Origin of the sequence: Hahella chejuensis KCTC 2396, assembly GCF_000012985.1 — a bacterium.
In the GTDB taxonomy this organism is placed as follows: domain Bacteria; phylum Pseudomonadota; class Gammaproteobacteria; order Pseudomonadales; family Oleiphilaceae; genus Hahella; species Hahella chejuensis.
Map to the genome: position 1 here is coordinate 2,722,577 of NC_007645.1, position 57,671 is coordinate 2,780,247.

At 53.2% G+C, this 57,671-nt stretch carries 50 protein-coding genes (2 of these 50 running past the window's edge); 38 read left to right on the forward strand and 12 right to left on the reverse strand.

All coding sequences use genetic code 11. The annotated features are described in order from the left end of the window. Positions 1-410, forward strand: partial view of an ATP-dependent DNA helicase DinG gene (gene dinG, locus HCH_RS12010; protein WP_011396512.1) — the 3' portion only. The gene continues 1,747 nt to the left of window position 1, outside the view; the window shows 410 of its 2,157 coding nt (coding positions 1,748-2,157); its start codon lies off the left edge, out of view; its stop codon occupies positions 408-410. Positions 411-710: 300 nt separating this feature from the next. On the opposite strand, the gene HCH_RS12015 is transcribed toward dinG, so the two are convergent. Both HCH_RS12015 and HCH_RS12020 read right to left on the reverse strand, forming a co-directional pair. Then, positions 711-3,461 carry a LuxR C-terminal-related transcriptional regulator gene (locus tag HCH_RS12015; protein ID WP_041598600.1) on the reverse strand — a complete coding sequence of 917 codons (2,751 nt, stop codon included), beginning with the start codon at positions 3,459-3,461 and terminating at the stop codon, positions 711-713. A gap of 104 nt (positions 3,462-3,565) precedes the next feature. Then, positions 3,566-4,336 carry a sulfite exporter TauE/SafE family protein gene (locus tag HCH_RS12020; RefSeq protein WP_011396514.1) on the reverse strand — a complete coding sequence of 257 codons (771 nt, stop codon included), beginning with the start codon at positions 4,334-4,336 and terminating at the stop codon, positions 3,566-3,568. 142 nt (positions 4,337-4,478) lie between these two features. On the opposite strand from HCH_RS12020, the gene cysB reads away from it, so the two are divergent. After that, the gene (cysB, locus tag HCH_RS12025) at positions 4,479-5,453 is read left to right on the forward strand and encodes an HTH-type transcriptional regulator CysB (protein ID WP_011396515.1); all 975 of its coding nucleotides are present in this window, start codon (positions 4,479-4,481) and stop codon (positions 5,451-5,453) included. Between the two features lie 27 nt (positions 5,454-5,480). On the opposite strand, the gene HCH_RS12030 is transcribed toward cysB, so the two are convergent. Further along, positions 5,481-6,206, reverse strand: coding sequence for a phosphoadenylyl-sulfate reductase (locus tag HCH_RS12030; RefSeq protein WP_011396516.1), 726 nt, complete (start codon positions 6,204-6,206; stop codon positions 5,481-5,483). A 1,124-nt stretch (positions 6,207-7,330) separates the two neighbouring features. On the opposite strand from HCH_RS12030, the gene thrH reads away from it, so the two are divergent. Further along, complete coding sequence (gene thrH / locus HCH_RS12035; RefSeq protein WP_011396519.1) at positions 7,331-7,945, forward strand: bifunctional phosphoserine phosphatase/homoserine phosphotransferase ThrH; 615 nt, start codon at positions 7,331-7,333, stop codon at positions 7,943-7,945. On the opposite strand, the gene pabB is transcribed toward thrH, so the two are convergent. Beyond that, positions 7,942-9,273, reverse strand: a complete 1,332-nt coding sequence (gene pabB, locus HCH_RS12040) for an aminodeoxychorismate synthase component I (protein WP_041599483.1) — start codon at positions 9,271-9,273, stop codon at positions 7,942-7,944. The genes thrH and pabB overlap by 4 nt on opposite strands. A gap of 747 nt (positions 9,274-10,020) precedes the next feature. Here pabB and HCH_RS12045 point away from each other — a divergent pair. Both HCH_RS12045 and HCH_RS12050 read left to right on the forward strand, forming a co-directional pair. Then, entirely contained in the window at positions 10,021-10,575 is a 555-nt protein-coding gene (locus HCH_RS12045; protein ID WP_011396521.1) for a DUF6160 family protein, read from the forward strand. A 243-nt stretch (positions 10,576-10,818) separates the two neighbouring features. Continuing rightward, on the forward strand, positions 10,819-11,382 hold the full coding sequence (locus HCH_RS12050; RefSeq protein WP_011396523.1) for a DUF6160 family protein: 564 nt from the start codon (positions 10,819-10,821) through the stop codon (positions 11,380-11,382). Between the two features lie 155 nt (positions 11,383-11,537). On the opposite strand, the gene HCH_RS12055 is transcribed toward HCH_RS12050, so the two are convergent. Continuing rightward, entirely contained in the window at positions 11,538-12,158 is a 621-nt protein-coding gene (locus HCH_RS12055; RefSeq protein ID WP_011396524.1) for a hypothetical protein, read from the reverse strand. Between the two features lie 262 nt (positions 12,159-12,420). Between HCH_RS12055 and HCH_RS12060 the strand changes: the two genes are divergently transcribed. The 4 genes from HCH_RS12060 (at position 12,421) to HCH_RS12075 (ending at position 18,198) form a co-directional block, all read left to right on the forward strand. Then, a complete protein-coding gene (locus HCH_RS12060) occupies positions 12,421-13,413 on the forward strand; it encodes a DUF58 domain-containing protein (RefSeq protein WP_011396525.1) in 993 nt (330 codons plus the stop codon). Then, positions 13,406-15,415, forward strand: a complete 2,010-nt coding sequence (locus HCH_RS12065; protein ID WP_011396526.1) for a transglutaminase TgpA family protein — start codon at positions 13,406-13,408, stop codon at positions 15,413-15,415. The genes HCH_RS12060 and HCH_RS12065 overlap by 8 nt, the downstream gene beginning before the upstream one ends. Before the next feature lie 149 nt (positions 15,416-15,564). Then, on the forward strand, positions 15,565-16,572 hold the full coding sequence (gene holB / locus HCH_RS12070; protein ID WP_011396527.1) for a DNA polymerase III subunit delta': 1,008 nt from the start codon (positions 15,565-15,567) through the stop codon (positions 16,570-16,572). Positions 16,573-16,734: 162 nt separating this feature from the next. Further along, positions 16,735-18,198, forward strand: a complete 1,464-nt coding sequence (locus HCH_RS12075) for a tetratricopeptide repeat protein (RefSeq protein ID WP_011396528.1) — start codon at positions 16,735-16,737, stop codon at positions 18,196-18,198. A gap of 36 nt (positions 18,199-18,234) precedes the next feature. Here the strand turns inward: HCH_RS12075 and HCH_RS12080 are convergent, their stop codons facing one another. After that, on the reverse strand, positions 18,235-19,686 hold the full coding sequence (locus tag HCH_RS12080; RefSeq protein WP_011396529.1) for a rhomboid family intramembrane serine protease: 1,452 nt from the start codon (positions 19,684-19,686) through the stop codon (positions 18,235-18,237). 117 nt (positions 19,687-19,803) lie between these two features. Then, positions 19,804-20,430 carry a riboflavin synthase gene (locus HCH_RS12085; RefSeq protein WP_011396530.1) on the reverse strand — a complete coding sequence of 209 codons (627 nt, stop codon included), beginning with the start codon at positions 20,428-20,430 and terminating at the stop codon, positions 19,804-19,806. Positions 20,431-20,683: 253 nt separating this feature from the next. Between HCH_RS12085 and HCH_RS12090 the strand changes: the two genes are divergently transcribed. The 7 genes from HCH_RS12090 (at position 20,684) to HCH_RS12120 (ending at position 27,991) form a co-directional block, all read left to right on the forward strand. After that, positions 20,684-21,724 (forward strand): hypothetical protein, encoded by a 1,041-nt coding sequence (locus tag HCH_RS12090; RefSeq protein WP_011396531.1) that lies wholly within the window; start codon positions 20,684-20,686, stop codon positions 21,722-21,724. A gap of 460 nt (positions 21,725-22,184) precedes the next feature. Beyond that, on the forward strand, positions 22,185-23,396 hold the full coding sequence (locus HCH_RS12095) for an ammonium transporter (RefSeq protein ID WP_011396533.1): 1,212 nt from the start codon (positions 22,185-22,187) through the stop codon (positions 23,394-23,396). A gap of 238 nt (positions 23,397-23,634) precedes the next feature. Next, positions 23,635-24,306: a TetR/AcrR family transcriptional regulator gene (locus HCH_RS12100; protein WP_011396534.1), complete on the forward strand. Its 672-nt coding sequence runs from the start codon at positions 23,635-23,637 to the stop codon at positions 24,304-24,306. A gap of 74 nt (positions 24,307-24,380) precedes the next feature. Beyond that, positions 24,381-24,863: a L,D-transpeptidase gene (locus HCH_RS12105; RefSeq protein WP_011396535.1), complete on the forward strand. Its 483-nt coding sequence runs from the start codon at positions 24,381-24,383 to the stop codon at positions 24,861-24,863. Positions 24,864-24,907: 44 nt separating this feature from the next. Further along, entirely contained in the window at positions 24,908-25,948 is a 1,041-nt protein-coding gene (gene nagZ / locus HCH_RS12110; protein WP_011396536.1) for a beta-N-acetylhexosaminidase, read from the forward strand. A gap of 155 nt (positions 25,949-26,103) precedes the next feature. Next, entirely contained in the window at positions 26,104-27,225 is a 1,122-nt protein-coding gene (locus tag HCH_RS12115; protein WP_011396537.1) for a mechanosensitive ion channel family protein, read from the forward strand. Position 27,226: 1 nt separating this feature from the next. Further along, on the forward strand, positions 27,227-27,991 hold the full coding sequence (locus HCH_RS12120; protein ID WP_011396538.1) for an S-methyl-5'-thioinosine phosphorylase: 765 nt from the start codon (positions 27,227-27,229) through the stop codon (positions 27,989-27,991). Between the two features lie 67 nt (positions 27,992-28,058). Here HCH_RS12120 and HCH_RS12125 read toward each other — a convergent pair whose 3' ends face one another. Further along, complete coding sequence (locus tag HCH_RS12125) at positions 28,059-28,925, reverse strand: peptidoglycan binding protein CsiV (protein ID WP_011396539.1); 867 nt, start codon at positions 28,923-28,925, stop codon at positions 28,059-28,061. Between the two features lie 155 nt (positions 28,926-29,080). Continuing rightward, positions 29,081-32,530, reverse strand: coding sequence for a transcription-repair coupling factor (gene mfd, locus HCH_RS12130; protein WP_011396540.1), 3,450 nt, complete (start codon positions 32,528-32,530; stop codon positions 29,081-29,083). A 208-nt stretch (positions 32,531-32,738) separates the two neighbouring features. On the opposite strand from mfd, the gene HCH_RS12135 reads away from it, so the two are divergent. The 10 genes from HCH_RS12135 to sthA all read left to right on the forward strand — a co-directional run bounded on the left by HCH_RS12135 (position 32,739) and on the right by sthA (position 43,383). After that, on the forward strand, positions 32,739-34,211 hold the full coding sequence (locus HCH_RS12135; protein ID WP_011396541.1) for a glyceraldehyde-3-phosphate dehydrogenase: 1,473 nt from the start codon (positions 32,739-32,741) through the stop codon (positions 34,209-34,211). Between the two features lie 417 nt (positions 34,212-34,628). After that, positions 34,629-35,972, forward strand: coding sequence for a Na(+)-translocating NADH-quinone reductase subunit A (locus tag HCH_RS12140; protein WP_011396542.1), 1,344 nt, complete (start codon positions 34,629-34,631; stop codon positions 35,970-35,972). Between the two features lie 3 nt (positions 35,973-35,975). Further along, positions 35,976-37,175: an NADH:ubiquinone reductase (Na(+)-transporting) subunit B gene (locus tag HCH_RS12145; RefSeq protein ID WP_011396543.1), complete on the forward strand. Its 1,200-nt coding sequence runs from the start codon at positions 35,976-35,978 to the stop codon at positions 37,173-37,175. Next, positions 37,168-37,977 (forward strand): Na(+)-translocating NADH-quinone reductase subunit C, encoded by an 810-nt coding sequence (locus HCH_RS12150; protein WP_011396544.1) that lies wholly within the window; start codon positions 37,168-37,170, stop codon positions 37,975-37,977. The genes HCH_RS12145 and HCH_RS12150 overlap by 8 nt, the downstream gene beginning before the upstream one ends. Then, positions 37,970-38,635 carry an NADH:ubiquinone reductase (Na(+)-transporting) subunit D gene (locus tag HCH_RS12155; protein WP_011396545.1) on the forward strand — a complete coding sequence of 222 codons (666 nt, stop codon included), beginning with the start codon at positions 37,970-37,972 and terminating at the stop codon, positions 38,633-38,635. The genes HCH_RS12150 and HCH_RS12155 overlap by 8 nt, the downstream gene beginning before the upstream one ends. 2 nt (positions 38,636-38,637) lie before the next feature. Continuing rightward, entirely contained in the window at positions 38,638-39,249 is a 612-nt protein-coding gene (gene nqrE / locus HCH_RS12160; protein ID WP_011396546.1) for an NADH:ubiquinone reductase (Na(+)-transporting) subunit E, read from the forward strand. A gap of 30 nt (positions 39,250-39,279) precedes the next feature. Continuing rightward, entirely contained in the window at positions 39,280-40,506 is a 1,227-nt protein-coding gene (gene nqrF / locus HCH_RS12165) for an NADH:ubiquinone reductase (Na(+)-transporting) subunit F (RefSeq protein WP_011396547.1), read from the forward strand. A 121-nt stretch (positions 40,507-40,627) separates the two neighbouring features. Further along, positions 40,628-41,551 (forward strand): FAD:protein FMN transferase, encoded by a 924-nt coding sequence (locus tag HCH_RS12170; protein WP_011396548.1) that lies wholly within the window; start codon positions 40,628-40,630, stop codon positions 41,549-41,551. Between the two features lie 4 nt (positions 41,552-41,555). Next, the gene (gene nqrM, locus HCH_RS12175; RefSeq protein ID WP_011396549.1) at positions 41,556-41,798 is read left to right on the forward strand and encodes a (Na+)-NQR maturation NqrM; all 243 of its coding nucleotides are present in this window, start codon (positions 41,556-41,558) and stop codon (positions 41,796-41,798) included. 190 nt (positions 41,799-41,988) lie between these two features. Continuing rightward, complete coding sequence (gene sthA, locus HCH_RS12180; protein ID WP_011396551.1) at positions 41,989-43,383, forward strand: Si-specific NAD(P)(+) transhydrogenase; 1,395 nt, start codon at positions 41,989-41,991, stop codon at positions 43,381-43,383. Between the two features lie 55 nt (positions 43,384-43,438). Here sthA and HCH_RS12185 read toward each other — a convergent pair whose 3' ends face one another. From HCH_RS12185 to HCH_RS12195, 3 genes are all read right to left on the reverse strand, one after another. Continuing rightward, complete coding sequence (locus HCH_RS12185) at positions 43,439-44,185, reverse strand: glycerophosphodiester phosphodiesterase (protein ID WP_011396552.1); 747 nt, start codon at positions 44,183-44,185, stop codon at positions 43,439-43,441. 12 nt (positions 44,186-44,197) lie between these two features. Continuing rightward, on the reverse strand, positions 44,198-45,310 hold the full coding sequence (locus tag HCH_RS12190; RefSeq protein ID WP_011396553.1) for a 3-deoxy-7-phosphoheptulonate synthase: 1,113 nt from the start codon (positions 45,308-45,310) through the stop codon (positions 44,198-44,200). Positions 45,311-45,393: 83 nt separating this feature from the next. Then, positions 45,394-46,044, reverse strand: coding sequence for a DUF2062 domain-containing protein (locus HCH_RS12195; protein WP_238384993.1), 651 nt, complete (start codon positions 46,042-46,044; stop codon positions 45,394-45,396). A 429-nt stretch (positions 46,045-46,473) separates the two neighbouring features. On the opposite strand from HCH_RS12195, the gene HCH_RS12200 reads away from it, so the two are divergent. The 12 genes from HCH_RS12200 to prpC all read left to right on the forward strand — a co-directional run. Next, positions 46,474-48,372: a DNA internalization-related competence protein ComEC/Rec2 gene (locus HCH_RS12200; RefSeq protein ID WP_274377850.1), complete on the forward strand. Its 1,899-nt coding sequence runs from the start codon at positions 46,474-46,476 to the stop codon at positions 48,370-48,372. Positions 48,373-48,490: 118 nt separating this feature from the next. Beyond that, a complete protein-coding gene (locus HCH_RS12205; RefSeq protein ID WP_011396556.1) occupies positions 48,491-49,126 on the forward strand; it encodes a MotA/TolQ/ExbB proton channel family protein in 636 nt (211 codons plus the stop codon). After that, entirely contained in the window at positions 49,123-49,542 is a 420-nt protein-coding gene (locus HCH_RS12210) for an ExbD/TolR family protein (protein ID WP_011396557.1), read from the forward strand. The genes HCH_RS12205 and HCH_RS12210 overlap by 4 nt, the downstream gene beginning before the upstream one ends. 23 nt (positions 49,543-49,565) lie before the next feature. Further along, positions 49,566-51,323, forward strand: coding sequence for a lipid A export permease/ATP-binding protein MsbA (gene msbA, locus HCH_RS12215; protein WP_011396558.1), 1,758 nt, complete (start codon positions 49,566-49,568; stop codon positions 51,321-51,323). Further along, on the forward strand, positions 51,320-52,336 hold the full coding sequence (gene lpxK / locus HCH_RS12220) for a tetraacyldisaccharide 4'-kinase (RefSeq protein WP_011396559.1): 1,017 nt from the start codon (positions 51,320-51,322) through the stop codon (positions 52,334-52,336). Before msbA ends, lpxK begins: the two co-directional genes overlap by 4 nt. Then, entirely contained in the window at positions 52,329-52,511 is a 183-nt protein-coding gene (locus tag HCH_RS12225; RefSeq protein WP_011396560.1) for a Trm112 family protein, read from the forward strand. Before lpxK ends, HCH_RS12225 begins: the two co-directional genes overlap by 8 nt. A 1-nt stretch (position 52,512) precedes the next feature. After that, positions 52,513-53,280 (forward strand): 3-deoxy-manno-octulosonate cytidylyltransferase, encoded by a 768-nt coding sequence (gene kdsB, locus HCH_RS12230; protein ID WP_011396561.1) that lies wholly within the window; start codon positions 52,513-52,515, stop codon positions 53,278-53,280. Further along, positions 53,277-53,759, forward strand: coding sequence for a low molecular weight protein-tyrosine-phosphatase (locus tag HCH_RS12235; protein WP_085944399.1), 483 nt, complete (start codon positions 53,277-53,279; stop codon positions 53,757-53,759). Before kdsB ends, HCH_RS12235 begins: the two co-directional genes overlap by 4 nt. A 1-nt stretch (position 53,760) precedes the next feature. Beyond that, a complete protein-coding gene (gene murB / locus HCH_RS12240; protein ID WP_011396563.1) occupies positions 53,761-54,774 on the forward strand; it encodes a UDP-N-acetylmuramate dehydrogenase in 1,014 nt (337 codons plus the stop codon). Positions 54,775-55,124: 350 nt separating this feature from the next. Continuing rightward, complete coding sequence (locus HCH_RS12245) at positions 55,125-55,799, forward strand: GntR family transcriptional regulator (protein ID WP_011396564.1); 675 nt, start codon at positions 55,125-55,127, stop codon at positions 55,797-55,799. 48 nt (positions 55,800-55,847) lie between these two features. Then, positions 55,848-56,726, forward strand: coding sequence for a methylisocitrate lyase (gene prpB / locus HCH_RS12250; protein WP_011396565.1), 879 nt, complete (start codon positions 55,848-55,850; stop codon positions 56,724-56,726). A 78-nt stretch (positions 56,727-56,804) separates the two neighbouring features. Beyond that, on the forward strand, positions 56,805-57,671 hold the 5' portion of the coding sequence (prpC, locus tag HCH_RS12255; protein ID WP_011396566.1) for a bifunctional 2-methylcitrate synthase/citrate synthase. 261 nt of this gene lie beyond the right edge of the window; the window shows 867 of its 1,128 coding nt (coding positions 1-867); it begins with the start codon at positions 56,805-56,807; the stop codon falls past the right edge of the window.

The following is a 57,671-nucleotide window of genomic DNA, read 5'->3' on the forward strand; positions in this document are numbered from 1 at the left end:
GCCAGTTGATAGATACTCACCGCTCGCGGGTGGACGAAAACAAGGGCAGCGTACTGTTTGGTCTGGCCAGTTTCGCGGAGGGGCTTGATCTGCCCGGAGATTACCTCAAGCACGTCATTATTGCGAAGCTGCCTTTCGCCGTACCGGATGACCCGGTGGAAGCGACCTATGCGGAGTGGCTGAAATCCAAGGGCGGCAATCCTTTCAATCAGGTGGTGCTGCCTGACGCGATCACGCGTTTGCTGCAGGCATGTGGGCGCTTACTGCGCAGCGAAAGGGACAGCGGTAAGATTTCGATAATGGACCGTCGTCTGTGGACGCGCTCATACGGCCGCATCATCCTCAATGCATTGCCGCCTTACAAAGTGGTCTCGGCGGATATTCGTCAGCCAACCGCAAGCGAATCGTAAGTCGGTGTTGGTGCGCAGGTTCTTCACCAGGGTTAACGGTGTGTCGAGCTGCGGGCTGGAGAGTTGAAGTCGGCGTTTCAGAAAAAGGTGCGGCGATTTCGAGGCTTAATAACCATTCATCGCCGCTAGCGCAAAACAGGAGAAGAAACTTCCTGCGCTCTTAAGGAGACAAAAAAGCAGGGACAAGCCCTGCAAGAGAATTCGAAATGAAAGGCTTTGTCGAATTCGATCATGGGGCTAGCGTAAAAAATGAGGGGGCGTAGCCGCATCGTCCATAGGGCGTAAAAAGAGAGTAATGGATCACAACAGGCCTAAATGACGGGCCCGGGCTAACGCTTCCGTACGGCTCGCCGCGCCGATTTTTCCGTAGATATTGCGAATGTGCGCCTTTACGGTGGCGGGCGCCAGGAATAAGCGGTCCGCGATCTTCTTGTTGGGGAGCCCTTCGTAAATCAGCGTCAAGACCTCCATTTCCCGTTTACTTAATTCCTCCAGCAAGCCTCCTGGTTGGGACAGCGTCGCTTCTTCTTGCGCCGGCGCAGGTTTCTGCGGGAGGGGATTAATTTGCAGCTTTTCCAAGTAAGCCTGACTCGTCTCGGCGACATTCAGGTTGGCGTATAGTGGCTTCAGACAGGCCTCGTCCGCCAGGAACATAGCGACGAAATCGTTACTTTCACCCAGCGCCAAAGCTTCGCTTAGCAGTCTCCGCGCCGCTTCTGGCTGATTTTGTCCCGCCAGGGCGGCGGCGTGCAGAAGTTTCGCTTGCGCCTGATAGCGTGAAGAGTTGTGGCTCTCGGCGAGGGCTTGTATAAGCTCGGAGGTCTCTTGCAAATTGGGCCATTGCTGTTTATGGAGAAAGTATCGCGCTTGTGCTGACAGGTTTTCCATACCCTCGAAAGGAGAGGTCTCCGTGGTGATTTTACTCAGAATCTGAGCGTACACGGACTCTGCATGCAGCATGTCGCCTTTATCCAGCAGACAATGCAGCTTACCGGCCATTACCGGTGGGGCGAACGCAGCCAGCTCGCGCTGGTTATGCTCCAACTGCTCGCGAGCCTGCTCGTAGTGACGTAGCGCCTGTGAATAATCGCCGCAATGTCGATTGAATTCCGCCCAGGTGTAGTAAGTGATGAGTTTTTGTTGCGGCTCGGCGTTATCCACGAATGGCAACATGGGTTTGAGAAAGCGCTCGGCATGTTCCGGATTGTTCAAGGCGCAATGGATCAGCACCAGCGAGCTGTTGAGCCAACAAGAGACAATGTTGGGCTCGGGGCCGTCTTTATGGTAACTCTGCACCCAGAGCTCAGTTTGCCGGAATAAGTTGATCGCATGCAGAAAATCGCCTTTGATTTGCATGATCCACAGCAGCAGGCCCAGACTGGAAAGCACCGTGGAGAAGCGTTGCTCCAGTTTGCCCAGTGTCACAGCTTCCTTCAACGCCGCCATGGCGTCATCCAGTCGGCCCAGGCCGTAGTAGTCGTTGCCGAGGCCGAAGTAGGCCAGGGACTTGATCGGGGCGTTGATTTGCTGCAGATCCTGTAAGACGGACTGCGTCAGAGCGCTGGCGGTCTGGATGTCTTTACGACTTCGCGCGGCGTAGGCTTCCAGCAGGCGTAACTCATGGCGCACCGTATCATCCTGCTCGGGCAGTAAGGGGTGCTTCTTCGCCGCTTCCACCAAGTCGGGAATGGCGGCGAATTGATTGTCGTAAAGCAGGCACCATATTTTAAGCAGCTGTAAACGCAGTGACTGGTTCAGCAATTCTTGCGGAGCGTCATTAAGCCATTCAATGATGTAAAGATGATAGCCCTGGCGCACCAGTTGGTTTCCGATGTTTTCCAGAGTGGATTGCAGCAGGTCCCAGGCCTGAATGTGCATGATCAGTTGCACGGACTCCAGATAGAGCCGGCGCTCCAGGCTGGCTTGCACGACTTGGCGACAATGCTGCAGATGAACGTTCGGCTGGCGTTGCCTTAAATAGTGCAATGCGCCATCGCGGAAAAGCTCATGGAAGCGAAACCACTGGCCGGCGTCATCCAGAGGAATTAGAAACAGGTTGCGCGCCGCCAGTTCCTGCAATATCTGATGGCTGTCATGAGCGCCTCTGACCAGATCGCACAGCGCTACGTCAAAACGGGCGGCTCCGGCCATTTCCAGGATGAACTCACGCAGGTGGGTCGGCAAATCGTCCAGTACTTCCTGGGCGACATAATCGTCGATTTCTTTTTTTGCCTGGGCTAACGCCTGCTCAAACTTTTCGTTCGATAAGGCTCCGTCCGCCCGCTTCAAATCCGCTTGTGACAACAGTTGTAAAGCCGCCGCCCAACCGCCGGTAGAGCCAACGACGCGAGCGGCGGCCTCTGGACTGACCTTGACGTCCAATGCGAGGGCGAATAAGTCTGCGACCTCTCGCGAATCGAACACCAGGTCTGCGGAATAGAGCAGTCTGGCGTAGCGTTTCACTTTCCAGCGAGCGAGAGGAAATGACGGCTCGTTGCGGGACGTGACGATCAAGGTGAAGTTGGCGGGCGCGAAGTCCACCAGATAGGTCAGGCCGTCGAGGATATCCTTGTTGGCGATGTGATGCAGGTCGTCGAGAACCAGCACAAAGTGGCGATCCTGATGCAGGTGAAGTTGATTGATTAACGCGGTCACCAGTACTCTGGCGTTGGCGTGCGCAGTCTCCTGCAGCCGCGCGCGCAGCTCCGCGACATCTTCCAGTCCGTTACGACGCAATCCTTCTACGACATAGCCCCAGAACGTAGAGGCGGAATTGTCTGCGGGGTCAAGCGAGATCCAGCTGGTGAGCGCATGATGAGATTGCGTCCATTGCCGCGCCAGTGTGGATTTTCCAAAGCCGGCGGGCGCAACGAGACCAATAAAGCGGGCGCTGCCGGGCGCGCCGATGCGGCGAAGCAGGCGCTGGCGCGTTAGCAGGCTGTCGTCGAGGCGAAGCGGGAAAAGTTTGGTTTCGAGAACGATCATGCGCAGAGTGCAGTCAGTATGGCCAAAAGCGGGTTTCAGTCTTTCTGGAAACTGAAAACTTGTCAACTGAACTCAATTAAATCAAGGAAATATGCGCATCGGACCCCGTTAGATGCAATTCTTTAACGGGGTTGTGGATATACAGAAGCGTTAACCGCTTGCGTCAATCTTCAGAAGAACGCGTATTTGACGCCGATAATCAACAACATGCTCGCCAGAGCGGGGCGCAGCACCTCCGAAGGCATCCGTTTAGCCAGGGCGGTTCCGAAATGGATCGCAGGCAGAGAGCCAATCAACAGACTGCCGAGCAGGTAGTAGTCTATGTTCCCCAACTGCATGTGCCCAAGACCAGCAATGAAGGTCAGGGGAACGGCGTGAGCGAGATCCGTACCGACGACGCGGGACGAAGACAAAGCGGGATAAAGCAACATGAGCAGGGCTGTGCCGATAGCGCCTGCGCCGACGGAGGACAATGTCACAAACACGCCCAAGATGACGCCCATAAATACGGTGACCCCAGCGCGCCGCTCGTCGCTCATGACCGTCGCCCCGGAGCTGGTGCGCAGCAAACGGTCTTTAAATAGAAGCACGGCGGCGGTGACGATCAGCATCAGCCCCAGGCTGGTGGTCAACAGGTGTTTATACGCTTCCGGATGAGGGAAGTAGTGCGCGAGAATCTGGGTGGTGATAATCGAAGCGGGAATGCTGCCAGCGCCCAGGGTGGCGGCCAGCTTCCAGTTCACTGTGCCGCTGCGGGCGTGAGTGACGACGCCGCCGGACTTGGTGATAGCGGCGTAGAGCAGATCGGTGCCGATCGCTGTATGCGCGGGAAAGCCGAAAAGAATCAGCAACGGCGTCATCAACGAACCGCCGCCAACGCCTGTCAAACCGACCAAAAAACCAACGCCGGCCCCGGCGACAATATATAAAAGAATTTCCATAGAGATGGTCTAAACTAACAAATGCGTAATAAGCCAAGAATTATTTGGCCAATCTAGCTAGATTTATCTATTCTTAAAAAGAATATTTATTTATATTTTTATCTCCAATTATAATAACGCCGGGCTGCAAGGAGACCATTCAATGAAACTGCAACAGCTGAGATACATATGGGAAGTCGCCCATCATGATCTCAACGTGTCCGCCACTGCTCAGAGTCTTTACACCTCACAACCCGGCATCAGTAAACAAATCCGTCTGCTGGAGGATGAACTGGGCGTGGAGATTTTCTCTCGCAGCGGCAAGCACCTCACCAGGGTGACGCCGGCGGGAGAGACCATCATTAAAGTCGCCGGTGAGATTCTGCGTAAGGTCGATGGCATCAAGCAGATCGCGCAGGAATTCAGCAATCAGCGTAAAGGCGACCTTAGCATCGCCACGACTCACACGCAGGCGCGATATGCGCTGCCTTCCATCATTCGCAGTTTTATTCAGGAATATCCAGAAGTTTCGTTGCATATGCATCAGGGCACGCCAATGCAGATCGCGGAAATGGCGGCGGACGGCACCGTGGACTTTGCTATCGCCACGGAGGCGCTGGAGCACTTTTCGGATCTGATCATGATTCCCTGCTACCGCTGGAACCGCTGTGTGGTGGTGCCGAAAAACCATCCTCTGGCCGAGAAGAAGAAGCTAGAAATAGAAGATGTGGCGGCGTTCCCCATCGTCACGTACGTGTTCGGTTTTACTGGTCGCTCCAAGCTAGATGAAGCGTTTAGTGAAAAAGGGCTGACGCCGAAAGTGGTGTTCACCGCGGCGGATGCCGACGTTATCAAAACTTATGTGCGACTGGGGCTGGGCGTGGGCATTATCGCCCGCATGGCGTATGACCCGGTGGCGGACTCCGATTTGGTGGCCCTGGACGCCAGTAAGCTGTTTCGTCCCAGCACGACGAAAATCGGGTTTCGGCGTGGGACATTTATTCGCGGTTACATGTACGAATTTATCCAGCGTTTCGCACCCCATCTCACCAGAGAACTGGTGGACCAGGCGTCCCAAAAGGCCAGCAAGGCGGAAATCGAGGAGCTCTTCGAAAATATCAGCCTGCCCACATATTAGAGGCTGCAGCGGGCAGGCTGGTAGGGCTCAGCTTTTGAGATTGCCTGCATGAAGCCCGCATTCCTTGATGGTGGACTCCTCCCACCACCAGCGTCCTTCACGCTCATGCTGATTGGGCAGCACTGGCCGTGTGCAGGGCTCGCAGCCGATACTGATGAACCCTTTTGTATGCAGCTCATTGTATGGAACATCGAACATACGGATGTAGTTCCACACGTCTTGTGACGTCCAGTTCGCTAATGGATTGAATTTGATCAACGGGCGATCTGGCGCGCCAAACGCGGCGTCTTCTTCCACTAGCGCGACCTTATTGCGTGTGCTGGGGCTTTGATCTTTTCTTTGTCCGGTGATCCAGGCGTCGACGGTTGCAAGCTTACGCCGCAACGGCGCGACCTTGCGAATGCCGCAGCATTCGGAATGGCCGTTTTTATAGAAGCTGAAAAGCCCTTTTTCCCTCACCAGACGCTCCAGTTCCTCTGCGTTGGGCGATAGCGTTTCAATCTGTAGATTATAGTGATCGCGTACTTTTTCGATAAATCGATAAGTCTCTGGATGCAGGCGGCCTGTGTCCAATGTGAACACCTGGATATTCTTCTTTAGCTTGCTGGCGATTTCTATCAGGACCACATCTTCTGCGCCGCTGAACGAAATTGCGATATTGTCGTAAAGCTCCAACGCTTTGCGCATCACTTCCTTCGGGCTCCACTCTTCCATCTCCCTGGCGAGTTCCTTTACATCATATTCGGGTGTCATCAACTAGCGCCTTGTAGCAGAGAAATTAGACGCCTGTAGGCTAACAAATTGCTGATAGAGCTAAAAATAATAAAGACTTATATCTAAAGAACGAAAACAAAAAAAGGAGGCCAAGGGGCCTCCCAAGATTTGATTCTAAGCTGTTGACACAAAAGGTCTGTGTCACTACGAGAAGAAGTGTAGACCAAGAAAAAAATAATGCCTCTTGAAAACAGTCAACTTTACGGTTGGATGTGGCGAGATGTGACTGCGCGCCAATACTTCTGATAATTAAGGCTTGATGCTGTGGGATAAGACAACGAGGGGGCGAATAAACGCTAAAAAGAAAAAAGGAGGCATATAGAGCCTCCTAATTCGGTCGGTGGCTGCTTCTGCAAGGGTTTATCACCACCGTGATTTTAGTATAGTCCATTTGGATTAAGTGTGTCTGCATGTTTAACTGTAAAGACTTGTAACCGATCAAAACTCATAATCAGATTAGGGACTTTCTGCGGACGTAGAGAAATTATTAATATGGCAATGATATTGGCATGTTAATGATCAGGCGCATGGATGCGCCTGCGCGGCGGCAAGCCGCGGGAGACAGGGCCTGACATGCGCAGGCCCTGTCGTTGCAGACAAATAGAAGGAAGCTATTTGTCTGCCTGGTTAATATTAGACTGAATGTGATTTAGCGAGAGTGAGGAATTCTATAGATCCGGGGCGTCAAACAGCCGTCCCGGACAGAAAGCCGGGACGTGGCTAAATATTGAGTTAGAGGTGATTAAGAGACGGTGATTAAAGGATTTGATTCGCCAGAACTAACGTCAGAGTTAACCCTAACGCATTGAACGCAACCAGCCCAGCAAGCTTTTTTACGCTGATGTACATCGGACTCTCCTCTATAGTTTCATCTTGTTATTTTTTTCGTAAACTTATGTGAATTCTTGTTTACATCTTTAACCGATTTTAGCTTTATCTATCGAATATGCAACCCCCTGCTAAACCCTTATGATTAAGGCGTTTTTTAATGGAATGCAGGACTGCTCTGGGCTGTTGTCGGGCGCGGCTTCACGCCTGGGTCGAGCGGCGTCAATGCGAGTCTCTGCGGATATCGAATGAATTAAAGATGACAGGAGTGAGTCGTGGAACTTGCGTGTCTTGATTTGGAAGGGGTGTTGATACCCGAAATATGGATCGCCTTTGCGGAAAAAACAGGGATAGAAGCTTTACGCGCGACGACCCGGGATATTCCGGACTACGATGTGTTGATGAAGCAGCGGTTGGAAATCCTTGATGAGCATGGCTATGGATTGCCGGATATACAATCCGTTATTGCTATGCTGGACCCGCTTCCTGGAGCGCAGGAGTTTGTCGCCTGGCTGCGACGTCGATTTCAGGTGGTGATTTTGTCCGATACATTCTACGAATTCGCGATGCCATTAATGGAGAAGCTAGGCTGGCCGACATTGTTATGTCATCGTCTGGAAGTCGATGAGAACGGTAAAGTGACGAATTACTTGTTGCGCCAGAAGGACCCAAAGCGGATGGCGGTGCAGGCGTTTCACGGTCTGAATTACCATGTGATTGCGGCGGGAGACTCCTACAACGACACGACTATGCTGGCGGAAGCGGACGCTGGTATTTTGTTTAAGGCGCCCGACAACGTTATTGCTGAATTTCCGCAGTTTCCCGCGGTGCATAGCTACGACGAACTGCGCGCGGAATTTATTAAAGCCAGTCGCGTGGTAACGGATTAAACTTCGCGTTTGCCGGGCAAGTCTCCGCCGAGGGCTTCAACGATGTGCCTGATTTTTACAACGGACTCATTGTATTCCGCAAGGCATTTAGAGTCCGCAACGATGCCGCCTCCGCCCCATACATGCATGTCGCCCTGTCGACAGGTCATGGTGCGGATGGCGATATTGCTGTCCATGCGTCCGTCATTGGACAGGTAAAATACGCTGCCGCAATAAACGCTGCGCGCGTGACCTTCCAGTTCATCAATGATTTCCATCGCCCGCTTCTTGGGGGCGCCTGTAATCGATCCGCCTGGCGAACAGGAGATCAGGGCGGCGAAGGGGGAGACATCGTCGCGCAGGGTGGAAGTCACCGTACTGACCAGGTGATGAACATTGCTGTAGGTTTCCAGAGCGCAGAGCTTTTCGACTTTGACGCTACCGATATTGGAAATCTTACCCAGATCGTTGCGCAGAAGATCTACGATCATTACGTTTTCAGCTCGGTCCTTGGGACTGGAGGTAAGGTCCTCAATGTGGCGAAAATCGTCGTCGGCGCTGGCTCCGCGCGGGCGGGTGCCTTTGATGGGTTTGGTGACGACATCGCGGTCCTGCACCGTAAGAAACTTCTCCGGCGAGAAGCAAAGCAGATCGCCCTGACCACTGCGGAAAAAGGCGGAGTAGGGAGCTTTGGCCACCTGTCTGACTTTTATATAGGCTTCCAAAGGATCGCCTGTATAAGCGCCTGAAAAACGTTGTGTCAGGTTAATTTGATAGCAATCCCCAGCGAGAATGTATTTCTTGATTCTGGCGAATTCGTTTGCGTACTGTTCGTAGCTCCAGTCAGGCGAAATCGCTCGCGTTACGCTAAAGGTCTCTGTGGCGGGGCGCCCTTGCTGCAACAGGCTTTGGAATGCCGCATCCCCGAACCCGGTAATAATTTGTTTATCGTGTTCTACGACCAGGTAATGATCGTAAGCGCCAATGCAGGCGGAGGGAAAAATGGATTTTCGACGCCAGTTACGGTCGCCAAGCAGTTGATTGCGTCCAAATTCGTAGCTAATGAATCCGATCAGGCCCCCCTTGAAACAAGGGGTCGGTCGGACAGCGCGTGGGAGCTGGGCAAGCGCCAGCAGGTCGGTATAGGAGATGGACGTCTCCGTCTCATCGGGACGAGTAAGAAAGTGGTCGTTTTCCTGACTGCGAACTATCCATTCCGGATCGCAGGCGATAATTTCAAAGGCGCGTCCCTCCTGGGTTCGACTGTCCAGCCAACAAAAGCCCGGACGGGAAGATAGCGAGTGAATGACGGCGTTATAGTCTGCGTAGGGAATAGTGAAAACTGACATCAACAAATATTGGCCTGGTAAAAAAGCGCCTCTTCCGGCGCCCGATAAGCGCCAGTGGCTCATTAATCCGACATTCTAACCCTCCGGCTTCCATTTTTCAGGCGCTCGGACGGCGGCGTTTCGCGGCCGGACTTCTTATTGTCTTACGTCTATTGGCTTTAGCGGTCTCAAAAGACTGCGGAATTGTAGTGTTAGCGAGCGCATATTTGAAGTTGCTCACGTTTTTAAGTCGCTGGCGATGGCGTTTCGATCTGGAAATGGGCCGCAGTTCTTCGTTTGGTTGAGCCCAAGGGGAAGGGATTCACGAGAGGGAAATGTTCAAAAGGCGTTTTTGGGTAGGGCTTGTCGGAACGTATATAGGCCAGATGGCCAAATACTGTCTACCCGTTAACACTTCTTAACAAATGGCGTGTTTTCTGTAATTTCATTCACGGATTCGCCGGTAACACAACCCTACACTGGCCCCGTGATTGTGAAACACAAAACAAACAAAAACGAAACGTTTCACAATACTCAGGCGGTTGTAATTAGACGCTAATTGTTTGTTTTTAAATGGAATTCTAGACGCATATTAATAATATGGAAACTGTGAGAGTAATCACGGAAAACCAATGAAGCGTAAACTAAATTAACAATCGCTCAGAATTATTCGGTCGGTTGTCGAACAATTTGTTCGATTGTTGACCGGTAATCTGAAGCTCACGAGAGTTTCCTGAAATTAAAAAAATAAACATTAGGAGAATTTTAATGAAAGGCCTGAAAAAATTAGTTTTGGTATCTGCTATTGCTGCTGCTCCTCTGGCGGCTCAAGCTGAACTGAAAGCAGTTGACGACGCTGTACTGGCGGACGTTTCCGGTCAAAGCGGATTGGTCATCGAAGCCGGCTTCGGTTCTTTGACTTACTCAGACATCGCTGTAATCGCTGACAGCGACTGGGATACTGACGCAGGCATCCACATCGACGCGTTCAAATGGGAAGTTGACGTAGAAGCATGGGATTCCGCTTCTAACGCTACTCTGGGCGCTTCTACTGGCGCGCTGGGCGGCTTCATCGCAAAAGACATCTCCATCAACGGTAGCGTTGACGTCACTATCGATGCTCTGGCTGACGCAGCCACTCTGGGCACCACCAACCTGGGTGGTATCGGCATCACCTTCGCAAACTCCGACATCAACATGCGCGTAGGCGACATGGGTGTTTACCTGAACCAGACTGGTCTGGGTCAAGTTAACAGCATGGGTTCTGTTGAAATCATCGGTATGAACCTGGACGGTCTTGAACTGGTTGTTCACGGTAACTAATACCGGGCGGACCTGAGGGTCAGCCGATTGATGAGGAAAAGGCATCGTATCAGATGCCTTTTCTTGCAAATATCTCTTAAGCATCCATTTGTTCTGCAGTATTAAAAATATCCTTTCTAAGACAGACGGCTTACGCATGGTCCCGGCGGACATGGCGTCGCCCCTGATTCGCGCGGAGCGAGAAGCTCTGACGCGCCCGTAGTAACAAAAGGCTCTAGAGATGTAAGGAGTGTGGAGGGGAGTATGAAAAAGACTGTGTTTGTTTGCGCAGCAGTGTTCTCCACGGCAGTAATGGCCGAACTAAAACCAATCAACGATCAGCAACTGAGTGACGTGGTGGGGCAGGCGGCTCCTGTTATCGAAATCAACGGCCAAGTCACTTATGAGGCGGTCGCCTACACCAATCCCGATGGGGTGCGGGAGGTGATTTATCCTGGTCAGACATCAAGCGATGGCGCGGTACATGACGATCACGTCTCTCTGCAGGGGATGACCTTTGGAACTCCGCGGACAGGAACGATTGTCGATCTGTTTACGGCCGTCTTGCCTTTGCGTTATGGCGAGATTGACACCAACGGAGACGGCGTAGAAGACCGCGGCGCAGCGATATTCAGTTTCCAGCCTAATGTAGGGCTCGGCACAGGGTTTATGCCGCTGGATATCCAGCAGAGCGATACTTCTGTGAACATAGATGATCAGGTTTTTCTTACCAAGCAGGGGCTGGTGATTCTCAACGCCCCGATCAATACGGATATTATTAATGTCGGCGCAGATGCCTATAAACTGACGCCGATAAAGATGTTCTGAAAATATCTGATTGCGTCAGGCTGGTATGGAAGCCTGTGTCTGGCGCGCCTGCTTTGATAATCAGCCGAAGCGAATAGTATTTGTCATCCGGCTGGTGCTTCTTATATGGCTCCGCAAATAAAAAAGCTCACTGGGTCAGTGAGCTTTTTGCGCTTCTACTGCTGGGGCATCGTCAGCGTCAGATCAAAACCGCCACTGTCCCGGGGAACTAAATCAATCATGCCGCCCTGGATTCGTTCGGGGATGATGATATTGTCCACGCCAGGTAGGTTGTTTCCGATGGTGATGGTCAACTGCTGACCGTTGGATTGCAGGTTCAACTGGTCGCCGTAAGGCAGTTGCGCCATGTCCGGGTTTAAGGGAGACAGAATCTGTTGGAATGTGAAGGCGCCATCTGGAATCACCAGGTCCGGATGAGGCAGCGGGCGTTCGCTCAGCGCCGCCAGTTCCGGCTGCGTATAAGGAATAAAGGCCAGCTCCCGTATCACTTGGGCGGCCGCTTCAGAAGAGTCCTCAAACTGCTGCTGGTCCACCGTCAATGCAGTGTTAAGCTCCGACTGCTCTTCCGCCTCCGTCTTCACGGGCTCGCCAGGTCCGATAGTGTAGGTGACGACCCGCTTCTTCTCCGGTTTTTTGGGGGTTGGAGTAACGATGATTGTGGAATCTTTGATGTAGGTGTCGGTCAACTCGCCGCTCGTCATTGATTTGACTTCAGCGCGGGCGGTCAGAACGAGGCCGGTGGCGGCCAATCCGAGCAAAATCCTTGAGTAGTTCATAGCAGCGCCGTGTTTTACAGTTTCGTGTTAAACGTAAATCTTCCAACAACCGATTCCCTTGCGCCCGCCGAACAGCATGCGTGGATAAAAAATAATTGCGTTCGGCCACAAGCGTTTAGGTGGAATCCAGTTTTACTGCGTATACTTACATTTTCAACCGATTGATTCGCAAAAGCCACTGTATCGCGCGAATTTTGATTAATTTTTGTAAGCCTGTTACTTGGCCTGCAAAAGATAAGGACAGAAGTTAAGTAGTAGTTTTATGGCAACCGGCATCAAGCATAAATCAGGCGCGCGCATTGGCGGTCAACTTGGGCGTCGCATCGATAAGTGGGTGGAAAAGCGCCTGCCGCCGGTGGAGGAAGTCACTCTTTCGCATCGGGCGATCTTTGTATTGCCTACGCGGTGGGGCGTTGGCTTTGTGATGTTGGCGGGGCTGATTCTTCTAACCGGGATCAACTATCAAAACTCCATGATTCTGGCTGTGGGTTTCTTTCTTATTTCCATTTTCGTGGTCAACATTCTTATCGCCTACCGAAATATGTCGGGACTGGTCATCCGCTTTCATCGCGCGGCCTCCTGTTTCGCTGACGAACTGGCCGGGTTTGAATTTCTGGTGACGGCGTCGGAACATGGCTCCGCTGCAGTGCAACTTGGTTGGACGCCGGACAGTTATGTCACCTTGGATTTAGAACCGAATGCACAGCGGCGCGCGGTGATTGAATGCCGCTGTCGCAAACGAGGCTGGCTGACGCCAGGGCGCATGCTGATTACGTCTACTTATCCAATGGGACTGATTCGCGCCTGGTCCTGGCAGGACCTGAACGCCAAAGCGCTGGTTTATCCCAGGCCGGCGTCGCAACCGCAGTTCAAGTGGAGCGCTTCCCTGGCTGAAGGGGAAGGTAAGGGCGATTCACACATGGTGGGGCAGGAAGACTTCGCCGGGCTGCGCACTTATGTTCCCGGCGAGCCATTAACTAGAATTGCCTGGAAGAAGTATGCGCAGCAGGGGGAGTTGTACAGCAAGGAATTCAGTCAACCGGAATTGGACCCGGACTGGATTGACTTTGATGCTTACCAGGGGATGGAAACAGAGCTGTGTCTGTCAATGCTGTGCGCCCAGATCCTGGAGCTGGAGCAAAAAGGAACGCCTTATGGATTGCGCATGCCCGGCTGGGCGTGCGGGCCTGGCTCAGGACTTGAGCACCGCAATAAATGTCTGACCGCCCTGGCGAAGTATCCTGATCATGTTTAAGCGAAGTTTTGATGAATCACCCGCTCTGGATACGCGGGCGCTGGTGTGGATGGTGGTTTCACTGGCCGCCGCCGCAGGCGCGCATTGGAACCATGTGCCGGTGTGGCTGCTTGGATTCGCATGTGTCTCCGTGTTTTGGCGCACCAGGGTATATCAGGGAAAATGGCCTGCGCCCTCGACCTGGGTGAAAGGCGGGGTCATGGTGGTCACCTCCGTAGCTTATGTGTTCTCTACGCAGGCGCAGTTTACGGTGGAGACGGCGGTTGGCTTTTTCGTGCTGGCTTATGCGCTGAAATTGCTTGAGCTGAATCAGCGGCGCGACGCCTTCCTGTTCAGTTTCATGACCTTGTTTTTGCTCTGCCTCGGCTTCCTGTTCAGCCAGTCCCTGTTCGTCAGTCTGTATATTCTCATTGCAATGGGACTGAGCTTCGTCGCCTTGATGGCGGTGAACCAGTCGCTGAAGTCTCGCTCTATAGGCTCCACTTTCAAGGGTGTGTATGGCTCCATGGCTGTGGCGGCGCCTTTGTTGATCGTGATGTATCTGTTCTTTCCCCGCTTCGGACCCTTATGGGCGATGCCTCTGAAAAGCACCACCGCGTTTACCGGGCTTGATGAAACCATGTCGCCGGGAGACGTGGCGAATCTTGCGCAGTCAGGCGAGCGCGCTTTTCGAATCGTGTTTAACGGACAGCGACCGGCGTACCGGGATCTTTACTGGCGCGCTTTGATCTTGGACCGCTATGACGGAACGAGCTGGAAGCGCTCATTCAGTCAAACTAATCGCGACAGACAGGGTGCGGTTAGACCGGGCGCCAGAACCCAGACAGAACAATGGGACTATGAGGTGCTGCTGGAGCCCCATAATCGTGAATGGGGCTTTGCGCTGGACGACGCCAAGGTGGCGCGGGGCGCGCCTTTCTCGACGCCGGATCAGCTGGTGAGATTCATGAGAGACGTGAAGTCCCCTGAGTGGTACCGCGTCATCAATCAGGCGGAGGAATATAGGGAAAGCGATCAAAGCTTCGCCCGCTTCAGCGGCTTGCCGCAGGGCTCGAATCCGCGCGCAGCGGAATGGGCCAGACAGTTGCGTGAAACGTCGCCCGACGCCGCGACTTTTATAAAAACCGTATTGACGCATTTTAACGAGGAGCCGTACGCCTATACATTGTCGCCGCCATTACTGACTTCGCAGCATAGAATCGACGAGTTTTTCTTCGACACGCGTCGCGGCTTTTGCGAGCATTACGCCAGTACGATGGCGTTCATTCTGCGCGCGGCTAACATCCCATCGCGAGTGTTGGCCGGGTATCAAGGCGGAGAGTGGAACGAACAGGGTGGCTTTCTGGTGGTGCATCAGTATGATGCCCATGCCTGGGTGGAGGCATGGTTGCCAGAGCGCGGCTGGGTGCGTGTCGATCCGACGGCGGCGGTGGCGCCGCAAAGGGTGGAGTCGGGTATTAGAGACGCTGTCGCGGAAGAGGGCACGTTCCTGCAAAATACACCGCTGTCCCTGGCCAGATATAACCATATCGGCATTTTCGCCTGGGTGACCAATAATCTGGAATACATGAATTACATGTGGCAGAAATGGGTCGTCAACTACGATCAGGAGAAGCAGAGCAGTTTCTTCAAACGCTGGTTTGGCGATAGCGACATAAAGACGATGCTGATGATACTCGCAGGCGTCTCCGTGGCGGTCTTTCTGGCGCTGTCATTACTGACCCTCAAGGCGGAGTGGCGGCGCAATAAAGGCGATCCCATGGTGCGTTTGTATCGATCTCTTTTGAGTCGAATGCATAAGAAGGGGCTGGTTCTGGATGCTGGACTGACGCCGGGACAGGCATTGGCGCTGGCGACTAAAAAGTGGCCGCGGCAACGCAAAATGCTGCAGCAGATATTCAGCGAGTTTGAGCGAAACCTGTATGCGGACGACGCAGGCGGCGGCCCGGACAGAGTGCGTCGTCTGAAACGAGATATCAAGCAACTTGTGTTGACGCCTTGAGTCGCTGGAACGTCCTGATAAGGCCGGATTGCTGATAAACACATTTGGATATGCCTGCGTGGCGGCGAGTCGCGGGAAACAGAGCCTCACCTATACGGGTCCTGACGGCGCAGACAAATAGAAACTGAATTGAACAGAATAGAGTACTGATGTCCGATTTGACGGAAATATCCTTGGATCAACTTCCCTGGCTCAGCAAAACCTGGCGGGACTGGGTAGGACTGGCGCACAACGATAAAGTGCCTTCCGCTATTTTAGTGGCGGGGCAAAGCGGCGTTGGCAAGAATCGCCTGACTTCTGAATACGCCAAGTTTCTATTGTGTGAGCAGGCTAAGCGCCTTGAACGTCCCTGTGGCGATTGTCGCTCTTGTAAGTTGATAGAAGCGGGGACGCATCCCGATTTGCAATGGGTGGCCCCAGAGGACGGCGCCAAGGCCATAAAAATTGATCAGGTGCGCGGACTGGGAGATTTTATCTACGCCAAGCCGCAAATCTCCCGTCGCCGAATATGCGTGCTCACCCCGGCGGAAGCGATGAACGCCTATTCCGCCAACGCCATATTGAAAACACTGGAAGAGCCGCCCGCCAGCGTCGTCATTCTGCTGGTCTCACAGCAAATCAGCCTGCTGTTGCCGACGATTCGCAGCCGCTGTCAGATCTATACGCTGGCTGCGCCAGATAGAGAGTCCGTCGTGAATTGGCTGACCCAACTGGATGTGCCGAAAGAGCGCGCCTATAGTTTGACGGAAAGCGCCGGTGGTCGCCCTCTTACCGCTTTGGCATGGCACAGTCAGGACATACTGGAGTTACGGGCGGAAGTATTGGCGGACTGGCTCAACTATCTGGAGGGGCGCGTGGATGCGTTTACCCTGGCGGAAACCTGGAGCAAGCTTGATCTTGAACGGCTGGCGGATTGGCTGGCTATCTGGCTGAAGCAACTGCTGACCGCCACGCAGATAGGTGAAGGTGAGGGGAGCGAGACGGAAGCGACTTTAGCGGGCGTGGGCGCACGTCTGGATACTCAGCAGCTGGTTTCACTCTATGCTGAGCTAATCGAAATAAAGCGATCTTTGGTGGAGCAGCGCAACCTGAACCCGCAATTAATGTTGGAGAGCTGGTTGCTGGCGAATAAGCGTGTGCGCAAGCGCAGGAAATAATCGCCTCTACCGAGTGAGTCATGTTCGGTAGCTTCGCCTCTATAGTGGCTATACGCTCGCAAATAGTGGCGATACGCTCGCAAACCGGATCGTCATACGCTCCTTTAACAGGGGCCTGGAAAACGAGTTAAGTAGTAAGTTAGCAAAAGGAAAAATACGCGCGTGGATGTTTATTGCAGATACCATCCCACCCATGGCGCCAACTGGCAGTGCCTGGGGTGCCATGTTCAGCTTTGCGGTAGTTGCGTTCCGGTAAAGCCGGGCAAGGGCGCCGCTACCTGTCCCTTGTGTCAGCAGGTAATGCGGTATTCCGCGGAAGGCTCCGCGGCGGAGGTCACGCCATTCTGGCAGCGGCTGAACGACTTCTTCGCCTACCCCATGGCCAAAGACCCCATGATTTTGGTGGTCATCTGCACCCTGGTGCCGCTGGCGCTGGGTAAAGATCTGATATCTCTGATCATCGCCATCGCCCTGTTTTGCGCCCAGGTCAAATACATGTATAGCGTGATTGAGACCACCTCCAAAGGCGTGTTGAAGCCGCCTGAGCTGTTGTCCGCTTTCAGCGGCGGCGGCTTGTTGCTGGTTATCCAGCAGACTCTGATTTTCATTGCCTTCGGCGCGCTGATCGTTGTCTCCGGCATATGGGGCGGGTCTTTTCTGATGGTTCTGGCTATTGCATTTTCCGCCCTGGTGCTGCCCGCCAGCATTATGTTGCTGGCGATTGAAGGCAATGTGGTGGATGCCTTGCATCCGACGCGTCTGATCGGATTCATCTCCAGCATTGGCTGGCCGTATTTCGTTCTTTATGGCTATCTGCTTCTGCTGTTTCTGGGGCTGGGTGCGGCGCAGGACTTTGTGCTGAGCAACTTTTCCCAAACCCTGGGCTTTCCACTAGCGGGTTTTATTTCCAGTTACTTCATGCTGGTGATCTTCAATATGCTGGGGTACCTGTTGTTTCAGTATCAGCATCGCCTTGGCCTGGCGCCTGATGAAGCTCTTGATGCGCCGCCGCAGAACCCGGAAGCGCTGGCGCAGCGGAATGATAAGCTGGCGATGGCTGAAATCGACATCAATCTCAAAGAAGGGCGTTATGAGGCGGCGGCGGGGCTGCTGCGCAATCTGTACAAACGCAAACCACATGATCTGGTGGTGCTGGATCGTCTCTACAAACTGCTGTTGGAGACCAACGCCTGGCCTGAGCTTTTGAAAACGTCAAAGCCTGTCTTGCAGATGTTGGCGGACGCGGGGCGGATTCATGAGTTGAAGCTCATGTTGAGAGGGCTCTATGGCCATTTCCCCGACTACACGATCAGCGATGAGACGCTGTTGTATAACGTGGCGCAGAGCCTGTACCACTCCGGCGACTACAGGCTGACCTTGAAACTGTTGCAAGGGTTCAATTCCCGATTTCCAGAATCAGCTCACGCTGCTGACGCTATTATCGTCATGGCGCGAACGCTGGCTAACGGGCTGCACCGGGCGGATAAAGCCAAAGAATATTTGCTCTATGTGCAGAAGCACTACCCGGATCACTCTGCAACGCCGGAAATTCCTGCATGGATTGAAGCGATGGCGAAGAATGGCAGACTGCCTGAGCCAGTCGCCAAGTTTGGGCTTTCTCAATAAGGGCGCGTAATGACGCGCCCTCTCATGACGCTACTCTCAACCTTCCAGCTGTCTTAATTCGCGTTCATATTTCTGCGCCTTGACGTCCATTTGCCGCGCTTTGAGAGCTTGAATCAATGTGCGGTAGCACTCTCGCACCAACTCTGGATTGCCGATGCTTTTCACCACTACGCCGAATACCTGCTCAGCCTCTTTAATCAGGTTGTTGTTGAGGCAGGTGTTCAGGATGCGGAAGTGGTATTTGTCTTCCAGGCGGGAGTTCTCTTTGGCGTACTTTTGATACTCGCTCCAGATAAAGTAAGCGTGATTGAAGTCCTGCATCTTCAAGGCGTGTTCAAGCACTGTAATGGTGAACTGCAGGCTTTCCTGGGAATCCGGTTTCACTTTGTACAAATGGAAGAGCTGTTCCTGAATCCCTATGTGGTCCGGGTGTTTTTCCCGCAGCGCTTTGAAGCGGTCCCGCGCTCGTGGAAAGTCGACCCGTCCAACGGCGTCCATGGCGCGCGCCAGTTCTTCACGCATGGATTGGTCCTGCTCCTCCGGTGAGCGAGCCATTTCCTGTGCGGCTCGCGGCGCAAGTCGATCCAAGGGGAAGATAATGGCGGCGCCCGCCACCAGTCCTGCGGCGTGAGCGACGTAAGCGACATTAGAGTCGACATAAGTAAAGTATTCGTAAAGTTCTTTGCCCACCCATACCGGCAGCATGATTAACGCTGGTGCGCGGAAATAATTGAAGTACACGTAAAGAAAGGCGAAGAAACGGATTTGCTGCAGTCTGTAATGCGCCACATACATGCCCATCAAACCTGACACCGCCCCGGATGCGCCCACCAGCGGCGTCAGGCTGTCGCCTTCCACCATGCCGAACATAAAGCCTGATACCACGCCGCAGAACAGGTAAGCCATGATATAGAGCGCTGCGCCAAGAATGCGTTCAATGGCGAATCCAAGTAAAAACAACATGACCATGTTGCCGAAAACATGTCCGAAGCCGCCATGGAGGAATTGATAGGAGAACAGATCGGCCAGCTCCATTTCTCCAGGGATGAGTCCCATCTGCAAGTGACTGAGCTGGCTCAGGTAGTGTTCCTGGAGGTGGATGCGCTGAGACTTCCAGGTTTCAAAGGCTTCCGGCTCAATGAATTCCTGTCCGTTCTGCATCAGATAGTTAACAAACTTTCTATCGGTCAGCATGTAGGGGATCAGTTCATTCGCGCGACCCTCATTGACGGCTTTGCGCGCCTCCGCCGACAGTTCAAAACGATTATCCTGGCCCAGACCGATGTGGCGTTGCAGATAGTCGGCGAATTCCGGCGCCTCCAGTTTGACCATTTGATTCTGGTCGTAATAATGGGCTGCATCCTGCCAGATTCGATTATCTTTGCCGCCAAGGTAAAAGAATATGAAGAAATTGATGAAGATCAGCAGCAGTGTGGCGACGGGGGGCTTGCGCCAGTTGATGGTCTGTTCGGCGGGAATAATCAGCATCTTGGATCTCTAACTACCTACAGGAAAAGCACTGGGAATGGATTGAAAATTATTAGGAAATAATTATCGGAGATAAGTGGTAAACGCGCCACTGCGGCGCGCTTCCGGCGTTGGCGATCAGGCGCCTGCCGTCAACTTCTCCAAATAACGCGGCAGCAGTCGTTCTAAGCTGTCCACCAGAGTCTGCGTCTGCGGATCAACCTCAATGTTGACCTTGTCCCCCGGTTGTAGGGCGCTGAAAGTGGTGACGCGCAGCGTTTCCGGTATCAGGTTCACTCTGAATCCCTCTTTATTAACGGCCCCGATGGTCAGACTTGCGCCGTTGACGCCGATAAAGCCTTTATCGAAGACGTACTTACGCAGCCCGGGTGGCAGTTGAAAATCCAGCGCCACATTGTTCTCCGTGCGCTCGATGTGAGTCAGCACCGCGACATCATGAATATGCCCAGACATGAGATGGCCGCCAATTTCATCGCCAATCCGCGCGGCATGTTCGAAATTGACTTCATCTCCTTCACTGAGATCGCCAAGGTTGGTCAGGCGCAATGTCTCCGTCATAAGATCGAATTCAATATAGGTCCCGTCAATGCGCACCGCCGTCAAACAGGTTCCGTTGATGGCGACGCTGGCGCCTGTTTCTGTCGATGACTGGTCGGTGGGGAATTCAAACTCGTAGGTGTAAAGACCTTCGCGACGTACGGCTTTGTGTAGAGTGGCTTTGCCTTGAACGATTCCTGTAAACACGGTGGACTGATCCTTTCGCTGAGGTAAATGCTTTTTGTGCAGGTGGCCATAATAAGCGCCCATGGGCGTATTTTCTAACTTTTCAGGCTTATTACGCAGAGAATTCGAAATTGAAGAGGAGCTCAGCTGCTTGTTATGTCACGGGAAGAAGGCCCATTCGCCAAATATCCAGCTCGAATCTGAAAGCGGGATTCGGTTCTCATATCTGCAAAATGCGGGTTTTTCTAATGAATTCAGATAACTGGCGCGTCTATTGCTAACGTCTATTGCTAAATGGGTCGATATTGACGAGGTTTTGACGCTGTGCGCGCTGGTGACCCGTCCACGTTATTACTCTATAGTTTTCGATATGAAGATACATAACCCTAATGATTTTGAGTTAGATCCCAAGACGCTGCGGTCATTGGCCCGTGGCGATATGGACCCGGTGCGACGTGCGGTAGAGGAGCACAGGAGCAATACGCTACCCGCCGCCAAGGAGCCTCAGACCACTGCGAAGTCTCCTGCTAAAACGCCTGTGGCGCCGAAGTCGGACCCACGCGCCAACAAAGATCTGGCTAAGGCGAACCGTAACAGCCCTGCGGCGCCTGTTCAGACCGCTAAAAAAGCGGAACCGAAAAAGGCGGATGCGGCGGAGAGTGAAGAGGACCGCAAGCGCCAATATCGGGAGACCCTGGCGCAGCGCAACCAACTTGCTCAGATTCTCCGAGAGTGTGAGGCGCTTGAAGTCATGAATTATGAAGTTCTGGCGATCAAACACTATCCGCAGACGATTGATTTGATCAGCGCCCGGCGGCGCAGGGATCTCTGGCTCTTGTCGTGCCTGCTCAGTTTCGCTGTGTTTCTGATTGGCTGGCAGGGCGGACTTAACGCCTGGGTCGCCGGCATCGCTTTTGGTTTCTTCGTCGCCTTATCCGCACTGGCTATTCCACCGTTGCGGCGCATTTTCATTAAGAGCGCAGGATATAGCGAGCTGGTGCGGCAGAGAAAGGAGCTGGAATTTCGCGCGATCACTCATATCCGTATGCTGGAGGGCGGCAACGGGTTGGCGTATCAATGTCTGATGATGTCTCCCTACCGAAAAAGTCTGTTGGACCGACGCTATCGGCGCTTGGTCACTCTGAGCCAACAAGGACAATTGATTAAAGCCATGCGGACGGTCGCCGCAATTCGTCTCTATCTGCAGTACTTGCTGGAGGCGCAGCAAGCCTTTGAAGTAGCCAAAAATAAGTACATGGAAGCCAGCGCCAAAATAAAAACGGAATTCGCGGACTTGGTGTTGTCTGAGTCTTAATCGCGCCGCTCTTCTGCGCCGGCAGTGATGGGCGCCGCGCATGTCATTCTACCCCCCCTGTCTGTCCCAAGGCTCTCCTTTGCTCTCGACGCATATTTTGTCCTCTGGCGCCAGGAAGATCATTCCTCCGCGCGTTGTGAGAGAGTCTTGCGGACTTTCTTACGTTCTCATTCGTGCGCCTTTATGGGGCGTCTTTCCATTTGTGCCTGACTCTGTCCCATTAAAGGGCGCTAAACGGTTGTGCTGGCTTTAAATTGGTGCGTGATTGGTCTGAAATTTGCTGATTTAGTCGGCGAATTGTGCCCGGTAAAAGCTCATGACGGCCGCAATTTGGCGAAAAAACAAATTAAAACAATGATTTGCTTAACTTTAAGGCGGATCGGCAATAACAAAATCAATAGCACTATTTGTGTGCGCATTGCTGAATTGCGCACCATACGAGAGCGTAACAGGAGATGGAATGAACGATACTAACAATGCGGTGGAGACCTTGCTGCAAGGCGCCGACACCCTGTTTATCCTTTTGGGAGCCATCATGGTGCTGGCGATGCACGCCGGCTTTGCCTTTCTCGAAGTGGGAACCGTGCGCCATAAAAATCAGGTAAACGCCCTGGTGAAAATTATGACGGACTTCGGCGCTTCCACTTTGGCGTATTTCTTTGTCGGGTATCATATCGCCTATGGGGTCAACTTCTTCGCCAGCGCCACCGAATTAAGCGTCAACAACGGTTATGAGCTGGTGAAGTTCTTCTTTCTGCTTACTTTCGCGGCGGCGATTCCCGCCATTATTTCCGGCGGCGTTGCGGAGCGCGCCAAGTTTTATCCTATGCTGGTCGCTGCATCAATCTGTGTGGGTGTGGTGTATCCCTTATTCGAGGGGATGGCCTGGAACGGCGCCTTTGGTTTCCAGGACTTCTTGCAAGAGCGCTTTGGCGCTCCTTTTCATGACTTCGCGGGCTCCGTGGTGGTTCACGCTGTGGGGGGCTGGATCGCTTTCGCCGCAGTGTATTTGCTGGGGGTGAGAAATGGTCGCTATCGCAATGGCCAGCTGGTCGCTTTCGCCCCGTCCAACATTCCGTTTCTCGCGTTGGGCGCCTGGATACTGACGGTGGGATGGTTTGGTTTCAACGTGATGTCCGCGCAGACGCTTGGCGGCGTCAGTGGGCTTGTTGCGCTCAACAGTTTGATGGCGATGGTGGGCGGTATCGTCACGTCAATGCTGGTCGGGCGAAAGGACCCCGGATTCATTCACAATGGCCCTTTGGCTGGATTGGTGGCGGTGTGCGCAGGGTCCGATATTATGCATCCGGTTGGCGCGCTTATAACTGGCGCAGTGGCGGGAGCGTTATTTGTATTCCTGTTTGAGTACATGCAAAAACGCCTGCGCAAACTGGATGATGTACTGGGCGTTTGGCCTTTACACGGCGTCTGTGGTTTGTGGGGCGGCGTGGCGGCGGGCATGTTCGGCTTGCAGTCATTCGGCGGCCTTGGCGGCGTCACATTCCTGTCGCAACTGGTTGGCTCGATCACTGGCGCAGCATTAGCATTGATTGGTGGATTTGTGGTCTATGGCGTGGCGAAAAAGCTGTCTGGGCTACGCTTATCAGAAGAAGAGGAGTACCAGGGAGCGGACTTGGCGATTCACCGCATTGGCGCCAACAGTATGGACTGAGTTTTCCGATGCCGGTGGGTATGACGCTGCAAGTCACGCCCGTCGGCGCATAAGGGAACTTCCGACTTTTAATTTATCTACATTCAGCGCAAACTCGATCAGCCTTTCCACTGATCTGGTCCGTTAAAATGGCATGTGCAATAATTGCACACTATAAAACGTTATCAGACTTGACATTCCAGCCTATCAAACGTATGTTTCAAACACTTGTTTGGAGCGGTACGCCAGAAGAATAAACATGTCCCAGTCAGATACAGTTGATCGGATTTTAGATGCTGCAGAGCAGTTATTCGCGGAACGAGGATTCTCGGAAACATCACTGCGGCAGATAACCAGCAAAGCCAAAGTCAATCTGGCTGCGGTAAACTACCATTTCGGTTCCAAGAACGCGTTGATTCAAGCCGTGTTCGCCCGCTTCATTAATCCATTCACCCGCATATTGCGAGATAGACTTCAGGGCGTCGTTGCGGAAAGTCGCAAAGTCGAGCTTGAGGAACTGTTGCAGATCGTCACCTCTTCCGTTATCGATATTCCAGCCAGAAACAGCAAGAGCCTGTCAATTTTCATGCGCCTGCTGGGGTTGGCTTACACGCAGTCGCAAGGGCATTTGCGCAAGTATCTGGAGCAACAGTACTCCACAGAATTCCGTCTGTTCATGCGCCTGTTAAAAGACGCCACGCCGGAGCTTAATGCAGTGGAGCGTTTCTGGCGTATTCAGTTTATGCTGGGCGCCACGGCGTTCACCATGTCTTCCTCCGAAGCATTGGGCAGTATTCTTGAGAAAGAATTGGGCGTCAAAACGCCCGTGATCGGCATCGTCAACCAACTGGTGCCATTTCTGGCCGCAGGCATCAATGCGCCTTCGGATGAGTCGCGCCACACCTCTGCGGAAGCCGCCAGCGCAGGGTAGGTCGGGGGCGGCTGTAAACCCGGCGAGGATGTAATATCCTTGGGGGCTGTCGCCAACCAAACACCTGGAGCTTCATGTCGCTTTCTATTGTCATCTCTGTACCATCGCAAACGTTAACGCTGCTGGATGCGGGCGAAACGGTGGAAGCCTTTTCTGTTTCCACCGCCAAGGCGGGCGTTGGCGAACGCAATGGCAGCGGACAAACGCCCCGTGGCCAACACATCATTCGCGCTAAAATTGGCGCGCAGGCCCCATTAAATGCAGTGTTTCGCGGTCGTCGCTGGACCGGTGAAATTTACTCTCAGGCCCTGGCTGAAACCTATCCTGAGCGCGATTGGATTCTCACGCGCATTCTGTGGTTAAGCGGGACGCAAAAAGGCTTCAATCGCGGCGGCGACGTGGATACCATGCGTCGCTATATCTATCTGCATGGAACCCCAGACTCCGAGCCCATGGGCGAGCCGCAGTCTCATGGCTGTATTCGAATGCGAAATCAAGATATTATCCGGCTTTTTGACCGCGTCGCCCCGGGAACGTCCGTTCTCATCGAAGGCTAAACTGCGCGCGGCCTGAATCCAAACAGCCTGGTACGCGATTTCTTATGAGCAAGACAGCAAAACTGGGTCCTTTGATTATCGATCTTAAGGGGCTGGATGTTAGCGCGGAAGAAAAGGAACTACTGAGCCGGCCTATCGTGGGCGGCGTCATATTCTTCGCACGTAATTACACTGATCCGCAACAGCTGGACGCACTAGTCAGACAAATCCGCGCAATACGACCGGAACTGCTTCTTTGTGTGGATCAGGAAGGGGGACGGGTGCAGCGCTTCCGGGAAGGGCGGACTTTATTGCCGGCCCCAGGAAAACTGCGTGCAAGCTATCAAGAAAATCCAGCAGCGGCCAAAGCAATGGCCACAGAGTTGGGATGGCTCACCGCCGTAGAGCTCAGAGAGCTTGATTTGGATTTCAGCTTCGCGCCGGTGCTGGATGTGGATTACGGCAAAAACAAAGTGATCGCCGACCGCGCTTTCGGCGATACGCCGACGATGGCGGCGGCGTTGGCGCAAGCTTTCTGGCGCGGGATGGGGGAGGCCGGTTGCGCAGGCGTAGGCAAGCACTTCCCGGGACATGGTTTTGTAACGGAAGACACGCATATAGAGAGCGCCCGCGACCCACGTGCTTATGAAGAACTGTTGGGCGCGGATATGCGGCCTTTTATCGAAATGATTGAAGCTGGCATCGAGGCGATGATGCCCGCTCACGTTATTTACCCTGCTTGCGATCCGTCTCCCGCAAGCCAATCCAGTTTCTGGCTCACCCAGGTTTTGCGTGAGCGGCTGCAGTATCAAGGCGCCATTATCAGTGACGATATGGGCATGCAGGGGGCGGATCTGGAGGCTGAGGAAGATGAAAGCGCCAGCGTTGTCAGGGCGTTGCGGGCGGGCTGTGACTTGTTGATGGCGTGCAACAATCCTGAACGTTTACTCAGGGTCGCTGATCAATTGGAGTCCCTGCCTGGCGAGCTACTGTTTCCAGAGGATTCTCTGCGTCGTCGCCACAGTATGCGACGACGTCCTCAGGGGGCGGTGGACCCGGCGAGGCTGGCGCAGGCCCGTGAGCTGGCGCAAAGTCTGCGCCAATAAACACGATGAAATAGCATACTATTAATCAGGCAGACAAATAGCTTCCTTCTATTTGTCTGCAACGACGTGGCTAGCCGCCGCGCAGGCGCATCCATGCGCCTGACTATTAACATGCCAATATCATTGCCATATTAATAACGATAGAGGGGAAGGTTGTGTCCTGGAGTGAAGTGAGTTCTTGGTTGGGGTTTGCCGACGATTCCATGCATTGGATTGTACGGGTGTTTCTCATCGTTTTCGTAACCCTGCTCACCAACTATCTGTGCCATAAGGTGATAGGACGAATTGAGCGTCAGCTAGCGAAAACCCGGAACTTGTGGGATGACACGCTCCTGGACGCCGGCGCCAAGCCGTTTGGAGTATTTATCTGGCTGATCGGGCTTTCCTGGGCGGCGGAAGTGGCGCAGCGGGAAACCGGTGCGGTCGTATTTGAGGCGGTGGACTTTATCCGCGCTATCGGCGTCATCGTGCTGATCATCTGGTTCCTGATCCGCTTCGTCAAAGGCGCAGAAGAAATTCTGGTGTCGCCGGACAAGATGAAGCAACCCATGGACAAGACCACCATGTCGGCGATCAGTAAACTGCTGCGCGCATCCATCATTATTACCGGCGTGCTGGTGATTATGCAGACGCTTGGCTATAGCGTTTCCGGCGTGCTGGCTTTTGGCGGCATCGGCGGTATTGCGGTGGGCTTCGCCGCCAAGGATTTGCTGGCGAATTTTTTTGGCGGCCTGATGATTTATCTGGATCGTCCGTTTTCTGTGGGAGACTGGATTCGTTCGCCGGACAAGAACATCGAGGGAACCGTTGAGCAGATCGGCTGGCGTCTGACCTGTATCCGTACTTTCGACAAGCGTCCGTTGTATGTGCCGAATTCCACGTTCACCACTATCTCGGTGGAGAACCCGTCCCGTATGACCCATCGCCGCATCTATGAAACTATCGGCGTTCGCTATGACGATTTCAGCCAGGTGCCGGCGATCGTAGAGCAGGTGAAAACCATGCTGGCGGAACATGAAGAAATTGATGAAACCCAGACTATGATCGTTAACTTCAATGCGTTTGCGTCGTCGTCTCTGGACTTCTTTATTTATACCTTCACCAAAACCACCAACTGGATTAAATACCACGAGGTCAAGCAGGACGTGCTGATCAAAGTGATGGATATTATTCAGCGGAATGGCGCCGAGGTGGCGTTTCCCACGCAAACGGTACATTTGCCAGACCAACTGAAAGTATTGAAAGAAGCAGAAAGTTTACAAGATCGGAGAGAATGACATGTACGCCATTATTGGAGGCACCGGACTGACTGAGTTGGATGGTCTGGAAATCAAAGGGCAGGACAAAATCGATACGCCTTGGGGCGCGCCCTCTGCGGATATCGTGCGTGCGCAGTTGCAGGGGAGAGAGGTGCTGTTTCTGGCGCGCCATGGCAATCCGCATAGAATCCCTCCTCATGAAGTGAACTACCGCGCCAATATTTGGGCGCTGAGGGAGGCGGGCGCTAAAGGCATACTGGCGGTGAATGCGGTGGGCGGCATTCATCCTGATATGGGCGCCACTCATGTGTGTATTCCTGATCAGGTGATCGATTACACCTACGGACGCGAACACACTTATTTTCAGGGCGACATTGAGCATGTCACCCACATCGATTTCAGCTACCCCTACGATGAAGCGCTGCGCAAGCTGATCTGTGATAAAGCGGAGGCCTTGGGCGTCAAGCACAGTAACTTCGGCGTTTACGGCGCAACGCAAGGGCCCCGTCTGGAGACCGTGGCGGAAATCCGCCGCATGAAACGGGATGGCTGTGACATCGTTGGTATGACGGGAATGCCTGAAGCCGCGTTGGCGCGGGAGCTGGACGTTCCCTATGCCTGTATCTCCCTGGTCGTTAATCCGGCGGCGGGCGTCAGCGAAAATATTATCACCATGGAAGAAATCCATGAGGCGATTGATCAAGGTATGGGGTACGTGAAGCTGCTACTGGCCGGCGCTGGTGGCAGAGAGTTGATTCCAGACTTAATGCGCACCAAATCTTGAAATTAAAAAAAGCGGGGTATTTCCCCGCTTTTTTCGTCACGCCGGCGTTTGAGTCGTGCGCCCTGTATTAGCCTTCCGTTGCGCCGCCGGTTGCGCCTTTCTCGGCTTCATTGTCTTCTTCGCCCGCCAAATCACCCTCCGCTGAGTCTACTGAAGTTTGAATGCGGACATTACGGACCGGGATAATTTTCACCAGCACGCCTACAACGGGATGGTCCAGATAGTGAACCTCGCCGCTGCGCATACGACGTGATTGCCGGTTGCGGTAGCGCGCGACAGGCTCAAGGCCTCTGAAGGTTTCCTCCAGGAAAAGTTCGTCGCTGTCGGGCGCTGTTAGTTTTTCTTCTGGAGCGCTTTGCTGTAATGGCGAGAGCGCACTGGTTGCCCCCGCCTGCTCGGGAAACGGCGTAAACATCTCGTCCATGGCGCCGCCAGGTTGTTTCTGTCTCCATTCCACCAACGACAAATCAATGGTGGTGTGCAGATAGCGAGTGCGAGACAGGTTTACGACCCCTTCGATGCTATAACCTTCACCCAGTCGCTCCGTATCCAAAATACGCACAGGCGTATCGCGGTTATAGGCGAGATTTGAGACCCAGGATTTGTGCCAGACAACCTGATATCCCGAGCGGCGGTCAAGGTTATTGGCGATCCACTTTAACAATACCTGGTTATCGCCAAGCGCCTGTTTTTGCAGACTGCTCAGTGGCGTGAAATCTACAAGAAGCGGTGCTTCAGGATCATAAGCGACGGGATAATATTCGAAATTCTCTTCCCCTTCTGGAACAGGGGTTTTGAACATGATCAGGTCTATCTGGTAAAGCCCTGCATAGGCGCTCAGGCTGGAAGACATGAGTCCGAAAAACAGTGTGAGGTAGAGTGCAACGCTTCGTGCTGAAACAGAGCAACGTTGAGGTGTTCGGCAAAATAGCATTTATTTGGACAACTTCTTTTGTTTTGTGATTTGGAAGGCGTGCGCCAGGGAATAAAAGCCAGGGTGAGTCGATATCGCCGATGGGGCTGGCCATCTATCAACAAACCCTCACAAAGTATACTACATTTCCCCGGCGCCGGGGCCGCCCGGCGGGGTTAAGCGCGGGCGGGAGCGAAGGATTTCAGAAGTTTTTCCACGAATTGCATACGGTCCTCCTTGTCCTCCAATGAGCGAGTGACGCGTAGCTTGGAGCCGCCGTCCAGTTTGTAGTGCTTGGGCTCGCGCTGAATGAGGTTGACCAGCTTGATCGGCTCGATGGTGGTTTTAGCGTTGAATTCGATTACGCCGCCCTTGGCGCCAATATCAATTCTGGCCATGCCCAGCCTGTCGGCGGTCAGTTTCAAATGCGCCTGACGGAACAGGTTTTTGGTCGCGTCAGGCAAGAGACCAAAGCGGTCTATCATCTCAATTTGCATGGACTGTAACGCGTCTTCGTCCTTGGCGCTGGCGATGCGCTTATACAGAATCAGGCGGTTATGGACATCCGGCAGATAGTCGTCGGGGATCAAAGCGGGCAAGCGCAAATTGACCTCACAACCCTGGTCGATAGGCTGGGTGAGATCCAGCTCTTTGCCTTCGCGCATGGCTTTGACGGCGGCGTCCAATAATTGCAGGTAAAGAGTGAAACCTATGTTCTGGATATGCCCGCTTTGCTCCTCGCCGAGCAACTCCCCGGCGCCGCGAATTTCCAGATCGTGGGTGGCGAGGGTGAATCCAGCGCCCAGGTCCTGCGCGCTGCTGATGGCGTCCAATCGCTTTTTGGCGTCCTCAGTAAGGTTGCGTGGCGGCGGGGTCAGCAGGTAGGCGTAGGCCTGGTGATGAGAGCGCCCGACCCGGCCTCGCAACTGGTGCAACTGCGCCAGGCCGAATTTGTCCGCGCGCTCGATGATAATGGTGTTGGCGGAGGGGATGTCGATACCGGTTTCAATGATCGTGGTGCACATCAGCACATTGAAGCGTTTATGGTAAAAATCCGACATGACCCTTTCCAGTTCGCGTTCCCGCATCTGGCCATGGGCGACAGCCACGCGCGCATCCGGAACCATCTCCTGCAGCTCTGAGGCGGCTTTATTAATGGTATTAACTTCGTTATGCAGGAAGAACACCTGACCGCCCCGCAAAATTTCCCGCAGCACGGCTTCTTTGATAATGCTGTTGTTGTGCTCCTGCACGAAGGTTTTAACGGACAGGCGTTTCTCCGGCGGTGTAGCGATAATCGACAAATCGCGCACGCCCTGAAAGGAAAGATTCAGGGTTCGCGGAATCGGCGTCGCGGTCAGGGTGAGTATATCGATGTTGGCGCGCAGAGATTTAACCTTCTCCTTTTGTTGCACGCCAAAACGATGCTCCTCGTCGATGATTAATAAGCCGAGGTTCTTAAACTGGATGTCTTTCTGCAGCAGCTTATGGGTGCCGACGAGAATGTCGACTTTGCCGTCTGATAGCTTGTCTTTGACTTTCTCTATATCGCCGGCGCTGCGAAAGCGAGAGATCAGTTCGATATTGATCGCCGTGTCCGCGAAACGGTCCTGGAAGGACTGAAAGTGCTGCTGCGCGAGCAGAGTGGTGGGCGTCAGTATCGCCACCTGGCGCCCTGCGTGTGCGGCGAGAAATGCGGCGCGCATGGCGACTTCCGTTTTACCGAATCCTACATCGCCGCAGACCAGACGGTCCATGGGGCGAGGCTTCATCATATCCTGCAAAACCGCGTTGATGGCGGTGGCCTGATCTGGCGTTTCTTCAAACGGGAAGGCGGCGGAAAAGGCGCGATAATGCTCGTCCGGCGGCGGGCAGGCGTAACCTGTATGTAGCTCCCGTTTGGCGTAAATTTCCAGCAGTTCCGCTGCGCTGTCTTTGATTTTTTCCGCTGCCTGACGCTTGGCGGCGGACCAGCGATCCGTACCGAGTTTATTGATCGGCGCGAGCTTGTCGTCAAGTCCGGCGTAGCGGGAAATCAGGTGCAGAGAGGAAACCGGCACATAAAGTTTGGCTTCGTTGGCGTATTCCAGCACCAGAAACTCCTGCTTCTGGCCATCCACTTCGAGTGACTGCAAACCTTTGTAGCGGCCGATGCCGTGATCGATATGTACGACCGGCGCATTAAGCTTCAGCTCGGTCAGGTTCTGAATGATGTTTTCCGGGCTTTCCTGCGCCCGCTTGCGCCGTCTACGCTGCAGGACTCTGCCTTCATATAGATCGGCTTCCGCGACAACCAGAATCTGGTTCTCGTTGTCAGCGAAGCCCTTCGCCAGCTCCGCTACTGTAATATTCCATCGCTCGTTAGAATTCAGGCACGCTTCCCAGGACTCCAGCAACGTGAGCGGTCTGCCATGTTCTTTGAACGTGTCCATCAACGCTTGTTGGCGTCCAGCGGATTCAGCACACAGGATGATCTTGTAACCGGTGTCCTGTTGGGCGCAATCAATGGCCTGTAATGGATTCTCTTTCTTGGCGTCCAAGGCCAGATGGGGGAGGGGCGCGAACGGTTTGTCGGACTCCTCGGACTTGGCGCTGAACTGCGCGCGTGGAAACTGCTTCAACCCTTCGAACAGCTCTTCAACCCGCAGATAGATATCCGCCGGAGGTAAAATGGGGCGTTGAATATCGTGGCGCAGATCTTCGTAGCGCTGCTCCAGATCTTTCCAGAAGTGCAGTGCTTTCTCATGTAATCCGTCGTAAAGGGCGAAACAGGCGTCCCTGGCGACATAATCCAGCAGGCTGGCGGTTTCGGTGAAAAATAAAGTGAGGTAATACTCCAGTCCGGGCGTAGCAATACCACGACTGATGTCTTGCAACAACGGGATGTTGCGTGAAGCGCCGGGAAACTTCTCGTAGAAGTTGTCTTTGAACAACTGAATGGAGGCTTCATTAAGGGGAAACTCATGCGCGGGCAGCAGGCTGATTTCATCTACCTGACTGGCGGAACGTTGAGTCTCCGGGTCAAACTGGCGCAGAGTCTCGACTTCCTCATCAAATAAGTCGATACGGAAGGGCGCTTTGGAGCCCATGGGAAATATATCGAGAATCGATCCTCTGACCGCAAATTCGCCATGCTCATAGACGGTATCCACGCAGCGATACCCGGCTTGCTCCAGCTCAGATCTATAACTGTCTATCCTGAGCGGCTGACCTTTACGAAGGATCAGGGTGGAGCGTTGCACAAACTCTTTCGGCGCCAAACGCACCATGATGGTGCTGAGGGGAACGATAAGCAGGCCGCTGGCGCAAGTCGGTAGGTTATGCAGGGTCTGAATACGTTGGGAAATAATGTCCTGGTGAGGCGAAAAAGTATCGTAAGGGAGGGTTTCCCAGTCCGGCAAAGTCAAAATTGGGGGCGTGCTCTCATTTTTTTTCGCATCCCCTAAAAAAAATTTTACCGCCGATTCGAGCTGATCCGCCGAGGGCATATCTGGTGTTATTACCACCAACAGGCGTTTTTGCTCTTTGAGCGCCTGCGCCAGAATGTAAGCGTCTGACTGTCCGACGGCCTGAGGCCAGTACTTGATAGTCGTTGAATTTGAAGGAAGTTGGCGCCGTTCTGTCAACTTTATATCTCCACCTTAAAGTCAAGGGGCATTCTACAATTGTTTCGTAAAATCACAACCAAACCCCGAAAACGTGATAGCCAGTCCACTTGTGTAAGGGCCTCGCAAAGCCCTGGAAAGCGTTAAAAATCAAGGAGCCTAAATTGCTTCGGATGTTTTGAAAAGGGATAATGAGCGCCCGATTTGCGCAGACGAGAGGTGCATGAAAGTGAGTCAAGAAAAATTGGATGCTTGTTTTGGGGAATGGAAGGAACGCGAAACCGTCGCTGAAGCGATGATTCCCCTGATCGGAAGACTGTACAGAAAATATAACGTCATCACATCCATATATGGTCGCCCAATCATCAACCGTTCAGTGATCGGCCTGTTAAAAGCGCACCGCTTTGTGCGTCAGGTGGCTGAACATGAACTGTCCGTGCACAATACTTACCCTATATTAAAGCTGCTGGACGAACTGGAACTTGGGCACGCTCACGTAGATATCGGCAAGCTCGCCATTAAATACGAAAAAATAAAAGACACGGTTGCGCTGGAAGATTTCGTGCGCAGCGAGCTGGACGAAGTGGTTGGGAAATGCGCCGTCGAGGGAAGTATGGGGACTTCCGGGGAAAGCAAAGACGTCGTGTTGTTCGGTTTTGGACGTATCGGTCGGCTACTGGCGAGAATTCTTATCGAGAAAGCCGGCGGTGGAGCGAATCTGCGCCTGCGTGCGATTGTCGTGCGTAAAGGCAATGCGGAAAACGATCTGGAAAAACGCGCCAGTCTGCTGCGTCGCGATTCCGTACATGGTTCTTTCCAGGGTACGATCACCGTGGATGAGAAAGAGTCCGCTATTATCGCCAACGGCAATTACATTCAGGTTATCTATGCGAATAGCCCGGATGCAGTGGATTACACCCAGTACGGCATCGACAACGCCATCGTTATCGACAACACCGGCGTGTGGCGCGATGAAGCGGGCCTGTCCCGTCACTTGGAGTGCAAGGGCGTCAAAGGCGTGCTGTTGACCGCGCCCGGCAAAGGCTCGATCAAGAACATCGTATATGGCATCAACAACCATTTGATCACTGCGGAAGATCGCATTCTTTCGGCGGCGTCCTGTACGACCAACGCCATTACGCCGGTACTGAAAGCGCTGAATGACGAGTACGGCATCAAAGACGGCCACGTTGAAACCGTCCACTCCTACACTAATGACCAGAACCTGATCGATAACTACCACAAAGGCAGCCGCCGCGGACGCAGCGCGCCTCTGAACATGGTTATCACAGAAACAGGCGCCGCCAAGGCTGTCGCCAAAGCGCTGCCCGAGCTGGCTGGTAAGCTGACCGGCAACGCGATTCGCGTACCGACGCCGAACGTTTCTCTGGCTATTCTGAACCTGAATCTGGGGCGCGACACTTCCGTGGAAGAGCTTAACGGCTACCTGCGCGATGTGTCCCTGCACTCCGATTTGCAGAAACAGATTGATTTCGTTAACTCCCCTGAAGTGGTTTCCACTGACTTTGTCGGTTCGCGCCGCGCTGGCGTCGTCGACGCCCAAGCGACCATCGTCAACGGCAATCGCGCCGTGCTGTATGTTTGGTATGACAATGAAGCTGGATACAGTGCCCAGGTAGTGCGCGTAGTGAATCAAATGGCGGGCGTCGCCTATACTGTTTACCCAAAAACCATGGGTTAAAAAATAATCGTAACGTTGGCCGTGAAAGGTTGACCAACCGGTTAGAAAAAGCGGGCCATTGAGCCCGCTTTTTTATGGGCGCGAATGATTTTAAGCGCCAGAATTACTTCGCCTAATACTAAAGTCTAAGTTGGCTGGCCTGCCATATTATCTGGGAAATGCGCTCGAACATTTGTAATTCGATGGTAATAAACCTCAGCGGAGCCGCTTATAGACTGAATTCACTGAAAAAATAGGGGATTGGCCGGAGAAGCTCGCCCGGCGTAGTAGAAAATCCGGATTTGCGTCACTATAATTATGGCGTTTTTTGGTCGGCCATCCTGTGCATCCCTCCAACAAGGGCAATCCTAAATTCCAATCACAAGAGCGCATTCGTGGTGGCTGTAAATCAATTATTCTGATGATTAGGCGGGGCTGATGATCAAGATCAAGAAAGGCTTGGATCTTCCAATAGCCGGAGCGCCTGCACAAGTCATTGAAGACGGTAAACCTGTAACGCAGGTTGCTTTAATCGGATTTGACTACAACGGCATGAAACCTACCATGGAAGTAAAGGTAGGCGATCGTGTCAAGTGCGGCCAGCTTCTATTTACTGATAAAAAAACGGAAGGCGTCCGTTACACTTCGCCCGCGAGCGGAGTTGTTTCAGCGGTGAACCGTGGCGAGCGTAGGGTGTTTCAGTCGATCGTTATCGACATAGAGGGGGACGACAGCGAACAGTTCGCACAGTTCAGCCCCGAGGAACTGCCCAACCTGTCTCGCGAACAAGTTGTTGAAAACCTGGTCGGCTCTGGAGAATGGACCGCGCTGAGAACGCGTCCGTACAGCAAGGCTCCGGCCATTGACGCGGAGCCTCACTCCATCTTTGTGACGGCGATGGACTCCCATCCTCTGAGCGCCGATCCGGCGGTCATTATCAACGAAGCCAAAGCCGACTTTAAAAACGGCTTGGTTGTCTTGGGCAAACTGACCCGCGGCAAAGTCTTCGTATGCGCTCGCGCTGGCGTCAATTACGACCTGCCCAGCGGCTCCAACGCCGTGCAGGAGCAGTTTGACGGCCCTCATCCCGCCGGTCTGGCTGGCACCCATATCCATTACCTTGATCCTGTGAACGCGTCTAAATTTGTGTGGACGATAGGCTATCAGGATGTAATCGCTATTGGTCGCCTGTTCACATCCGGGCGTAAGTCCGTTGAGCGTGTGGTCGCGCTGGCGGGCCCAATGGTCAGTAAGCCTCGTCTGTTGCGCACCCGCACGGGCGCCTCTCTGGCCCAGTTGACGGAAGGCGAGCTGAAATCATCCGACGTGCGTTTGATTTCCGGTTCTGTACTTGGCGGCCGTAATGCAAAAGGCAACGTGTCTTTTCTTGGGCGCTTCGCCAATCAGATTTCCTGCCTTGAAGAGGGCTACAAGCGTGAGTTCATGGGCTGGCTGTCGCCAGGCTCCAATAAGTACTCTTTGCTGAACATTTACCTTTCCAAGCTTAATCCAGGCAAGTTGTTCAACTTCACCACCACTACTAACGGAAGCGAGCGGGCCATGGTTCCCGTTGGTTCGTATGAGAAGGTGATGCCGTTGGACATTCTTCCGACGCAACTACTGCGCTCTCTGGTCGTCGGCGACACAGAGATGGCGCAAAAGCTGGGTTGTCTGGAGCTGGATGAAGAAGACCTTTCCCTTTGCACCTTCGTGTGCCCGGGTAAATACGAATACGGTCCTATTCTTCGCGATAGCCTCACTCGCATTGAGAAAGAGGGTTGATGCATGGGAATGAGAGAATTTCTTGACAAGATTGAGCCGCAATTTGAGAAAGGCGGCAAATACGAAAAGTGGTACGCGCTGTTTGAAGCAGTCGACACCATTTTCTATACGCCTTCCAAGGTAACCTCCGCCAATACGCATGTGCGCGACGGCGTTGACTTGAAGCGTATCATGATCACCGTGTGGTTCTGCGTATTCCCCGCCATGTTTTTCGGCATGTACAACGTGGGGTACCAGTCCAATACCTATCTCGCCGCCAACGGTCTGACAATGGACATGGACTGGCATGGCGTCATTATCGCCATGCTGGCGGGCAATGACGCCGCGAGTATTTGGGATAACTTCATCTATGGCGCGGTTTACTTCCTGCCTATCTACGCTGTCACCTTCGTTGTAGGCGGCTTCTGGGAAGTCGTATTTGCGACCATCAGAAAGCATGAAGTCAATGAAGGCTTCTTTGTTACCTCTATTCTGTTCGCTTTGGTATGCCCGCCGACCATTCCCTTGTGGCAGGTGGCTCTGGGCATCAGCTTCGGCGTCGTGATTGGTAAAGAAGTTTTTGGCGGTACAGGTAAGAACTTCCTGAACCCTGCTTTGACGGGTCGTGCGTTTTTGTACTTCGCCTATCCGGCGCAGATCTCTGGCGACGCCGTCTGGACTGCGGTTGATGGCTTTAGTGGCGCTACGCCCTTGAGCGTCGCGGCTTCAGGCGGAATGGACGCGCTTAACACCAGCATCACTTGGATGGACGCCTTCCTGGGGTTCCAGCAGGGGAGCGTAGGTGAAACCTCCACTCTGGCGATTTTAATAGGCGGCGCTGTGCTATTGGTTATGGGGATTGCATCCTGGCGTATTGTCGCTGGTGTTTTCCTGGGAATGGCGGCGACGGCCACATTGTTGAACATGATTGGCTCTGACACCAACCCGATGTTCCAGGTGCCTGCGCACTGGCATTTTGTGTTGGGCGGCTTTGCGTTCGGCATGATGTTTATGGCGACTGACCCTGTTTCCGCTTCCATGACCAATACCGGTAAATGGGCGTTCGGTATATTAGTGGGTTTGATGACGGTGCTGATTCGCGTGATCAACCCGGCCTTCCCCGAAGGCATCATGTTGGCGATTTTGTTCGCGAACCTGTTTGCGCCGTTTATCGACCATCTGGTGGTTCAGGCCAATATCAAACGGAGGCTGGCGCGTGTCTAAGTCAAATGATTCCATTCAAAAGACGGTCATCGTCGCGCTGGCGCTGTGTATCGTCTGTTCGATTTTCGTATCCGCCTCAGTTGTTCTGCTGAAGCCGATACAGGTTCAAAATAAAACATTGAACCTGAAGGAAAATATTCTGCGCGCCGCAGGTATGTTGAGTGCGGCTCCCACCAAGAAAGAGGTTGAGGAGAAATTTGCGCAAATCACCCCCAAAATCGTCGATCTTGACACAGGTAAGTATGTAGAGCCTAAAGACATCGGTTTTGAGAGCGTAGATGCGTTTGATCAGAAAAAATCCTCCCAAAACCCTGCGCTTTCCAAAGTGTTGCCGTCAGGTGAAGACCTGGCCGGGATCAAGCGTCGTGAGCGCTACGCGAAAGTGTATCTGGTTAAGGAAGGCGATAAGCTGACCCGGGTGATTCTGCCCATAAAAGGTTATGGTCTGTGGTCCACCCTGTACGGCTTCCTTGCTCTGAAGGCGGACGGCGACAGCGTGGTCGGGCTTGGCTTCTATGAGCATGGCGAAACGCCTGGCCTGGGTGGAGAAGTGGATAATCCCAACTGGAAATCGCAGTGGCCTGGTAAAGAAGTCTATGACGACAACTTTGATGTAGCCGTGCGATTGGTGAAAGGGGGTGTGAATCCGTCGGCGTCCGACGCTAAGTACTCTGTGGACGCCTTGTCTGGCGCCAGTCTCACCAGCCGTGGCGTAGAAAATCTGCTCCACTATTGGTTGAGCGAGAGCGGGTTCAAAACGTATTTGGAAAGGGTAAGATCCGGGGAGGCAGGAAATGTCTGACGCAACGCCGAAGAAGGTTCTTCTAGAGCCAATTTTCTCCAACAACCCGATTGCTTTGCAGATCCTGGGCATCTGCTCTGCTTTGGCGGTAACGACCAGTTTGCAGTTGTCGCTGGTTATGGCTATCGCCGTATCGCTGGTAACCGCTTTTTCAAGCTTTTTTATCGCAATGATCCGTTCACATATTCCGAGCAACATCCGGATTATCGTGCAGATGACTATCATCGCTTCACTGGTAATTGTGGTGGATCAGGTGCTGAAAGCGTACGCGTACGAAATCAGTAAGCAGCTCTCGGTATTTGTTGGTTTGATTATCACCAACTGTATCGTAATGGGGCGTGCGGAAGCTTTCGCTATGCAGAATGGCCCAGTGTTGAGCTTTTTGGACGGGATTGGCAACGGCGCTGGATACGGCGCTATTTTGCTGATCGTCGCCACAGTTCGCGAACTGTTCGGCGCTGGTAAGCTGTTCGGTGCGGAAATCCTGCCGACTGTAGCTAATGGCGGGTGGTATCAGCCGAACGGTCTGCTGCTGTTGCCTCCAAGCGCATTCTTTATCATCGGTTTGATCATCTGGGGCTTGCGTTCCTGGAAGAAAGAGCAGGTGGAAGCGCCGGAGTACAAGCTTTCCGCGCACAAAGTTAAGGAGGCGTTTTAAGCATGTTTGAGCATTACCTGAGCCTCCTTATTAAGGCGGTATTCGTCGAAAACATGGCCTTGGCCTTCTTCCTGGGAATGTGTACGTTTCTGGCTCTGTCCAAAAAGATGGAGGCGGCTATTGGTCTCGGGATTGCGGTGGTGGTCGTTCTTTCCGTCACCGTTCCTGTTAACAACGCCATTTACAACGGCTTGCTGCGCGAAGGCGCGCTGAGCTGGGCGGGCTTGCCGAACGTGGATCTGAGTTTCCTTGGATTGCTGACCTATATCGGCGTTATCGCCGCTATCGTACAGATACTGGAGATGGTGCTGGATAAGTTCTTCCCTGCGCTTTATAACGCGCTGGGGGTATTTCTCCCGCTGATTACCGTTAACTGTGCGATCATGGGCGCTTCCTTGTTCATGGTTGAGCGTGATTACACATTCGGAGAGAGTCTGGTGTATGGCTTTGGCGCTGGATTGGGTTGGGCGCTGGCGATCATCGCTCTGGCCGGAATCAGAGAGAAGCTGAAATACAGTGACGTTCCAGAAGGCCTGCGTGGTCTGGGCATCACCTTCATCACCGTTGGTCTGATGTCGCTTGGCTTTATGTCTTTCTCAGGCATTTCTCTGTAATCGGTCCGAACAGGTGAAGGTTGATAACAAATGAACACTGAAATCATATTGGGCGTAGTCATGTTCACCGCCATAGTGCTATCACTAGTGGCGGTGATCCTGGCGGCGCGCGCAAGACTGGTCAGCTCGGGCGACGTCTCCATTGAGGTGAACGGCGATCCCAAACACACAATCAAAACGCCGGCTGGCGGCAAGCTGCTGCAGACTCTGGCTGGAGAGGGCGTGTTCTTATCGTCCGCCTGTGGTGGCGGCGGTAGCTGCGCGCAGTGTAAGTGTAAGGTTTTTGACGGCGGCGGCTCTATGTTGCCGACGGAGAGAGCGCACTTTACGCGTCGCGAAGAAAAAGAAGGCTGGCGCTTGTCCTGTCAGGTTGCTGTTAAGCAGGACATGAAAATCGAGGTGCCGGAAGAGGTCTTTGGCGTGAAGAAGTGGGAGTGCGAGGTGGTTTCCAATCACAACGTCGCCACTTTCATCAAAGAGCTGGTATTGAAACTGCCTGACGGCGAAGTCGTAGACTTCCGCGCTGGCGGTTACGTACAGCTGGAAACCCCGGCATACGACGTCACTTTCGATAAGTTTGAGATTGAAGAGCGCTTCCGCGAAGACTGGGACAAGCACAATCTGTGGCGCTTCCGTTCCGTCGTGAAAGAGCCGGTCATCCGTGCTTACTCTATGGCGAACTATCCAGAAGAGCGTGGCGTATTGAAGTTCAACATCCGTATTGCCACACCGCCTCCAGGCACTAACTTCCCGCCTGGCCAAATGTCTTCCTGGGTTTTCTCTTTGAAGCCTGGCGACAAGGTAACGGTATACGGACCCTTTGGTGAGTTCTTCGCCAAGGAAACTGATGCGGAAATGGTATTTGTTGGCGGCGGCGCCGGTATGGCTCCAATGCGCGCGCATATCTTCGATCAGTTGAAGCGCATCAAGACCAGTCGCAAGATGTCGTTCTGGTACGGCGCTCGCAGCCGTCGTGAAATGTTCTATGTAGACGACTTTGACGGCCTGGCGGCGGAAAACGACAACTTCCAGTGGCATGTGGCTCTGTCTGACCCGTTGCCCGACGATAACTGGACGGGTTACAAAGGCTTCATCCACAACGTACTGTATGAAAACTACCTCAAGGAGCATCCAGCGCCGGAAGACTGTGAGTTCTACATGTGCGGTCCGCCTATGATGAACGCTGCAGTTATCAAGATGCTGAAAGATCTAGGGGTTGAGGACGAGAATATTCTGTTAGACGATTTTGGTGGTTAACATTACTTTTTCGTTCCTTAAAATCAGAAAGCCCGCCAGTGCCTTACTGCTCTCAAGCAGTCTCGCATTGGCGGGCTGCTTTCATTCTGGCCCGGAGTTGCACTCTTCTGAGGGCAAGATCATGGGTACGACCTATCATGTTAAATGGGTGTCTGATTCGGGCGATTCGGAGCAGGAGCTGGCGGCAGGCGTTTTGGCGCAACTGCAACTCGTTGATCGCCTAATGTCGACTTATAAGCCCGAGTCGGAGTTAAGTCGCTTTAATCAGTCTGAGCCTGGAAACTGGTTTGACTTCTCGCCTCAAACGTTTGAAGTATTTCAAATTGCACAAGGCGTGAGCGATATCAGTGGCGGCGCTTTTGACATTACGGTGGGTAAGTTGGTGAATCTGTGGGGCTTCGGTCCTGATCTTCGTCCAATTAAGATTCCGGATGACGCCTTGCTATCCAGCGGGTTGTCCAAAGTCGGCTATCAACATCTCAAATATCAGGCGGAAGGCGACAAAGTCCTCAAAGAGACGGCGATGTACGTTGATCTCTCAGCCGTCGCCAAAGGCTATTCCGTTGACTTGGCGGCCAAGTACCTAGAGTCGCAGGGAGTTACTGATTATCTGGTCGAGGTCGGCGGAGAAGTCATGCTGAGTGGTCATAAACCAGACGGCCAGCCCTGGCGGATAGCCATAGAGTCGCCGATAGTGGGTGAAAGGCGGACTCAGAACGTGCTGGAAATGGATAGAGGCGCGGTTGCCACTTCCGGAGACTATCGTAATTACTTCGAAGAAGATGGCGTACGTTACTCCCACACTATTGACCCCCGTACCGGCAAACCGATTGGCCACAACCTGGCCTCCGTGACAGTCATCGACGATACAGTGGCGCGCGCGGACGCATTGGCGACTTCCTTTATGGTGATGGGACCGGAACAAGGCATGGACGTTGCTGTCAATAACGATATCGCTGTGTTGTTTATTGTTCGGCGGGACGGTAAGTTTGTAGAAGAAACGTCTCCCGCGTTTTTGAAACGTATCAAACGATTGGAGGAGTAGAGCAATGTATGTGTTCCTTGTTGTGTTCGGCGTCATGCTGCTCATCGTTTTGGCCATGTCCATTGGAGTCATCCTTGGCCGCAAGCCTATTTCAGGTTCGTGTGGCGGTATGAGCGCATTAGGTATGGAAGTCGCCTGCGATATTTGCGGCGGCGACAAAAACAAATGTGAAAAAGAGACGGAGGCCGCCAAGCAATCTCAGGCGCAGGCCGAAGATCTCGCATACGACGCCACCCGTAAGGGGTGATGCGCTTACCATATAGAAGCAAATCCGCCGAATGCCTCTTTGGCGTTCAGCGGGTTGCGATTAAGTTGTCGCACGCGACGATGCGCTTATCTGGCGTCGCGATTTAAGTCGTTAATTATAAAGATGTTCCGTCTGGCGGCCTGCGGCGGCTGCGATCCGGCGGAATAGGGTTTCAGGAGACCGATAGCGCATGGCTGAATATCGTTATGATGTGGTTGTAATTGGCGCCGGGCCGGCCGGGGAAGGCGCGGCGATGAATGCTGCGAAGCACGGCAAGCGCGTTGCAGTGATTGAGGATAAAAGTCAGGTTGGCGGTAACTGCACCCATATGGGCACGATTCCGTCGAAAGCGTTGCGTCACGCAGTCAAGCAAATCATCCAGTTCAATACCAATACCATGTTCCGGGATATCGGGGAGCCGCGTTGGTTTTCTTTTCCCAGAGTCCTGCAAAACGCGGAGCGGGTAATCGGCAAGCAGGTAAAAATCCGTACCCAGTTTTACGCCCGCAACAGAGTGGATCTGTATCGCGGTCGAGCCAGTTTTATTGATGAAAATCGCATTGAAGTACGGGGCGGCCTCAACGGCAAAGAAGTCTTATATGGCAAGCAGATTGTCATCGCGACAGGCTCCAGGCCCTATCTGCCTGAAGACGTAGATTTCACGCATCGTCGTATTTATAACAGCGATAGTATTCTCAAGCTGAGTCATACTCCCAGAACGCTGATTATTTACGGGGCCGGGGTAATCGGTTGTGAATACGCCTCCATTTTTGTCGGGTTGGGCGTCAAAGTGGACCTTATTAATCCTGGCGAGCGCTTGCTGTCTTTCCTTGATGGGGAAATTTCGGACGCATTGAGTTATCACCTGAGGGATAACGGGGTGTTGGTGCGTCATAATGAGCAATACGATAGTGTGGTCGGCGATGATCATGGCGTTGTATTGACGATGAAATCCGGCAAGCGTATTCGCGCTGACGCCTTCCTTTGGTGTAACGGTCGCACCGGCAATACCGATAATTTGGGGCTGGAGAATATCGGACTGGAGCCTAATGCTCGCGGACAATTGGCGGTGGATAACCATTACCGCACCAAGATCCCTCACGTATTTGCGGCGGGCGATGTGATCGGCTGGCCAAGCCTGGCCAGCGCCGCCTATGATCAGGGGCGTTCAGCGTCGTCGGAAATAGTGAAAGACGATTTTTTCCGCTTTATTACCGATGTGCCTACAGGGATTTACACGATTCCTGAAATTAGTTCGGTTGGTCGGACAGAAGCGGAACTGACGGAAGCCAAGGTGCCATACGAAGTGGGGCAGGCGTTTTTCAAGGATCTGGCGCGCGCGCAGATTACTGGCGACACGGTCGGTATGCTGAAGCTGCTATTCCATCGCGAAACCATGGAGTTGCTGGGGATTCACTGCTTCGGCGACCAGGCTTCTGAGATCGTGCATATCGGACAGGCGATCATGAATCAGCCTGGCGAACTGAATACCATCGAGTATTTTGTAAACACGACATTCAATTATCCCACTATGGCGGAAGCCTATCGGGTTGCGGCGTTAAACGGCCTTAATCGGATATTTTGATCGGGCTTAGGCGAGGGGGATTGTGCGTCCCGCTCGCCTTCTGTCGTAAAAGCGACTACTGCGCGTGGGTGAGATGCGGCTGCTGGGTTTTCAAGTATTTGAGAACATGGCAGGGGTAATCGGTGATCACGCTGTGTACGCCCAGTTCCTGCAGGCGTAACACGTCAGGAATCATATTCACCGTCCAGGTTGAGACTTCCAGTCCGGCTTTTCTGGCGTCAGCCATCAGCTCTTCATCGGCCAGCTTGTAATACAGCACCAGCATTCGACAGTTTAGCTTGAGTGCAGTTTGTACCGGTCCTGGAAAGCGTTTCTCCGCGACATATCCCGTGTCGATGGAGGCATTCAGTCGTTTGATCTGCTGCAGCACCCAAGAGTTGGATGACGTAACGACGACGCGCCCAAACAGCTTTTCATGTTGGATCAGCTCCACCAGTCTATTACAGAGTATGTTCAGTCTGGGTTTGGTGTCGGTCTTGATTTCCAGCTGTATCGACTGGAACTCGGGACAAACCGCCAGGATATCCTGTAGCGTCGGTACGGGAGCTGGCTCGTGCCAGGGTGGGATATGAAGTCCGGCGTCCAAATCGCCCAATTCCGCCGCCGTTAGCTCCGCCACTTTGGCTGAGTGGCCGGTGGTGCGATTAGTGGTTTTATCATGAATGACCATTAAGTGGCCGTCCTTGCTGAGCTGAAGATCCAGCTCAAAATTGCGGATGCCTTCCCGATAGGGATGAACAAAGCCGGCGACGGTATTTTCCGGCGCTTCGCCCTTGGCGCCCCGATGACCCACAATAATCATATTAAGTTTCCGTTAAATGATCTTTTTATAGATTGCTTGGCGTTTAAGATAGGTTTCCCTGCATAAGTTCGCATCCTCCAGAAAGGCTGGCAAATCCGGCAGGGTCAGAGCCTGGGGGCCATCCACCAGCGCTTTGGATGGGTGAGGGTGGAAGTCCACCAGAACCATATTGGCGCCCGCGATGATTCCCTGGGCAGTGGCGTGGGTGACTTCCAGTATTCCGTCAGGCGCGCGCTCATGATTGCCAACAGAATGCGACGGGTCCACGCAAACAGGCATGCGGGTCAGGCGTTTGATGACAGGGACATGAGCGAAATCCACCAGGTTGCGATGGGGCGCGCCGCCGTCCGTTTTCATTCCGCGCAGACAGAAGACGACATTGGCGTTGCCTTCGCTTGCGAGGTACTCCGCTGCGTTAAGGGATTCATTCAGAGAGATGCCGAATCCTCTTTTCAGAAGCGCTGGATATTCTTTTTGTCTGCCAATGGCTTTGAGAAGTTCAAAGTTTTGCGTATTGCGAGTTCCAATTTGCAGCATGACGCCTGTAGGACGACCGGTTTTCTCCAGGCATTCGTCAATTTCTTCGATGTGGCTTTCGTGGGTAATCTCCATAGCGATTACTTTAATGCCGTACTTGCCCGCCAGTTCGAATACATAAGGCAGACAGTCTTTGCCGTGGCCTTGAAACGTGTACGGATTGGTGCGCGGCTTATAAGCGCCCATACGGGTGCATTGCTGACCGTTCTCTTTAAGGGCGCGCATCATTTCCTCGACATGAGTCGGATTGTCCACCGCACAAAGACCCGCGAATACATGGAAGCTCTCTTGATCGAAAGTCAGTCCATTATAGTGAAATCCGGTGGTGCGCTTGCTGTCCGCGTGGCGGCCAAGAATGCGGTATTCTTCAGAAATACGTACGACTCTCTCAACGGCGGGTAGGGCTTCTAACTCTTCTGCGTTCAGCTTTTTGGTGTCGCCAAGAAGATAAATTTCCGTCAGCTTCTGCTGCCTGCCCTGAATTTCATGCACTTTGCTGGCGACGCCTGGCAACGCGTCAATAAAGTTCAGAGTTTCTCTATAAGCTTCCGAGGAGATGTCGGTATCAGGGTGAAGAATGATCAGCATTGCGGTTTCCTGAGGTATGGGTGGACTCTTGGGGTGGACGGGGTCCGGTGCTTATTGTTTCGCCGCTGAGGCGGCGATATTCCTTATTGGGCTTTGGTGTTTTGGCAGGCCATGCCAGATGCGCGACGCGCAGCGCGTTTTTCTTGTCGTTTGCGCCAGTCATGCCTGATTTTTCGGCGCCACAGGTACTCAACGACAACATATCCCAGCACGGAAAAGAATAGCCCGCATATGAATGAGCCGAAATAGAGCGGCAGCCCAATCTGATAGAGCTTCTCTCCCAGCCAGGCGAAACTGAGTTCAAATTCAAAGTGAACTTTAGGCATGCCTAAAATATGCGCGCCAACCAAATAATTGAAATAAAAAATAGGCGGCATGGTGACGGGGTTACTAATCCATACAAGTGCGACAGCCAGAGGTAGGTTGCAATTCACCCAGACAGCGATGAAGGCGGCCACCACCATCTGAAAAGGCATGGGAATAAAGCTGCAAAACACGCCGACCAGAACGGCCTTGGCGACGGCGTGGCGGTTGATATGCCAGAGATTGGGCTCGTGTAAGATATCGCCTAAAAAGTGCAGTGACTTGTTTTCTCTGAGCTTGTGTGGATTTGGCATCCACTTCTTGATGAAATCTTTAGGCATTTGCTGGTTACAACCGCGTGAAAGTCGTATAGAGTGCTGCTCCGAAAAAAGCCGCCATATATTAGAGTGTAATGTAAATTTAGGGAACAACCGATGCGCACATGGATGCTCGCGCTAACAGCCGGATGGCTAACAGTTTTTTTATTCGGCCATCACTGGCTTTCATTCATTTCCCGATATGTCTGGATATTCCCCTTTCTAAGCATTTTAGCCTTGCTGGGCATTATTGCGGGGAGTCTCAGCGGCCGAGGTCGCTATTATACCCCGGCATTGTTTCTGTTTGGGGTCATTTTCGCCGGATTTCGATTACAAAATATTGCGGAACCCCTGCCTCCGTCACTGCTTGGCGAATCGTTGCAACTGCATGGCAGGGTATGTGGTCCCGTGCGCGCCGGTAACGTGCAGTCCTTTTCCTTCTGTGTCGTTGAAGCTCGTGAGGGTGGCGTTTTGCTGCCTGAGTTAGCGGGCAGGGTGGTGCGTTTAACTTGCTATTATTGCGACATGGCGTTGCATGAATCCATGCGCTATTCCCTTCGGGCGAAGTTAAAAGACCTTCGGCCATTACAAAACTTTCATGAACCGTGGGCTTGGCAGAAACTATGGCGGTCTGGTCTGTACGCCAGAGGCTCCATTGTTCAGGGTTCCATTGAATCCTGGAGGATAAATCAGGCGGATGGGGTTATGGATAGTTTGACTAACCTCCGATCCCGTATACGAGACCAAGTCCGTTCGATAACGGAGTCGATGGCGCGTCAGCGAAGCTTCTTGGCGCTATTTCTGGGGGTTCGCTCCGAGCTGGATGAGTCGCAATGGGATGTGCTGAGGCGCTCGGGTTTAACGCATCTATTGGTGATATCAGGCCTTCATATCGGGCTGATAGCCATGTTGGTTATGTTCACCCTTCGCTGGATGTTTTGCTGGCTCCCGCGACAGTTCGCCGACTGGATTGCATGTGGCCTGACCATACTGACGATACTTTCCTATGTCGCTCTGATCGATTACGGCCTGCCTGCTTTGCGAGCCTCGTTGGCTGTGTCTTTCGCACTGCTTATGCTGCGATTGCGTCGCCGGATATTGCCATCGACCTTCTTTATCGCCGTTCTTTCCTGCAGTTTATTACTGGACCCTCTCGCGCCTTGGAGCGCAGGGTTTTGGCTGTCCTTTGTGGCGGTTGGGTTGCTATTTGCCGCGTTTAGTCATCGGCCGCTGCAGTCCTTTTCAAAATGGGGAGCGCTATGGCGGTCGCAAATGGTTTTGACCATTGGGCTTGCGGGGTTTCTTGCAATAAGTTTTCAGCAGATCCCGTCGTCGGCTCCATTGGCTAACCTCATTGCAACTCCGTTAATTACGCTAATTGTGGTTCCCTTGGGATTGCTGGCGCTTGTCGTGGGTCTGGTTTGGCCGTCGGGTGGGGAGGTGCTGCTGCGGATGACGGATGTCTGCCTGGATGGATTCTGGCGGGTGGCTGAGATGGCCTCGCTGGGTCCCATTTTGCAGGCTCCTTTGGAGGCGACGCTGGCGTCAGTCGGGTTCATCTTTGTCGGAATCTGTACGGCGGCGGCTATGCGGGCGCCGGGCGCCGTCTGGTTCGTCGGACTGCTCGCTCTGCTTGGAATGGGGATGCGCGAGCAAGATGAACCGGTTTGGTTCCGCTATACCTTGCTGGATGTGGGGCAGGGATTGGCGTCTGTTATAGAAAGCCGCGGTGAGACGGTTTTGTATGATGCTGGGCCAGGGTTCGTTGATGGATGGAGCGCCGGCGAGGCTGTGGTCGGGCCCTATTTGCGGTCTGTTGGCGTCGAAGGGCTGAAGTACGCTGTCATCAGTCATGGAGATAGCGATCACGCTGGCGGTTGGGATGCTGTGCGTTCAACTTTCGCCGTAGCGTCCGCGTTATCTGGCGAGCCGGAGAGAGTGGCGGGAACCAGTCTCTGTGTCGCAGGGGCCGATTATTGGGTCGGCGCGGCGAAAATGGAGGTCCTTTGGCCCCTGAAGGAAGTGAGTGGGAAAAGCAATAATCGCTCCTGCGTTATACGCTTGACGGTGGGAGAGTTGGGCATACTGATGACAGGAGACATTGAAGCGTCAGCGCAACGGGCGCTATTGACCGAAGCTAAAAGCAAACTGGCGTCTGACATAATGGTGTCGCCGCATCATGGTAGCGCCTCCAGCTTTTTGCCTGAGTTTGCGTCCGCTGTGTCGCCCCGGGTCGTTATCGCCTCTGCAGGTTATCTCAATCCCTTTGGGCATCCGCACAAGTTGGTGCGAGATTGGTTTGTACGCAGAGATGCGATTTTCTATAACACGGCTCAGGTCGGTGCTGTTCAGGTGTCGATCGAAGAAGCCGGAGGCGCAATTAAAATACAGTTTGGCGGACCTTTGGACGAGGTTTGGATGACGCTGGATAAGAATCGCTGATTCTGTGAACAGCCCCGTGCTTTTAAGGGGCTAAGATTACTTTCCTATAAGCTTTTGCTGTTACGGTTTGTTTATAGGCTGTGGTAAAGTATGGCAATTTTTTTGAGGAGACAGATGCGTGTACGAGTTGTTAAAGGCCGGCGGCTTGATAATGATCCCTATTTTGCTGTGTTCAGTGGTGGCTTTAGCGATCATTATTGAAAGATTCTGGACTCTGCGGCCGCAAAAAGTTGCGCCGCGCTCAATTGTTAACGATTTGATGGCGCGCCTTAAGAAAAAAGAGCTTAATGGCAAAACCCTGAAAGACCTTCAACAATCCACACCCTTAGGGCGCGTTCTCGCCGCTGGTCTGATCAACGCCAAGCATGGCCGTGAGATCATGAAAGAAAGTATTGAGGAGGAAGCCAGTCATGTTGTGCATGAACTGGAGCGTTTCCTGACGGCGTTGGGTTCGGTTGCGGCGATTACGCCGCTGTTGGGACTGTTGGGTACGGTCATCGGGATGATTGACGTGTTCGCCGAAATTCAAATCGCGGGAACGGGCAATACGCAGGCGTTGGCGGGCGGTATTTCCAAGGCGCTGATCACTACTGCAGTTGGTCTGACGATCGCGATCCCTGCGCTGGTATGCCACCGTTACTTCCAGCGTCGCGTTGATGAGCTGGTGGTTGAGATGGAGCAGCAGGCGCTAAAGCTGGTTGAAGTCGTACACGGCGATCGTGACGTCGACATGAGCGGAGTAAAAAGCAAGTGAAATTCCGGCGCCAATCCAGAGAAGAGTTGTCAGTAAACGTAACGCCTCTGATTGACGTTGTTTTTCTGCTGCTGATCTTCTTTATGGTCTCGACCACGTTCACCAAGGAAAGTCGTCTTGCGGTGGAGCTGCCGAAGGCTTCTGGCGAAGCGTCTGAAAACCTGGTGGATCAGATTGAGGTCGTGATCAACAAAGATGGTCAGTACACCGTTAATCAGCGAGTGCTGATCAATAGTCAGATCGCTACCTTGAAAAGGGCGGTGGAGCAGTTGTCTCAAGGCAAGAATGACCTTCCGTTCATCGTAACGGCGGACGCCAAGACCCCCCACGAGTATGTCGTTCGGGCAATGGACGTCGCCGGTCAGCTTGGATATCAGAAGTTGAGCATCACCACTCAACGCACCGAAGCCGAATAACGTTATCCTGACTAAGGGCTGACATGTCAAAAGTCGCAAAGCAGTATGCCGGCGCGCAAGTGTACGGCAGGCTGCTGTCTTATTTGAAGCCGTTATGGAAGGTCTTCGCTTTAGCGGTTCTGGGTAATGTGATTTATGCATTGGCCAGCGCCGCAATGGCGGACGCCACCAAATACATCGTCGCGGCGATCGAAACTCCAAGCCCGGAAGGGCGGTTGCTGGTTCCCATGCTGATCATTGGTATTTTCGCATTGCGCGGCTTGGGGTCATTCTGCGGTGGTTATTTCATGGCCCGAGTGGCCAGAGGTATTGTTCACAGGATGCGCCTGGAGCTATTTCGCCATCTGACTGTATTGCCGTGTCGCTTCTTCGACTCCAATTCAACCGGGCATTTGGTGTCCCGAATTACCTACAACGTGGATCAAGTGACAGGCGCCGCCACCAATGCGATTACTGTTGTCTTGCGTGAAGGGTTCACCGTCATCGGGTTGATGGGGTATATGATCTATGTAAGCTGGAAGCTGACGCTTTTATTTCTTGTCCTTGGCCCTATCATTGGCGTTCTCATCGGTTACGTCTCCAAGCGCTTTCGGCGCATTAGCCGCCGCATACAGAGCAGTATGGGGGATGTTACGCATGTGGCCTCAGAATCCATTGGCGGATATCGCGTCATGCGCACTTTTGGCGGTGAGGAATACGAGTTCAACCGTTTCATGAAAGCTAGTGAGTACAACATCACGCAGGCGTTGAAGATGTCGCTCACTCAGGCGCTATCGACGCCAATCATCCAGCTGGTTATCTCTGTATTTATTGCTCTGTTGGTCTGGTTGGCGCTCAGCCCCGAAGTCCGTGGGAATATGAGCACGGGTGAATTTTTGGCGTATATTACTGCGGCGACCACCTGCGCTAAGCCAATCAGGCAGCTTACTGAGGTGAACGCTGTCATACAGCGAGGGATTTCAGCCGCGCAGGATGTGTTCATGCAACTGGATGAGCCGGTAGAAAAGGATGAGGGCTCCTATGTGGCTGATAGGGTGCAGGGGCGACTGGAATTCAAAAGCCTGGGCTTTGCATACAGCGATGAAGGCAAACCTGCGCTGCAGGAGATTAACCTCGTCATCGAACCCGGCGAAACCGTGGCGCTGGTTGGAAGGTCCGGCAGTGGAAAATCGACTTTGGTCAACCTTCTGCCAAGATTTTATGATTATGAGCAGGGTGAAATCCTATTGGATGGGAAGCCGCTTAAGGACTTTGCTCTGACCTCTTTGAGGCGACAAATTTCCATCGTGACTCAGCAGGTCGTGCTGTTTAACGATACGGTTACCAATAATATCGCCTATGGCGCGTTGGCTGACGCTACGCCTGAACAGGTGCGGGAGGCTGCGAAATCTGCTGATGCGCTGGGCTTTATTGAGCAATTGGAGCAGGGGTTTGATACGTTGCTGGGTGAAAACGGGACGCGCTTGTCCGGAGGGCAGCGGCAGCGGATGGTTATTGCGCGGGCATTGCTGAAAGACTCGCCTATATTGATTCTCGATGAGGCCACTTCTGCGCTGGATACCCATGCGGAGCGGAATATTCAGAGCGCGCTGGAAACCTTGATGAAGGGGCGCACTACGTTGGTGGTCGCTCACAGGCTTTCCACGATTGAGAATGCAGATAAGATAGTGGTCATGGATCAGGGGCGTATTGTGGAAGTTGGTTCACATCGCGAATTGATAGAAAAGGACGGCGCATACGCGGCTTTGCACAAGCTGCAATTCAGTGAAGCGGACGCATGATCGCATGGGTTGAGCGAGTCTGGTATGGCGGCTCGCGCTGGAAATTTCTGCTGTGGCCATTGTCATGGCTCTATCTGTTGGTCGTCGCAATCAGAAAAACTCTCTTTGCTGTGATCAAGTCCTCGGCTTCTGAGGCTGGTTCGGCGTCCATACGTCCGCCAATAATTGTGGTGGGCAATCTGACGGTGGGGGGCGCTGGAAAAACCCCGTTGGTGGTGGCTTTGGTGGAGCACTTTCAGCGTCGAGGGTTGAGACCCGGCGTTGTAAGCCGGGGTTACGGGGGTGTAAGCGAGTCATACCCTGTCTTGGTGGAGCGTAACCCTGACCCAGGAGTTACGGGCGATGAGCCGGCCTTGATTTATATGCGCACCGGGTGCCCGGTTGTAGTGGCGCCCAAGCGGGCGCAAGCGTTGCAAACACTGTTGGATATGTATGATTGCGATGTGGTGATTAGCGACGATGGCTTACAGCATCTGGCGCTGCCCCGGGATATGGAGGTCGTGGTGGTGGACGCGCAACGGGGGTGGGGGAATGGACTTTGCCTTCCGGCTGGTCCTTTGAGGGAGCCTGTCAGGCGTTTGCAGTCGGTGGATCTGGTCGTCAGTAATGGTTTGCATGCGCAGGTCAACGCCGATTACACGATGCAATTGCGCCCTGGGCGCTGGAAAAAAGTCTCCGGCGACGAAGAGAGAGGCGTCAATTACTTTGCTGGATATACTGCGCACGCTGTTGCGGCAATTGGCAACCCGGGTCGCTTTTTCGCGACGTTGGCGGATCTGGATGTCGCCTCTATTCAGCACGCATTCCCTGATCATTACAGTTACGCTCAGAAGGATATAGAATTCAACGATGACCTCCCTGTCTTGATGACGGAGAAAGATGCGGTCAAGTGTAAATCGTTCAATCTTGAAAACGCCTGGTACCTGGAAGTCGGCGCCGAGCTGAACTCTGCGTTTTATGAGAGGGTCGACGCCAGGCTAAACGAATTGCGGAGTCACAAAAAAGATGGATAAAAAACTATTGGCCATCCTTGCCTGTCCGGTTTGTAAGGGCGACTTGAAGTATGATCGGGAGAAGCAGGAATTGGTCTGTAAAAACGATGGTATGGCTTTTCCTATTCGCGACGGTATTCCGGTGATGCTTGAAAAAGAAGCGCGTACGCTGACCACGGATGAGCGATTGGGTTGATATGAGCGCATTTACGATAATTATTCCCGCCCGCTATGGTTCTTCAAGATTGCCAGGCAAGCCATTACTGGACATTGCCGGCAAGCCCATGATCGCACATGTGTACGATAGGGCGCGTGAGAGTTTGGCCAAGCGTATATATGTCGCTACGGACGATGCGAGAATTGCCGAGGCGGTGGAAGGTTTTGGCGGCTCTGTCCTGATGACTCGTGCGGATCATCCTTCTGGCACGGATCGCTTGGCGGAATGCGCGGATACTCTTGAGTTGGACGATGATGAAATTGTCGTCAATGTGCAAGGGGATGAACCGATGCTGCCAGCTGAGTTGATCTCACAGGTCGCCAACAATTTGGCGGCGAACCCGCAAGCGGGAATCGCAACCCTGTGTGAAAGAATTCATGACAGGGAAACCTTGTTTAATCCTAATGCGGTCAAAGTGGTGAAAAACGAGGCCGGCATGGCGTTGTATTTCTCACGGGCGCCGATTCCATGGGCGCGGGATTATTTTGCGGATGCTGACGCTGGGTTGCCTCCCACATATGACTTCTATCGCCACATAGGCATCTACGCATACCGAGTTGGCTTTTTGCGCGATTATGTGACTTGGGGGAGCTGTCCTCTTGAGGGGATTGAAAGCCTTGAGCAGCTACGCGCCATGTGGCGAGGCGTGCCTATTCATGTGGATGTAGCGGCGAAGGCTCCGCCGGCGGGTGTGGATACGGAAGCTGACCTGCAGCGGGTGCGCGCAGTGATGGCCAAGTCATCATGATAAATATTTTGTTTGTGTGCATGGGCAATATCTGCCGGTCGCCCACAGCGCATGGCGTATTTGAAGTATTCCTAGCGCGCGCAGGTCTGACTGACAGCGTGGCGGTGGATTCCGCCGGCACAGGCGGTTGGCATGCTGGTGAGCCGCCTGATCGTCGTGCTCGTGATTTTGCCGGGAAGCGTGGTTATTTCCTTGATCATATTCGTGCCCGCCAAGTGACCCCGGACGACTTTGAGCAGTTTGATCTGGTGTTGGCGATGGACCGGGATAATCTCGCCAACTTGCAGCGTATGTGCCCCAAGAAGCACCAGAGTAAAGTGAGGTTGTTTTTGAGCTTCGCCTCGTCGAACGACGAGCGTGAAGTACCTGACCCCTACTACGGTGGTCCTCAAGGGTTTGAGCATGTGCTGGACTTGGTGGAAGACGCCTGTGAAGGGCTTGTAGAACATGTTCGAGAGCAATTAAAGCATCGTGGTTGATATGCGTTGGGAATTGAATGCGGATCTGGCGATGCGCCACACCATGGGCTGCCCCGCTCGAGTGGCGCGTATGGTGTCTGTGACGAGTATTAATGATATTCGTTGTGTGTTGTCCGAGTTAAAGTCCGCATCTTCCCCTGCTTTTGTGCTTGGCGGCGGCAGTAACGTCGTTTTCACCCGCGATCTTGCGGGTGTCGTCATTAAGATGGAGAATCGCGGCGTCAGTGTGGATGCTTCAGGTTCGGGCGACGATATCGTGCGGGCGGCTGCAGGAGAGAACTGGCATGAGTTTGTCTGGTGGACGTTGGCGCGAAGCTACGTCGGGCTGGAGAATCTGGCCCTGATACCGGGCACAGTTGGCGCCGCGCCTATTCAAAACATCGGCGCCTATGGCGTGGAGCTAAAGGATCGATTGCACTCTGTGCGGGCGGTCCATATGGATACGCTGGAGGAAAGAGAGTTTTCTCTTTCTGAGTGTTGCTTTGGTTATCGCGACAGCTTTTTTAAGTCGGAGCAGGGTAGGCGATGGCTTATTTGGGAGGTGGCTTTCAGGCTGTCGTCAGATACTCCATTGGTTCTTGAGTATGCGGAGTTGAGACGGCGCTGGGAATTGGCGGGCGCTCCGGCTGAAGCCAGCGCTGTCGCGAAAATAGTGGAAGCGATTAGAGCTGAGAAACTGCCTGATCCGGCGCAAGTGCCCAACTCCGGCAGCTTTTTCAAAAACCCCGTTGTGTCTGAGGCGCGCTTTCTTGCGTTGAGCGAGAAGTATCCTGAAATGGTATCTTTTCCCTTGCCGGACGGCTCACGCAAGTTGGCGGCGGGTTGGCTGATTCAGGCTTGTGGTTGGAAAGGGTTTCTTGAAAGCGGCGTCGGCGTATATCCCAAGCAGGCTTTAGTGCTTATCAATCCTGGCCATAAGCCTGGTAGTGAAGTGAAATTACTTGCCTCAAGAATACAGGCTTCTGTTGAGGAGCGTTTTGGCGTGTCCCTGGAAGTCGAGCCTCTCATTTTGTAAACAATCTATGTGTCATTTACTTGTTGTCGACCAAGTGGATGGCGTTTCCTTCTTCCTCTGCCTTGTTTTGCGTTCATTCTGCATCCCGCGTTAGTTTGAGTGCGCTATTTGTCGTGTTGTATGGGGCTATCAAAATTATCCGTAACTATATGAAATAAAAAGACTTGGTAATCTGCTATAAATATTCATGATTCTGAGCGGCTAAGCCGGACCTGCTTTAGGGGTATTCCGCTATTGTAAAAAACAGCCTTAAGCCTCTTTCTCTTTGTCAGCGAAATTGTTTACAATCCTGTGGCATGCGCCTCTGCAATTATTGCGTTGTCGCCCTTTAGGAGAGAATTGTAAACAATATGGCTGCGCCTGACTCCCGAACTCTTGCTGATCAAGCTTTTGAGCGCCTGCAGACGGCTATTGTCAAAGGCGACATTCGAGCGGGGGAGAAAATAAGTGAAGCAGAGCTGTCCTCAAAATTTGGCTTTGGTAGAGGGCCTCTAAGAGAGGCGCTGCACAGGCTGGAAGGAAGGGGACTGATTGTCCGTAAGGCGCATTCCGGCGCCAGAGTGGTGGCGCTAACCTTCGAGGAGCTGATTGAGCTGTACGAAGTGCGCGAATCCTTGGAAGGTATGGCGATTCGATTGGCTTCAGAGCGTATGTCGCAGGAAGAAATAGACGATTTAAAGCGTCTGATGGACATTCATGCAGAGCAAATCAAGGAAGAGAAGGGGCTCGCCTACTATCAGAAGGAAGGCGATTTCGACTTTCATTTTCGAATTATTTCCGGCAGTAAGAATCGCAAACTCAGCAACATGCTGACAGGCGAGCTATATCACCTGCTGAGGCTATATCGATATCGTCTCAGTACATTCAGCGGTCGACCCGAAAAAGCGTTTCATGAGCACTGGCGTATTATCGAGGCGCTTGAAGAGCGTGACGGCGACTTGGCTGAACTCCTAATGCGGCGGCACATTTCCGCTGCGAGAAACAATTTAATCAAGAAGTATCGCGATGGGGAGTTGCAGCTGTAGCACGCTGTGAGTCGTCCGTCTCTCAATGGTATGCAACAGGGGGCTTATATGTCAGCAGGACGTCGCTTTCGCAAAGCGCTAGAAGATAACCAGCCGCTGCAAATTGTCGGGGCTATCAACGCCTATTGCGCAATGATGGCGGAAAGAGTGGGGCATCAGGCTATATATCTGTCAGGTGGTGGCGTGGCCAATGCGTCATTTGGGCTTCCTGACCTGGGAATGACCAGTATGAATGATGTCCTGGAGGATGTGCGCAGAATTACAGCGGCGTCAGAACTTCCCTTGTTGGTCGATATCGATACGGGGTGGGGCGGCGCTTTCAATATCTCGCGTACGGTCAAAGAAATGATTCGCGCTGGCGCTGCGGCGGTTCACATCGAAGATCAGGTGGCGCAAAAACGCTGTGGGCACAGACCTAATAAAGAAATCGTCAGCCAGGAAGAAATGGTGGATCGTATAAAAGCCGCGGCGGACGCGCGTACGGATAAAGACTTCTTCATCATGGCGCGAACGGATGCGTTTGCTCAGGAAGGATTGCAGGCGGCGATTGATCGCGCAGGCGCCTGCCTGGAGGCGGGCGCTGACGGCATCTTCGCTGAAGCGGTGACGGAGCTGGAGCATTACCAGGCCTTCTCAAATGCGTTAAGCGCCCCGATTTTGGCCAACATTACCGAGTTCGGACAAACCCCGTTGTACAACAAGGCTGAGCTGGCCGCTGTTGGTGTGGCGATGGTTTTGTATCCACTGAGCGCTTTCAGGGCGATGAACCGCGCTGCTCTGAATGTCTATGAAAACATTTTGAGTAAGGGCGATCAGAAGGAAGTGGTCGATTCCATGCAGACCCGTATGGAGCTGTACGATTTTCTTGGGTATCACGATTACGAGAAGAAACTGGATGCGCTGTTTGCGGCGGGAAAAAACAAATAACTCATTAATCGCTGCAAGCATTGAGTTTTCGCTTTGGCGGAACTCTTAAAACAGTCTGATGCAAGAGGAGAATTTACAATGGCGGAAAAAAATATTGGAGGCGCAGGCCTGAGAGGTCAGGTCGCAGGACAGACGGCGCTATGCACAGTTGGGCAGTCGGGGCATGGTTTGACCTACCGGGGATACGGTATTGAGGTACTTGCCGACAAGGCTGAATTTGAGGAAGTGGCCTACTTGCTGTTGCGAGGTAAGTTGCCTAATCAGGCGGAATTGGATGCATACAAAGCGAAACTGAAATCGCTGCGGTCGCTGCCTCAGGCTTTGAGGGAGGTGCTGGAGCGCATTCCTGCTGATGCGCACCCCATGGACGTGATGAGAACCGGGTGTTCCATGTTGGGCGTATTGGAGACCGAAGCCGATTTTTCGCAGCAGGATGACCATATCGACCGCATGTTGGCGCTATTCCCGTCCATCATCTGTTATTGGCATCGTTTTAGTCAGGATGGTGTGCGAATTGAGACGGAAACTGATGATGACTCAATAGGCGCGCACTTCCTGCATATGCTGCACGGCCGCACACCTGACGCTCTGCATGAGAAGGTAATGCACGCCTCTCTTATTCTGTATGCAGAGCATGAGTTCAATGCGTCCACCTTCACTGCGAGGGTGTGCGCTTCCACGTTGTCGGATATCCACTCCTGCATTACCGGCGCCATTGGCTCGCTGCGCGGACCCTTGCACGGCGGCGCCAATGAAGCGGCGATGGCTATGATCGAGAAATTCAAGAGCCCTGACGACGCGGAAGAGCAGATTATGGGCATGTTGGAGCGCAAGGAGAAAATCATGGGTTTCGGTCACGCCATCTATCGTGAGTCCGATCCCCGCAACGCCATTATTAAAAAATGGGCGCAGAAGCTGTCGGAAGAAGTGGGCGATAAGGTGCTC

Coding starts and splice junctions, on each gene's coding strand:
- HCH_RS12020 (WP_011396514.1), bottom strand. CDS start 4,336: ATGGAAATTCTTTTATATATTGTCGCCGGGGCCGGCGTTGGTTTTTTG.
- cysB (WP_011396515.1), top strand. CDS start 4,479: ATGAAACTGCAACAGCTGAGATACATATGGGAAGTCGCCCATCATGAT.
- HCH_RS12030 (WP_011396516.1), bottom strand. CDS start 6,206: ATGACACCCGAATATGATGTAAAGGAACTCGCCAGGGAGATGGAAGAG.
- pabB (WP_041599483.1), bottom strand. CDS start 9,273: ATGTCAGTTTTCACTATTCCCTACGCAGACTATAACGCCGTCATTCAC.
- HCH_RS12045 (WP_011396521.1), top strand. CDS start 10,021: ATGAAAGGCCTGAAAAAATTAGTTTTGGTATCTGCTATTGCTGCTGCT.
- HCH_RS12050 (WP_011396523.1), top strand. CDS start 10,819: ATGAAAAAGACTGTGTTTGTTTGCGCAGCAGTGTTCTCCACGGCAGTA.
- HCH_RS12055 (WP_011396524.1), bottom strand. CDS start 12,158: ATGAACTACTCAAGGATTTTGCTCGGATTGGCCGCCACCGGCCTCGTT.
- HCH_RS12060 (WP_011396525.1), top strand. CDS start 12,421: ATGGCAACCGGCATCAAGCATAAATCAGGCGCGCGCATTGGCGGTCAA.
- HCH_RS12065 (WP_011396526.1), top strand. CDS start 13,406: ATGTTTAAGCGAAGTTTTGATGAATCACCCGCTCTGGATACGCGGGCG.
- holB (WP_011396527.1), top strand. CDS start 15,565: ATGTCCGATTTGACGGAAATATCCTTGGATCAACTTCCCTGGCTCAGC.
- HCH_RS12080 (WP_011396529.1), bottom strand. CDS start 19,686: ATGCTGATTATTCCCGCCGAACAGACCATCAACTGGCGCAAGCCCCCC.
- HCH_RS12095 (WP_011396533.1), top strand. CDS start 22,185: ATGAACGATACTAACAATGCGGTGGAGACCTTGCTGCAAGGCGCCGAC.
- HCH_RS12100 (WP_011396534.1), top strand. CDS start 23,635: ATGTCCCAGTCAGATACAGTTGATCGGATTTTAGATGCTGCAGAGCAG.
- HCH_RS12105 (WP_011396535.1), top strand. CDS start 24,381: ATGTCGCTTTCTATTGTCATCTCTGTACCATCGCAAACGTTAACGCTG.
- nagZ (WP_011396536.1), top strand. CDS start 24,908: ATGAGCAAGACAGCAAAACTGGGTCCTTTGATTATCGATCTTAAGGGG.
- HCH_RS12120 (WP_011396538.1), top strand. CDS start 27,227: ATGTACGCCATTATTGGAGGCACCGGACTGACTGAGTTGGATGGTCTG.
- HCH_RS12125 (WP_011396539.1), bottom strand. CDS start 28,925: ATGCTATTTTGCCGAACACCTCAACGTTGCTCTGTTTCAGCACGAAGC.
- HCH_RS12140 (WP_011396542.1), top strand. CDS start 34,629: ATGATCAAGATCAAGAAAGGCTTGGATCTTCCAATAGCCGGAGCGCCT.
- HCH_RS12145 (WP_011396543.1), top strand. CDS start 35,976: ATGGGAATGAGAGAATTTCTTGACAAGATTGAGCCGCAATTTGAGAAA.
- HCH_RS12155 (WP_011396545.1), top strand. CDS start 37,970: ATGTCTGACGCAACGCCGAAGAAGGTTCTTCTAGAGCCAATTTTCTCC.
- nqrE (WP_011396546.1), top strand. CDS start 38,638: ATGTTTGAGCATTACCTGAGCCTCCTTATTAAGGCGGTATTCGTCGAA.
- nqrF (WP_011396547.1), top strand. CDS start 39,280: ATGAACACTGAAATCATATTGGGCGTAGTCATGTTCACCGCCATAGTG.
- HCH_RS12170 (WP_011396548.1), top strand. CDS start 40,628: ATGGGTACGACCTATCATGTTAAATGGGTGTCTGATTCGGGCGATTCG.
- nqrM (WP_011396549.1), top strand. CDS start 41,556: ATGTATGTGTTCCTTGTTGTGTTCGGCGTCATGCTGCTCATCGTTTTG.
- sthA (WP_011396551.1), top strand. CDS start 41,989: ATGGCTGAATATCGTTATGATGTGGTTGTAATTGGCGCCGGGCCGGCC.
- HCH_RS12185 (WP_011396552.1), bottom strand. CDS start 44,185: ATGATTATTGTGGGTCATCGGGGCGCCAAGGGCGAAGCGCCGGAAAAT.
- HCH_RS12190 (WP_011396553.1), bottom strand. CDS start 45,310: ATGCTGATCATTCTTCACCCTGATACCGACATCTCCTCGGAAGCTTAT.
- HCH_RS12200 (WP_274377850.1), top strand. CDS start 46,474: ATGCGCTATTCCCTTCGGGCGAAGTTAAAAGACCTTCGGCCATTACAA.
- msbA (WP_011396558.1), top strand. CDS start 49,566: ATGTCAAAAGTCGCAAAGCAGTATGCCGGCGCGCAAGTGTACGGCAGG.
- lpxK (WP_011396559.1), top strand. CDS start 51,320: ATGATCGCATGGGTTGAGCGAGTCTGGTATGGCGGCTCGCGCTGGAAA.
- HCH_RS12225 (WP_011396560.1), top strand. CDS start 52,329: ATGGATAAAAAACTATTGGCCATCCTTGCCTGTCCGGTTTGTAAGGGC.
- kdsB (WP_011396561.1), top strand. CDS start 52,513: ATGAGCGCATTTACGATAATTATTCCCGCCCGCTATGGTTCTTCAAGA.
- HCH_RS12235 (WP_085944399.1), top strand. CDS start 53,277: ATGATAAATATTTTGTTTGTGTGCATGGGCAATATCTGCCGGTCGCCC.
- murB (WP_011396563.1), top strand. CDS start 53,761: ATGCGTTGGGAATTGAATGCGGATCTGGCGATGCGCCACACCATGGGC.
- HCH_RS12245 (WP_011396564.1), top strand. CDS start 55,125: ATGGCTGCGCCTGACTCCCGAACTCTTGCTGATCAAGCTTTTGAGCGC.
- prpB (WP_011396565.1), top strand. CDS start 55,848: ATGTCAGCAGGACGTCGCTTTCGCAAAGCGCTAGAAGATAACCAGCCG.